Source organism: Sphingomonas koreensis (assembly GCF_002797435.1).
Classification (GTDB): Bacteria; Pseudomonadota; Alphaproteobacteria; order Sphingomonadales; family Sphingomonadaceae; genus Sphingomonas; species Sphingomonas koreensis.
This window is the reverse complement of the sequence record NZ_PGEN01000001.1, coordinates 1,730,172-1,787,842: the sequence shown is the minus strand read 5'-3', so window position 1 is coordinate 1,787,842 and position 57,671 is coordinate 1,730,172. Positions and strand designations below refer to the sequence as shown.

Genomic DNA, 57,671 nt, shown 5'->3' with positions numbered 1-57,671 from the left:
CCGCATCGCAGCGCGCGCGGGCAGGCACTGGACGACCACCGCGTCGGCACCGGCCACCGCGCAGAGCAGCACGGTGCAGCCGCTTTCCTCGTTGAGCCGGTCGAGCGGGCCGCGCAGCAATTCGGGCATCTGCATCCGCCCCGCCGCGATCTGCCCCCAGCGGCCGATCCGCCAGCCGAGCTGGAACCCGCGCCGCCCGCCGCCGCGGCTGACCAACCCGAGCATCTCGAGATTGGCAAGATGCCGCGACGCGCGCGACTTGGTCATGCCCAGCGTCTGCGCCATTTCCTGCACGCCCACCGGCCGCTCGCTTTCGGCCAGCAGGTCGAGAATGCGAGTCGCCATCGCCACCGTGGCGATCGACGCAGGCGCATCCGGTGCGCGCCGTCTTAGGTCCCTGTCCATTACCCAAATCATAGCATTTGTTGCGATATGCGCAACTATTTGCCGATGTTGTTGCGCATAGCGTTCCAGCGTCGCAGTTTTGTCGCGAAGGTTAGACAGAGAGGCTGAAGTGGGCCCGGATCAGAATCGCCGTTTCACACAGGTTGGGCCAGGCACGCCGATGGGCGAGCTGCTGCGCCGTTACTGGCATCCGTTTGCTGCGGTCGCCGAGGTCGACGAGCTGGGGATCAAGCCGGTCCGGCTGCTCGGCGAGAACCTGGTCGCATTCAAATCGAAGAATGGCAGCTACGGTCTGATCGACCGGCAATGCCCGCATCGCCGCGCCGACATGCTCAACGGCATCATCGAGGATGACGGCCTGCGCTGCAGCTATCATGGCTGGTGCTTCGCGAGCTCGGGCCAGTGCCTCGAGCAGCCGTTCGAGGACATCGCCAACCCCAAGGCGCGCTTCAAGGACAAGATCCGCACCAAGGCCTATCCGGTCGAGGCGAAGGCCGGAATGCTCTGGGCCTATATGGGGCCGCAGCCGGCGCCCTTGGTACCCAATTGGGAGCCGTTCACCTGGACCAACGGGTTCCAGCAGATCGTCTTCGCCGACGTCCCCTGCAACTGGTTCCAGTGCCAGGAGAATAGCTGCGACCCGGTCCATTTCGAGTGGATGCACCGCAACTGGACCTCGGTGCTCAAGGGCGACGGCAGCTACGGCCCGACGCACCTCGAGCTGGCGTTCGAGGAGTTCGAGTTCGGCCATATCTACAAGCGCGTGCGCGAGGATACCGACAAGGACAATCCGCACTGGACGGTCGGTGCGACGGCCTTGTGGCCCAACGCCTTCTTCCTGGGCGACCATATCGAATGGCGCGTGCCGGTCGATGACGAGAACACGCTGTCGGTGACCTGGATGTTCCACCGCGTGCCCGCCGACCGCGAGCCGTTCGTGCAGGAGCGTATCCCGTACTGGACCGGCCCGGTGAAGGACGAGAAGGGCGAGTGGATCACCAGCCATGTGATGAACCAGGACATCGTCGCCTGGGTCGGGCAGGGCACGATCGCCGACCGCACGCAGGAGCATCTGGGCAAGAGCGACTGGGGCATCGTGATGATGCGCCGCAGCTTCGAGGCGAACATGAAGCTGGTCGAGGCGGGCGAGGGCGATCCCAAGGCCGTGATCCGCGATGCCGAGTTCAACAAGTGCGTCGAGCTGCCGATCAAGCACAAGGAGCTCTTCACCGCGTCGATGACGCTCGAGGAGAGCCGGCGGCTGGGCGACACGCTGCAATACCGGATCAACCGGCCCGACTATCAGCACCAGGTCGGCCAGCCCGAGGCGGTGAAGCGCGAATATCAGATCGCGATGGGGATGATCCCCGAGGACGCGACCGAAACCATCTGAACAATCGATAAGATCTAGGGAGTCGACGGCATGAAACTGGGTACGATCCGAATTGATGGCAAGCCGACGGTGATCGCCCGCGTTGCCGACGACAAGGCCGTGGCGCTGGACGCCTATCGCTGGATGGAAGACCTGATCGAGGCGGGCAATGCCGGTCTCGACACTGCCAACGAGGCGATCCAGGCCGCGCTTGCGGGCAAGCTGCCGGTGATCGACCTGTCGGCGAGCACCGACTGGATGGCGCCGAACCCGCGCCCTTCGAAGATCCTGGGCTGCGCGGTCAACAACAACAATTTGAACAGCAAGGCGATGAAGCCGATGACGGCGCCGATGTTCTTCATCAAGGGGCGCTCGGCACTCACCGGCCACAACAAGACGATCGACATCCTCAAGGACCATGGCCCGTCGATCCCCGAGCCCGAGCCCGTCGTGGTGTTCGGCAAGACCGCCAAGAACGTGCCGCCCGAAAAGGCGCTCGACTATGTCTTCGGCTACACGCTGACCAACGACGTGACCGCCAGCGGGGTCAAGTTCGGCGAGGATTCGATCGCGCTCAAGCAGACCGCCGATATCGTCAAGCCGCACCACACCGCCTGGCGCCCGAATTTCGAAGGCGACAACAACTGGCTGCTGTTCATCTACCACTCCAAGTCCAAGGCGGCGGACACGTTCGCGGCGATGGGCCCGTGGCTGACCACCAAGGACGAGGTGCCGGACCCCAACAAGCTGCTGGTGCGCGGCTATATCGACGGCGAATGCTTCACCGACGATTCGACCGCCAACTACTTCTTCCCGGTCGAGCAGGTGATCTCGACCGCGTCGAAATGGTTCACGATGGAGCCGGGCGACTGCATCCACACCGGCACCGCGTCGAAGGGCACCGAGAAGCATCCGCGCGGAAATATCGGCACCTATCTGTCGGGCTACGACGGCAAGCTGTGCGACGTCGAGATCGACGGGCTCGGCCGCCTTTCCAACCGCATCAACCTGGAGAAGTGAGCATGTCGTCGGTGCCGGTGATCGACGTCCACACGCACATGCTGAGCGAGGCATGGCTGAACGACATCCGCGCGCATGGCGCCCCCAAATACGGGGTGAAGCCGACCGCGGCGGGACAGGACAGCGTGTGGATGAGCGGCGCGCCGTTCGTCACGCTGTTCCCCGAGATGTTCGACTATGACCTGCGCGTCGCGAACATGGACAAGGCCGGCGTCGATATCGCCATCGTCTCGCTGACCTGCCCCAGCGCCTATTGGGGCGGGGAGGCGGTGAGCACCCGCGTGTCGCGCGAGATGAACGCGCACATGGCCTATCAGCAGGGGCGTTTCCCGGACCGCATCCGCTTCTTCGCGACCTTGCCCTGGCAGTATCCGGAGCGCGCGGTCGAGGTGCTTGCGGAGGCGGTCGTACAGGGTGCGGTCGGCGTGTTCGTCAGCGCCAATATCGACGGCAAGAGCCTGACGGCGCCGCAGTTCGCGCCGATCTGGCAGGCGATCGACGATCTCGCGCTGCCCGTGCTGGTCCATCCGACCGCGCCGCAGGGCTCGGCCGAGATGGAATTGCACGAATACGGCCTGGTGCCGCCGATCGGCTTCATGTTCGATACCACGCTGGCCGTGTCGCGGATGATCCTCGACGGGTTCATCGACCGCTACCCGAACCTCGCGATCATCGCCGGGCATGGCGGCGCGACGCTGCCCTATCTGGCCGGGCGGCTCGACCGCTGCCACGAGATGATCCCGGCCTGCTCGGAGAAGATCAAGGACAAGCCGTCGAGCTATCTTCGCCGCATCTATTATGACAGCGTGGTCTATGAGAAGAACGCGCTCGACCTGTGTATCGAGGTCGCGGGCGGACCGGAGCGAGTGATGTACGGATCGGACTATCCCCACAATATCGGGGACATGGCGGGGTGCCTCGCCCGCGTGAACGCGCTCGATCCCGCTGCCGCGAAGCTGGTCAAGAGCGGCACCGCGCAAAAGCTGTTCAAGCTGTGACCGGGGTCCGCCTGATCGTCGATGGGAAACCGCTGGCGATGGCGGAAACCTTCCCGGTGATCGATCCCGCCACGGGGCGTCCGTTCGCCGATGCGCCGCTGGCGAGCACGGCCGATCTCGACGCCGCCGTCGCCGCGGCGCGGCGCGCCTTTCCCGGCTGGGCGGCGACCCCGATCGAGGATCGCGCCGCCGCGATCCTCGCGATCGCCGATTCGATCGAGGCGGCCAAGGACGAGCTGGCACGGCTGCTTTCGGCCGAGCAGGGCAAGCCCGTCCCCAATGCGGTGGGCGAGATCATGGGCGCGCTCGCCTGGGCGCGCGCGACCGCGGGGCTGCGTCCCGCGGTCGACGTCCTCAAGGACGACGACAGCGTCCGGGTCGAGGTGCACCGCAAGCCGCTGGGCGTGGTCGCGTCGATCAGCCCGTGGAACTTCCCGGTGATGATCGCGATCTGGCACATCATCCCCGGCCTGGTCGCGGGCAATACGGTGGTGATGAAGCCGTCGTCCTTCACCCCGCTCGCGGCGCTGCGCATGGTCGAGATCGCCAATGCGCACCTTCCGCCAGGCGTGCTCAATTCGGTGACGGGCGAGGTCGAGATCGGCCGCGCGATCGCATCGCATCCGGGGATCGACAAGATCGTCTTCACCGGATCGACCCCCACCGGCCGGTCGATCATGGCGGACGGTGCCGCCAACCTCAAACGGCTGACGCTCGAACTTGGCGGCAACGACGCCGCGATCGTGCTGCCCGATGCCGATGTCGACAAGGTCGCGGCCAAGATCTTCGCCAAGGCCTTCGGCAACAGCGGCCAGATCTGTGCCGCGGTGAAGCGCGTCTATGTCCATGAGAGCATCCATGACGCGCTGGCGGAAAAGCTCGCCGAGATGGCCCGCACGGCCGTGGTCGGACCGGGCAGTGATGCGGCGAGCCAGTTCGGCCCGGTGCAGAATCGCAAGCAGTTCGATCTGGTGCGCGCGCTCGCCGACGATGCGCGCGCGCACGGCGGGCGCTTCCTTGCGGGGGGCGAGGCACGCGAAGGCGACGGCTATTTCTTCCCGCTCTCGGTCGTGGTCGATGTGACCGACGGGATGCGAATCGTCGACGAGGAGCAGTTCGGCCCGATCCTGCCGGTGATCCGCTACAGCGATCCCGAGGACGCGCTCGCGCGCGCCAACGCCAACGAGAACGGGCTGGGCGGGTCGGTATGGTCGGCAGATCCCGCCGCAGCGCTTGCCTTTGCCCAGCGGCTTGAGGCCGGAACGGTCTGGGTCAACGATCACGCCAGCATCTCGCCCGATGTGCCCTTCGGCGGCGCCAAGCAATCGGGTGTCGGCACCGAATTCGGCCTCTATGGGCTCGAAGAATATATGCAGCTTCAGACCGTCAGGGTGGCGAAGAACTGAGGCGCACAGGGAGAGTACCGGGATGTTCCAGTTCGACCAGGCATTCCGCGATGAGTTCAGCGCCAACTGGCGCGTGCTGGCGATCGCGATCACCGCATTGTTCTTCGGATTCTCGGCGCCGGCCTATGCCCTGCCGTTCATCTATCCCGAGGTGATCAAGGAATTCGGCTGGACCCGCGAGCAGGCGACGCTGCTGGCGACCGCCAAATATCTGACCGGCGTGATTTCGTGCCTGGTGTTCGGACGGTTTCTCGACATTGCCGGGGCGTGGCGTGCGCTGATGGTGTCGATCGTCTTCGGCGGCATCGCGCTGTTCGGCTTCGCCTTTGTCGGCGGACTCGCCAGCTATTATGCGGTCGGCGTGCTGCTCGGCATCGCCGGGCCGGGGGCGATGGTGTCGTGCTTCGTACTGGTCGGGCGCACCTTCCGCGCCTCGCAGGGGACGGCTACGGGCATGGTGCTGCTCGGCACGGCGATCGGCGGCGTGGTCATGCCGGTCGTCACCGTCGATCTCATTCAGGCATTCGGGTGGCGTACGGGCATGGCCGCGCTGTCCGCCGGCATCTGGCTCGTCGCGGTCCCGGCGCTGATCTATGGCATGCTGCGCGTGCCGATCACCGAGCAGGCCGCGAGCGCGAGCGACGCCAGCGAGAGCGTCGGCGTGCGCGAATATTTCGGCAAGATGATGCGCGGATCGAGCTTTTGGCTGATGTCGATCGCCTTCTTCCTGGTCACCATCGTCGATCAGGCGCTGACCCAGCATCAGGTGCTGATGCTGCTCGATGCCGGCCTCAGCAAGGACGATGGGGCGTGGGCGGTAAGCGCAATCGGCGTCGTCGCGATCTTTGGCCGCGTGCTCGCGGGCAATATCCTCGACCGCAGCTCCAACCGCGGGCTGGCGGGGCTCTACTTCCTGCTCACCACCTGCGCGATCCTGTCGTTCGCGCTGGGCAACCCGATCGTGCTGATCGCCTATATCGTGGTGCGCGCGATGGGCCATTCGAGCGTGATGGTCGACGGCCCGGTGATCTCGCGCCACACCTATGGCACCCAGCATCTCGGGCTGCTGACGGGGCTGCTCACGGCGATGGCCAATCTCGGCTCGGCGACCGGCCCCTGGGTGATGGGCCGGATGTACGATGCGGGACAATCCTATCAGTCGGCGCTGATCCTGTTCATGATCCTGCCGGCAGTGTCGGCCGCATGCATCTGGTTCGTGAACCCCCGCGCCTGGAAGGCGCAGCGCGCCGACGCGCAGCGGCGTCCGGACCAGCCGGTCGAAGGCAGCCCGGCGGTCGGCCTGGCACCATAACGAAACGGCGCCGTTCCTTTCTGACCGGCGGGCAGGGCGCCGGGCTCAGCTCCGCCGTTCACCGATGCGGTTGCGCAGCACGCCGATCCCCTCGACCTCGAGCTCGATGACGTCGCCGGGCTCGAGATAGCGGCCGGTCTCGAACCCGCAGCCATTGCCCGCAGTGCCCGATCCGAACACGTCGCCGGGGTAGAGCGTCTCGTCGCGCGAGACGAAGGCGATGCACTGGGCGAAGCTGAACTGCATGCCCGAAGAATTGCTGCGCCCCTGGACCTCGCCGTTGATCCGCGACGTCATCGCCAGGTTCGACACGTCGGGCAGTTCGTCGCGGGTGACGATCCACGGCCCCATCGCATTGCCGGTGTCGAAATCCTTGCCCTTGGACGGGCCCATGCGGAACTGCTGGTCGCGCACCTGTTCGTCGCGGGCGGAGAAGTCGTTGTAGATCATATAGCCGAAGATGTGGGCGTCTGCGTCCGCCTCGGCGATGTCTGCGCCGCGCGTGCCGATCACCGCAGCGAACTCCAGCTCATAGTCCATCGTGCCGGAGAAGCGCGGCCACTGGATCACCGAGTCATGGCCGGAGCAGGTCATGCGGTTGCCCTTGAAGTAATAGGGCCGCTGGTACCAGCTTGCGGGCAGGTCATAGGCGCCGCTTGCCTTGAACCCGGCATAGGCGGCCTCGGGATCGGGCTGGCTCGCCGCGCGCATCCGCATGCTCGCCTCGAGCGCCTGCAGACAGTGCAGTTCGAAATTGGCGAAGTCGCGGATCGAGTTGGGTACTGGCAGCGGCGGCAGGTAGCGGACATAGGCCGGGTCGTAGCCATGGTCGCCGCGGCTGCGCGCGACGATCTCCCGCGCCGCATCGAGCGCCGGCTCGCCGCCTTCGATCAGCGCCAGCATCGTCGAGAGCATGCCGCGCTCCGCCTCAGGCGCCGCGGCGGCGAGGTCGACGATCGAACCGTCGCCGATGATTGCTCCGGTGCGGGGCCCCTCTCCGGCGTCGAACGTGACCAGCTTCATCGCATCCCTCCACTTTTATATCGCATTACGCTACAAAGTAACGCATAGCGCAACAGAGTCCCGCGTCAATCGGTTGGAGGAAGCATGGCGAAGATCGTTCTGGGCATTGGCTGCGCGCATACGCCGCAACTCCACACGCTCGCGCACGATTGGGATATCCGCGCCGAGCGCGACCGGCAGGACGGCATCCCGCTCTGGTTCAAGGGACGCAAGCTGCGCTACGCGGAGCTGGAGGCGGAGCGTGCCGGCGAGAATATCGGCGCGCTGCTCGACCTGCCCACCCGGCAGGCGGCGCTCGACAAGAGCTTCGCGGCGATGGACCGGCTGCACGAAGCCTATGTCGCCGCGAACCCGGACGTGGTGGTGATCATCGGCAACGACCAGCACGAGATTTTTTCGGAGATCGTGCCGACCTTCGCCGTGATCGCGGCAGACGAGATCGCCAATGTCCCGCGCACCGAGGTGCAGAAGACGCGCCTGCCGGTCGGGATCGAGATTTCGGATCACGGGCATCTCCCCGATGCGCCGACCGTCTATCCGGGGGATCGCGCCTTTGGGACGCACCTCGCCCGTCATCTGGTTCGCGAGAGCAATTTCGACGTGACGCTGTGTCACGAGAAACCGACGGTCAGCAACGACAAGTCGCTGCTCTTCGGCATGCCCCATGCCTATGGGTTCCTCTACAAGAACATCATGCGCGATCATGTCCGCCCGCATGTGCCGGTGGACGTCAATTGCTGGTATTATGACAACAGCCCGAGTGCGGCGCGCTGCCATGACTTCGGCGCCGCGGTGACGCGCGCGATCGAGGCATGGGACAGCGATGCGCGGGTTGCGGTGCTGACCACCGGCGGGCTCACCCATTTCGTCGTCGATCCCGAATGGGACGCGCGCTTCATCGAGGCGATGCGCACGCGCGATCACGACTGGCTCCGCGCGATCCCGCAGAATGAACTGATGGCCGGCACGTCGGAGTGCAAGAGCTGGATTGCGACCTCCGCGGCGATGGACGCGGCGGGGCTGGCGATGGAGCTGATCGACTATCAGAAGCTCTACCGCACCGAAGGCGGAACGGGATCCTCGTGCGGTTTCACGCTATGGCGCTGATAACAAGGGCGTCTCGCCAACCGTGACGGCCGATGTTAGGGGATGCGAATGATCGATCAGAACGAAATCCCCGAGGACGACGCCGGCTCGGCCCGGGTGAAGAGCGTCGAAGTGACCGTCCAGATCCTGGAGGTGCTCACCGAGGCCTCCGATCCGGTCCGCGTCACCGACATGGCGCGGCAGCTCGACATGACCAAGGCACGCGTGTCGCGGCATCTGCAGACGCTGACCCGGCTCGGCCTGGTCGATCGCGCGCGCGAGGGCGAGGGCTATGTCTTCGGACGCAAGCTGCTCAAGTTCGGGCGTGCCGCGGTCTATCGCAGCAACCTCGTCCAGCTGGCGCGGCCCTTCCTGCAGGATCTGTTCAACGCCACCGGCCACACCGCGCTGCTCGCGACGCCGACGCGCGGCGGGGCGATGGTGGTGCATTCGGTGCAGAACCAGTTCGAACCCGGGATCATGATCCATCCGGGCACGCTGCTCACCCTGCCCAATTCGCCGGCAGCGCGACTGATCTATTATTTCGAGAACCAGAAGCCGACCCCGCCGCGCGTCATCGCCAATCTGCGCGACTATGGCGTCGATTTCGAAGCCAATCCGCGCGGCACCGGCCTGGGCGGCATCGCCGCGGCGATCTTCGAGCCTGACGGGCTGATCGCGGGTACGGTCGGCGTGATCCTCTCCTCCTCGCTGCTGATGCCCGAGCCGGACGCCGACCTGCTTGAGCAGGTCCGCTATACTGCCGCACGGCTGCAGAACGAATATGCCGAGGGCGCGGTGTCGCCGCTGATGCCGGAGCGCGGCGAGCCCGCCTAGGCGGGCTCGAACGGGGTCTGTGCAAGCCGGTCGAGGAAATCCTCGCACCGGGCGAGCTGATCGAGCGCCACGAACTCGTCGGGTTTGTGAGCCTGTTCGATCGAGCCGGGCCCGCACAGGATCGTCGGCACGCCCCGCGCCTGGAACAGCCCTGCTTCCGATCCGAACGCGACGAAGCCCGGTTCGGCGTTCGATCCCGCGAGCCGCTGGACATGGCGGGTGAGCGGCGCGTCGGCGTCGATCGCGAAGCCGGGAACCCGCCCGTTCATCGTGATCTCGATTCGTGCGCCGGCATGGACCGCCCGCATCTCGGGCAACAGCTCGTGGTCGATATAGGTTTGGAGCTCGGCGATGATCGCGTCCGGATCGGTCCAAGGCAGGGTGCGGATGTCGAAGCGGAAGCGGCACAAGGCCGGCACGATGTTGCTGGCCTGGCCGCCCTCGATCACGCCTGCGGAGAGCGTCGAAAAGGGGACCGAATAGCCGGGGTGGCGCCGTTCCTCGGCACGCAGGCGGGCGGCGATCGCCTCGATCCGCGCAATCAGCCGCGCGGCGTAGAAGATCGCGTTGACCCCGTAAGGGGCGAGCGAGCTGTGTGCTTCGAGCCCGTGCACCGCGCAGCCATAGGCGCTGCCGGTCTTGTGCCCGATTACCGGCTCCATCGAGGTCGGTTCGCCGACGACGCAGCCGCGCGGGCGCAGGCCGCGCGCGACCAGCTCCTCGATCATGTGGCCGGCGCCCTTGCAGCCGATCTCCTCGTCAAACGAGATGGCGAGGTGCACCGGTTCGTTGAGGTTCGCGGACGCGAGCATCGGCACCTTGGCGAGGCAGGCGGCGATGAAGCCCTTCATGTCGCAGGTGCCGCGGCCGAAAAGCAGCCCGTCGCGCTCCTCGAGCACGAACGGGTTGCTGTGCCAGTCCTGCCCGTCGACCGGGACGACGTCGCTATGCCCCGACAGGACGATCCCGCCCTCGCCCGATCCGATCGTGGCGAAGAGGTTGGCCTTGCCCGGATCCTTGCCGCTGGTGAGCACCGAGGCGACGCCATGGCTCGCCAGATAGTCGCGGACCCAATGGATCAGGTCGAGATTGGAATCCCGGCTGACCGTCGGGAAACCAACCAGCGTGCGCAGGATCTCGACCGTCGCCGCCGAGGGGCGACGATCAGCGGACCTTGCGGCCATGGACATGCTTCCAGGGCGACGGCGTCGCTTCGAGGTTCATCGGCACCTCGATCAGCACCGGCCCTTCCAGCCCGCGCGCAGTTTCCAGCGCGGTGGCGAGGCCTTCGGGACCCTCCGCCTTCAGACCCGCGACGCCGAAGCTGTGCGCGAGCGCGACGAAATCGGGATTGTGCAGGTTCGATGCGATCAGGCGGCCGCCATATTTGTTGGCCTGGATGCGGCGGACATTTCCGAAATTGCCGTCGTTGAACACGATCGCGATCAGCGGGATGCGATGCAGCACCGCGGTCGCCAGCTCGGGCATGGTGTACATGAAGCCGCCATCGCCGTTGACCGAGATCACGCGCCGCTTGCCCGCGCCGACCTGCGCGCCGAGCGCGGTGGCGAAGCCATAGCCCAGCGTGCCCTGATAGCTCGAATTGACATAGGTTCGCGGCGTGTAGACCGGCAGCGCGTAGCGCGAGGCATAGCCGACCTGGGTCATCTCATCGACGAAGACATCGTCCTCGGCCATCGCCGCGCGGATGACGTCGAGATAGCCGACCTGCGGCTGGATTTCGGTAGCGACCTCTTCGCGGAACGCCGCGCGGATCGCGGCGAATTCGGCAGTACGCGGTGCGGGCGAGAGGTTCTTTTCCGCGAGCGCGTCGACGAGCTTCGCGGTCGCTTCGGCCGCATCGGCGACGATGCCGACGGCGGGCGGGGCGATGCGGTTGATCTCCGATTGGTCGAGATCGATATGGACGACCTTGAGGCCGCCACCCATGCCCCATTCACGCAGCTGGGTCAGACGCGATCCGATGCCGATGACGACATCGACATCGGGCCAGTGCGGGAGTGCCGCGGCGGCGGGGAGCGCGTAGTCGTCGTCCGAACGCACCACGCCGCGGCCCATATGGCGGCTGACGATCGGCGCCTGGATAAGCTCGGCGAGCGCACGGACTTCACGGCCCGCTTCCTGCGCGCCGCTGCCGACGACGATCATCGGATTGCGGGCGCCGGCGATGAGCGTCGCGGCCTGTTCGATCGCCGCGGGATCGGCGAGCGGATTGGCGAGCGAGGGCAGGGCGTCGGGATAGGTGAAGAAGCCGGTCTGGGCGAGGATGTCGGGCGGAATCTCGAGCGCCACCGGGCGCGGACGCCCGGTCAGCAACTGGCGGAACGCCTCGTCGAGCAGGCCGGGAATCTCGCTCGCATGAGTCGCGCGCGCGCTCCACTTGGTCAGGCTGCGCAGCAGGCCGTCCTGATCGTTGATCTCGTGCAGCGCGCCATAGCGGCGGTCGATCAGCGCGCTGTTGACCGTGCTGGTGAGGCACAGGACGCGGGCGTTGCAGGCATAGGCGGTGGAGAGCGCCGCACCTGCATTGAGCAAGCCGGGGCCGGGGACAACGGCGCAGACGCCGGGCTTGCCGGTCACCATCGCATAGCCGAGCGCCATATAGGCTGCGCCCTGTTCGTGGCGGCTATGGACGACGCGGATATCGCCGCCGCCGCGCTGAAGCCCGTCGAACAGCTCGTCGAGCTGGACGCCGGGAACGCCGAAGAACGTGTCCACGCCCCAGCGATGCAGGCCAGCCACCAGCGCATCGCCACCGGTTCCGCGCGTCGCGCTCACATTTTCTGCCTTCGTCCGCTGGTCCAGACTCACCGTTCAAACCCCTGTTTGTTTCACAATACGAGACTATGTTGCGTATATCGTGATCAATTGCAATGGCGTTTCTCTCGTGAGGCGGCTATCCTGTCCCATGAAGCGTGACGCCCTGTCCATCGGTGATCGCGTCCATCTCAGGAGCCGCAATGCGCCCGATCCGCACGCTTGTCCTCGCCTTTGACGGGATCAACCTGCTGGACATCAGCGGCCCGCTGCAGGCGCTCGAGGCCAGCGAGCCGCATCGAGGCGCGCCCGAACGGTATGAGACGATCGTCGCATCGGCGAAGGGCGGCGAAATCCAGACCACGGCGCGGATGCCGATCGTCACCCGGGTGTTGGCAGACATCGATCCGTGCGGGATCGACACGGTGATCGTCGGCGGAGGCAGCGCCGGGGGCAGCCCGATCGTACCGGACGCGCTGGTCGAATGGATCGCTGCCCATGCCCCGGACCTGCGCCGCATCTGTTCGATCTGCGCCGGCGCATTCGTGCTCGCCGCAACCGGGCTGCTCGACGGGCGGCGCGCAACCACACATTGGCATTGGGCATCGCGGCTGGCGCACGATCATCCGCAGATCGCGGTCGAACCCGATTCGATCTTCGTCAACGACGGCAAGCTCTGGACCTCGGCCGGGGTCACGGCGGGGATCGACCTGACGCTGGCGCTGATCGAGCAGGACTATGGTCATCGCGCCGCGATCGAGGCGGCGCGGCGGCTGGTGGTGTTCATGAAGCGGCCGGGCGGGCAGGCGCAATTCTCCGTCCCCCTGCTGCTCCAGAGCGGTTCCGGCGACGGCTTTGCCGAACTCCATGGCTGGATGCGCGAGAATCTGGGAGGAGACCTGCGTGTCGAACGGCTGGCGGCGCGCGCCGGCATGGCCGAACGTTCGTTCGCGCGCGCCTATGCGGCAGCGACCGGCATGACCCCCGCGCGTGCGGTCGAGGCGATGCGGGTCGAGGCCGCGACCGGACTGCTCGAGGCGAGCGGACTGTCGCTCAAGCAGGTCGCAGCCGCGGCGGGCTTTGGCGACGAGCAGAATCTGCGTCGCGTCTTCCTGCGCCGGTTCGGGGTCAACCCGCTCGACTATCGTCAGCGCTTCGCGGCGCGCGCCACGGGAGCCGCTGGCAGGATTTGACGGCTGGTTGTCCTTTCGGCCGGATTGGGGCGGACCTATCCGGACCGACGAGCGCGAAGGGCGCGAACGGATCGGGAGACTTGCCGTGGAGATCGAGAATATCTGCCAGTCGAATGCGGACCGCCGCCGGTTCCTGCAGACGCTGGGCGCCGCAGGGCTGTCGGGCGCCGCGATGACGCTGGGCAGCAGCGCGGCGGTGGCGCAGTCGGGCGGGCATGCGCAGCCGTTGCACGGGATGCTGGGCGCCAAGGGCGCGGGGCCCGGCCGTCCGAAGATCGCGATGCTCGTCCACCCCAAGATGGTGCTTCAGGACCTGGTCGGGCCGCTGACCGTGTTCAATATCATGCACAGCGAAATCCACCTCGTCTGGAAGACGCTCGATCCGGTGATGAGCGAGGTTGGGATCGCGGTGACGCCGAGCACGACGTTGCGCGACTGTCCGGAGAAGCTGGATGTGCTGTTCGCGCCGGGCGGGCTCGGCGGGACGCTGGACATGATGGACGACCCCGAGGTCGTCGAATTCTTCGCGCATCATGGCAAGTCCGCGCGCTACGTCACCAGCGACTGCACCGGATCGCTGTTGCTGGGCGCTGCCGGCCTGCTGCGCGGCTATCGCGCGGCGAGCCACTGGACGGTGCGCGAGCTGGTGGCGCTGATGGGCGGGATTCCGTCGAGCGAGCGCGTTTGCATCGACCGTAATCGCATCACTGGCGGGGGGGTGACGGCGGGAATCGACTTCGCCTTGACCCTGGCTTCGTTGCTGCGCAGTCCGGAGGAGGCGCAGGCGTATCAGCTGACGATCGAATATGCGCCCGAGCCGCCGTTCAACGCCGGCAGGCCCGACACCGCGCCGGCGGCGATCACCGAGCGGATCACGGCCAGCCGTGCGGCCATCGTCGCCCGCGCCCGCGAGAAATCGCGGATCGCGGGCGAGAAACTGCGCGGCTAAATGCCCCGGATATCGCGCAGCATCGAGACCGCGGCGCGGGTCACGGCGTCCGAGATCGCCTGACCCTTGCCCGGCGATGCCTTGGACGGGCAGCCCGACACGCCGGTGCCGTTGCTCAACTGGTGCATGTTGCGGTGATGTGCCGCACGCCCCGCGTTGAGCAGGTCGGCCGCGGCCCAGTGGAAGTCGTGGACGGGCAGCTGATCGACCGCGACGTCGATCTCGACCAGCTCCGGTGCGATCATCTGGACCAGCGAGGTCTCGAACTCGCAGGCATGACCCACGCCGCCGAATTCGGTTTCCTGGATCTTCGCCAGTTCCTCGGCGGCGATCTTCCACCAGGTGAGCATGAACAGCTCGACCTCGGGGTGATCGTTGCCGAAGGATTCGAGCACGACCTGACCGATGGCGAGATTGCCGCCATGGCTGTTGAAGATCACGATGTTGCGGAAGCCGTGCGCTGCCACCGAGCCGAGCAGGTCGGTGATATAGGCGAGGAACGTCTCGTGCCGCACGGTCAGCGTGCCCGCAAACGCCATGTGGTGGCGCGAGCAGCACACCGGGAGTTGCGGCAGGATGAGCACCTGATCGCCGAGTTCTGCATCGATCCTGTCGGTGAAATGCCGGCCGATCAGCGCGTCGGTGTCGAGCGGAAGATGCGGGCCGTGCTGCTCGATCGCAGCGATGTTGAAGATCACCGGCGTGTTGCGGTCGACCGCGTCGAGCCGCGGGCTGCTGAGTTCCTGCCACTTCATGGAACCGCTGCCCACATCTCGATCTCGACCTGGAATGCGTCGAGCAGCGCGCAGCCGATCGCGGTCCGCGCCGGAAAGGGCTGGGGCATGATTTCGCGATACACCACGTTGAAGCGCGGCCAGTCGGCCAGGTCGGTCAGATAGACATTGACCTTGAACACGTTCGAGAAGTCAGCGCCCGCGGCGGCAAGCTGTTTGCGGCAATTCTCCAGCGTGACGCGCGCCTGTTCCTCGATCGTGTCGCCGATCACCTCGCCCGCGAGGTTCAGCGGCGCCTGGCCGGAGATCAGGACGAGATCGGCGTCGCGGCTGATCTTGAGCACGGGCGTATAGGGGCCGGCGGTGACATGTTGTTCCGACGGAACCGGGATGATGCTGCTCATGCGAAAACCTCGTGACGGACGCCGTAGCGTTCCAATGCTGCCGGATCGAGCGAGACGCCGAGGCCGGGGCCTTCGGGCACGAAGGCGTAAGGCGGCTCGAAGCGGAGGGGCGTTTCGAGCAGGTCATGCTCGCGGATCAACCGTCCGAAGATGTCGCTCGACCAGACGCAGCTCTTCGCGGCGATCGACTGGTGAAGGTACATCGCCTCGAGGATGCCGAGATCGACCTCCGATCCGTGGAAGCACCAGAGGTTGGCAGCTTCCGCGATGGCGTTGAGCTGCGCGAATTTGGCGAGGCCGGCGTTGAAGTTGAACCCGTCGGCTGCGCGCTGCTGGATCAGCGCGATGATGTCGTGAACGCGCTGGCCCTGATAGATATAGGGGAGGGCGATGTGCTGCGTGATCGGGATCGACGAGAAGCGGCACAGATCGGCATAGTCGGGGATCATCCATTTCGGGATCGGATCCTCGAGCAGCTGGACATTGCCGACCTGCTCCAGCCCGCGGATGCGCAGCTTGGCCGAAGCCATATTCTCCCAGCGCTGGTTGGGGTCGAACACCACCTTCATGCCGTGCGCATGCACCGCGATCTGCTCGCACAGGCCGACGACATCGTCTTCCAGATCAGCCTTGAGCTTGATGCTGTGATAGCCCTGATCCTGATAGGCGCGGACCCAGGGCCCGATCTCGTCGAGCGTGCGGTGGCTCGACCAGGCATGACACAGCACCTTCTCGCGTACCGGGCCGCCGAGCAGGCGGTGGAGGGGCAGGCCGAGGGTCTTGGCCCAGCCGTCCCAGATCGCCAGCTCGAACCCGTCGAACTCGCGCACCAGCGGCAGCGGCAGTTCCTGCAGGGTCAGGTCGGCGATGTTGACGCCGAGCAGGCCGTCGGCGATCGCCTCGATCCGCGACCATTCGTGGTCGCGATAGAATTCGCCGAGTGCGACGACGCCATTGGCCAGCGTCATGCGTACGACCAGCTTGGGCAGCGCGTCGAACTGGACGCTCCATGCTGCCTTGCCGCCCACGGGGAGCATATGCAGCGGCTTGGCCAGCGTTTCGGAACTGATCATCCCGGGCTTGGCGGGAACGACCACTTCGTTGAACTCGAACTTGACGATGACCGGATCGTCGCCGGTGCCTGCACGCATGCCTTCACATCTCCCGAATTGCCGCGTCCGCTGGCTGGCGCGGGGTCTTTGGTTACGCAAACAGCATAACCAATTTATACCAAACCGCTAGCAAAATGCGGATCGCCAGCTTAGAAAGCTGCGCAGAATGCCCGGTCGGCTACGCTTTCATGCTGCGCGCCTCGATGTGCACACATGAAAGGTATTAGATTGGATATGTAAAAGGGAGAGTGAGGCATGGCGGCACCGGTTGGCGCACGGAGTTTTCTTGCAGGGGCCGTCGCGGCCATTGCCCTGATCGCGCCGGCTCAGGCGCAGCATGCGTTGCCGCTGCTTCCCCAGCCGCTTGAGGCGTCGTCAGCAGGCAAAGGGTTCCGTCTTGCCGACGGGCTGGCGATCCAGACGCCTTCGGGCGATGCCGGGGCGGAGAAGGCGGCGGTGTGGTTGCGCAACGGGCTAGGGCTTCCGGCCAGGGCGAAGGCGGGCGCGCCGACAGTCTTGTTCGAGCGTGTCGCAGGACTGCCGAGCGAGGGCTATCGCCTGACCACTTCAGCGACTGGCGCGCTCATTCGCGCCAGCGATGATGCCGGTTTCTTCCACGGTGCCGTCACGCTGTGGCAGCTGGCGACAGCGCCCGGCGGTGAGGTGCCCGCGGTCACCGTCTCGGATGCGCCGCGTTTCAAGTGGCGCGGCTTCATGCTCGACAGCGCGCGGCACTTCCAGTCGCCCGAGTTCGTCAAGAAGCTGATCGACGCAATGGCTGCGCACAAGCTCAACACGCTGCACTGGCATCTGGTCGACGATCAGGGATGGCGGATCGAGATCGACAAATATCCCAAGCTGACCGAGATCGGCGCCTGGCGCATCCCCGCAACCGCACCCGGCGCGCCGCCGCTCCCGCGCACCGGCGGCTTCTATACCAAGGCGCAGATCCGCGAGATCGTCGCCTATGCCGCGGCGCGCAACATCACGGTAGTGCCCGAGATCGAGATGCCGGGCCATGTGCTGTCGGTGATCCGCGCCTATCCGGAGCTGGGCAATAGCGGGCCGGTGCCCGACGGCATCCATTCGGATTGGGGCGTCTACACCTGGCTGTTCAACATCGAGGAGCCGACTTTCACCTTCCTCGACGACATCTTCGCCGAGGTGACCGAGCTGTTCCCGTCCGCCTATATCCATGTCGGCGGGGACGAGGTGGTCGCGACCGAGTGGGAGCGGTCGCCCGCGGTTCAGAAGCGGATGCGCGAGCTGGGGCTGGCGGACGCGCATGCGGTGCAATCCTGGTTCATGAAGCGGGTCGAGAAGCTGCTCACCGCGCGCGGCCGCAAGCTGATCGGCTGGGACGAGATCATCGACGGCGGGCTTGCACCCAATGCGACGGTGATGTCGTGGCGCGGGATCAAGGGTGCCGTGCTTGCCGCGCAGGCCGGGCACGACACGGTCCTTGCGCCGTCGCCCGACCTCTATTTCGATCATGTCCAGGGCAGCACCGCAGCGGAAGGGCCGGGGCGCGGCAAGCCCAACACGCTGGAGGACATCTACAAGTTCGACCCGCTGCCCCCCTCGCTCACCGCCGAGCAGCAGCGGCACATCCTTGGCATCCAATCGACGATGTTCAGCGAGCATATCCGCGGCGACGATCGCGCGGCGTACATGATCTTCCCGCGGCTCTCGGCGCTCGCCGAGGTCGCCTGGCTGGGCAAGGGGCGCGATTTCGACGGCTTCGTCGATCGGCTGATCCCGCAGATCGATCGCGTGAAGGCGATGGGGCTGAAACCGGCCGAAAGCGCGTTCATTCCCTCTGCACGCGTTCGCGCGGTCGCCGCGAAGAGTGCGACGGTCGAACTGGCGACGCAGGTCAAGTCGGAGATCCGCTACACCACCGACGGCAGTGCGCCCGGCGCGACATCGCGCCTCTATGCCGGGCCGCTCGAAGTGGCGTTCCCCACCCGCTTGCGGGCGGTGGCGTTCCGCGGCGGCAAGCGGTTGCCCGGGGCGGTCGACAAACGCTACGACCGTGCCGCCGCGCTGCGCCGCGACGACCGCGAGCTTAGAGCATGCAGCGCCTCGCACTCGCTCGCGCTGATCGACGATGCGCCGGCGGAAGGGCCGCGCGCCGACTTCCTCGTCAATATCCTCGAACCGTGCTGGATCTATGAAGCAGCGCCGATGGATGCGGTTACCGCGGTCGAGGTCGAAGTCGGGCAGGTGCCGTACAATTTCCAGCTCAATAATGGCCGTCCCATCTCGCCGCGCGCCAAGCCGGCGACGCCCGCGGGCGAGCTCGAGGTCCGCGCGGGGTGCAAGGGCGAACGGATCGGCTGGGTCTCGCTCGCCCAGGCAACGAGCCCGGCGCTCACCCGCCTGACGGTGCCGGTGACACCGCAAACGGGCGCGCAGGACCTGTGCATGACCTTCACCGGCAACGGCAACAACCCGCTCTGGACGATCAAGTCGGTCCAGCTGCGTGAGAAGGCCGCACGATGAGCCGGGAGGTCTTCCTTGTCCTGCTCGGCCTCGCCTCGGTCGGCGGGCTGATCTTCCTGATCGCCCGGCTGAAGCTCAACCCGTTCATCGCGCTGCTCGTCACCTCGCTGGCGCTGGGCGCGTCGGCGGGGCTGCCGCTCGACAAGCTGCTGGTGATCTACGAAGCGGGCGTCGGCAACGCGCTCGGACATATCGCGCTGGTCGTTGGGCTCGGCACGATGATGGGCAAGCTGATGGCCGAATCGGGCGGGGCCGAGCGCATCGCCCAGACGATGATCGGTTGGTTCGGACCTGCCCGGGTGCACTGGGCGATGATGGCCGCGGCGTTCCTTGTCGGCCTGCCGGTGTTCTTCGAGGTCGGCTTCGTGCTGCTGATGCCGATCGTGTTCACGGTAGCGATGCGGACGGGGACGTCGATCCTGAAGGTCGGCCTGCCGATGGTCGCCGGGCTTTCGGTGGTCCACGGCCTGATCCCGCCGCACCCCGCGGCACTGCTCGCGGTGGGCGCGTACAAGGCGGATATCGGCCTCACCGTCCTGTATGCCCTGATCGTCGGCATCCCGACCGCGGCGCTTGCCGGACCGATCTTCGCCACGCTGATCGACCGCCATGTCACCGTCGACGGCGTCAACCCGATGGCCGAGGCGCTGACCGAGCGGAAGGTCGACAGCCGCGAACTGCCCGGGTTCGGGATCACCGTCGCGACGATCCTGCTGCCGGTGGCGCTGATGCTGATCGGCAGCTGGGCCGATCTGTTCGCAGCCAGGGGAAGCTTGGTGAACGATGCGATCCGCTTCTCCGGGCATCCGGTCACGGCACTGCTGGCGGGCCTGTTGCTGAGTTTCGTTACCTTCGGCAGCGCGCGGGGGTTCGATCGCGAATCGATCGGGCGGTTCCTCGAGGATTGTCTGGCGCCGACCGCGCTGATCACGCTGATCGTCGGTGCCGGCGCGGGCTTCGGCAAGATTCTGATGGAGGCGGGCATCTCCACATCGGTGGTCGGGATGGCGCAATCGGTGGAGGTGCCGCTGCTGGTCCTCGCCTGGCTGGTCGCGGCGATGATGCGGATCGCGACCGGTTCTGCGACGGTGGCGATGGCAACAGCAGCGGGGATCGTGGCGCCGGTCGCGGCCGGGAGCGGGGTCTCGCCCGAACTGCTCGTACTTGCGACAGGGGCGGGGTCGCTGATCCTGTCGCACGTCAACGACGGCGGCTTCTGGTTGGTGAAGACCTATTTCGGGCTCACCCTGTCGCAGACCTTCAAGACCTGGACGGTTTGCGAGACGCTGATCTCGATCGTCGCGCTCCTCCTCACGCTCGCACTGAGTGCGGTGCTGTGAAGCGCGCCGGTCTTGTGCTCGCGGGCGCGGCGCTGCTGGGCGGCTGCGCCGCGACGCAGCACGCCGGCGGGGGCGACTATATCGTTCGCGACCATGTCGGCGACGGCGTGTTCACTTCCGGCATCGAGGGCCCGGCGACCGGCCCCGACGGCGCGCTCTACGTCGTCAACTTTGCGCGCGAGGGAACGATCGGGCGTGTTACCGAGGCGGGTAAGGCCGAGCTGTTCGTGGCCTTGCCTGCAGGCAGCATCGGCAACGGCATCCGTTTCGCAGCCGACGGCCGGATGCTGATCGCGGATTACAAGGGGCACCGCATCCTTGCCGCGGATAGGATGGGCCGGCTCTCGACCTATGCCGAGCTGCCGGGCGCGCACCAGCCCAACGATATCGCCATCGCACCCGACGGCACGCTCTATGCGAGCGACCCCGACTGGAAGAACGGGAGCGGACGGATCTGGCGAATCGGCCGCGACGGTCAGGCGCAGATCCTGGAAGACGGGATGGGCACGACCAACGGGATCGAGGTGAGCCCGGACGGCCGGAGCCTCTATGTCGGCGAGAGCGTCCAGCGCCGCATCTGGGTCTATGATCTCGACGCGCAGGGCGGGATATCGGGCAAACGGATCTTCGCCACATTTGCGGATCACGGGCTCGATGGTATGCGCTGCGACCGCGACGGCAATCTCTATGTCACACGGCACGGCGGCGGGACGGTTGCCATCCTAGATCCCGACGGCACGGTCACGCGCGAGGTGCGCCTGAAAGGGCGGCTGCCGAGCAACATCGCGTTCGGCGGCCGGGACGGGCGGACCGCCTATGTGACGGTGCAGGACCGCGGCGCGATCGAGACCTTTCGCAGCGCCCGGCCGGGCCGCGAATATCGCGGAACGCTCCATCGTCGCACCGCGCGCTGAGGCGGCTAGGTAGCTGATTCGGTAGGATGTAATACCTCTACTGAACTGGTCTCATACATATTGACTATTGGTCTCATAAATGTATTGCATACTCGCCTGATCCCGTGGGAAGCAGCGGGGCAGGGGTGGCGGCGCTTGTCTGCCGGGACACAGGGAGAAGGATATGTCGATTCGGAAGGTTGATGCGCGGACGGTGTTGCTCGCGGCGGTGTCTGCCGCAGCGCTTAGCATCCCGGGCATCGCGCAGGCGCAGGACGCTGCCGCGGCTGCAGATGCCACGGTCGGTCAGGAGGACGAAATTCTCGTCACCGGCATCCGTGCGTCGCAGGCGCGTGCGATCGATGTGAAGCGGGAAGCGGACAGCGTCGTCGATGCGATCAGTGCGGAGGATATCGGCAAGCTGCCCGATCGCACTATCTCCGATTCGCTTCAGCGAATTCCCGGCATCCAGATTCGCCGCGACGCGGGCGAGGGCGGCCAGATCAACATCCGCGGCCTTCCGCAGGTCACCACCCTTCTCAACGGTGAAGAGTTTCTCGGAGCCAACTCTGTCACGACCGTCCAGCCGAACTTCACCGACATCCCTTCGCAGCTGTTCGCCGGCGCTACCGTCTTCAAATCGCCGACTGCCTCGCTGCAGCAGGGCGGCCTTTCCGGCACCGTCGATCTGCTCACGCGCCGTCCGTTCAGCCTGCCCAACGGCCTGACCGTCGCGGCTGCGGCCGAAGCGCAATATGGCGACAAGACCAAGAAATGGAATCCGTCGTTCAACGGTCTGGTCGCCTATAACTCCGGCCGCTTCGGCATCCTCGTCTCGGCCGCGTACAGCAAGGTCGATCTGTCCAACAGCTATAACGGCATCCAGAGCTACGGTGTCGGCCTCAGCGAAGAGGGCCTTGACCTGGAGCAGCAGGCACTGGGGTCGCAGGGTGACTTCGCGGTCGGCAACAATGGCGTGAGCCGGGGTACGCCGGTGCGCAATGCTGCGGGGACCATCACCGGCTTTGACATGAACGGTGATGGGGACGCCGATGACGCGTTCATCACGGCACAGTCGCACACAGTATGGAACCGCATCACCTCACGTGAGCGCTTCGGTGGCAACATCTCGCTGCAGTTCGAACTCAGTGATACGCTGAAGCTGACCGCGGACGCTTTCTACACCAAGCAGACGCAGTATGACCGGACCGCCGGTTTCCAGTTCCAGAATGTCGACTGGATGTCGTCGCCTTACCGCCCTACCAAATCCCGCAACACCGGCGCACTCAGCGCGCCGATTGGCAAGAAGGACTTTGGTCCGCGTCGGTACAATATTCACACGGTCCAGACCTATGAATATGACATGCCGAATTTCGACAGCTATTCGGAAACCTTCCGGATCAAGTCGGAGTCGCAGAACTACAATCTCCAGCTCGATTTCGACAATGGCGAAGGGCTGAAGGCATCGCTGCGCGGCATCTATGGCAAGGCCGAGCGTGAGCTCGACCAGAGCTATCTGCAGTTCAACCTGACCGACGGTGTCCAGTGGGCCTATTCGGGCGTCGGCAACTATCCGGCGAGCCTGGGTGGCGACCGCGCGTTCAACCCGGGCGGCTACCGCGTCTACAGCCAGAAGGCGACGCTCGACTATTCGAGCGGGGCGCTGGCCTTCACCTTCCCGACCAACTTCCTGAACCAGGCGAAGAATCTGAGCCACTATGCGCTCAAGACGATCTCGTCCGAGGGCAATGACAGCCGCAAGGGCGACATCTGGACGATCCGCGGCGACGTCGAGTGGAAGTCGGACAGCGGCATCGGCATCAGCGCCGGTGCGCGGTACAGCGAGCGGTCGGCCGAGCAGTTCGTGTTCGAGCGCGTGTCGCCCTATTATGTCGGCAACACCGATCATCCGGGCAATCCGGCGGCCGGCTGCTTCGTCAAGTGGAAGGCGTTCGACGTCAATCTGGGCAATTCGAGCTGCGCCGTCCGCGACGCGGCGGGCAATGCCTATACCGCCGGCTTCGTCCGTCCCGGCACGGATCCGATCTTCGGCGGCCTGGTGAAGCAGTATGCGATGCCGGCGGCTGGCGCGCCCAACATCTGGGTGCTCGATCCGCGCGCGATGGACGATGCCGAGGCTTTCCAGAACAAGTTCTATCCGGGCAACAAGAACAACGTGAACCCGGCGGACTCGTTCGACATGAACCTGCGCCAGATCGCCGGTTACGTGCAGGTGAATGGCGAGGGCGAAGTCTTCGGCCTGCCGTTCCGTGCCAATGGCGGCGTCCGCGTCGTCAACACCAAGTTCCGCGTGCGTCAGAACATCGTCGGCGTGCCGCAGGCCTATGGCGTGTCGGGCGTCGATGCCGGTGACCTCTATACCAACCGCGAGTTCACCGACTTCCTGCCGGCGTTCAACGCGTCGTTCGACCTGAGCGACAAGCTGAAGTTCCGCGTCTCCTATGCCAAGACGATGACGCTGCTCGACTTCCTCCAATGGGGTGGCGGCCTCAACGTCGGCTATGCGATCGATACCACGGTCAACCCGCCGATCTTCCGTGCCCAGTCGGCACAGCAGCGCGGCAACCCGAACCTGGATCCGTGGCGGTCGAGCAACGTCGAAGCGAGCCTCGAGCTCTATACCGGCCAGTCGAGCATGCTGGCGGCGGGCGCGTTCTACCTCAGCGTCGACAGCTTCATCGTCAACACGACCATCCTGCGTAACGACATCCCCGACAATGACGGCGTCGTGCGCAACACCGCGCTGCCGGTGAGCACGATCACCCAGGGTGCGGGCGGCACGCTGAAGGGCCTCGAATTCTCGGCACGCCAGGCGTTGACGGACTATGGGGTAGATGGCTTCTTCGGCGGCTTCGGTATCGATGCCAACTACACCTTGTCGCTCGGCGATGCGGGCGGTGTCGATCTGGCTGGCAACAAGCAGCCCTTCCAGGACAATTCTAAGCATCAGGTCAACGCCGCACTCTGGTACGAATCCGGGCCGTTCTCGGCGCGTATCGCCTACAACTACCGCTCGAAGCGTCTGCAGACCCAGAACTGGAGCGGTATCGCCGGCCTGTCGGTCTATCAGCGCCCGACCAACTATTTCGATGCGTCGATCTCGTTCGACGTGACGGATAACTTCACCATCTATGGCCAGGCCTCGAACCTGACCGGCGAGCATGAGCGCTACTACCTGACCTGGGAAGACCAGGTTGGCTGGGATCAGATCTACGAGCGGCGCTTCGTCGCGGGCGTCCGCGCCAAGTTCTGATCCTCTTGAAAGGACTCCTCACTGCCCGCCGGTCGCAATGCGCCGGCGGGCATTTTTTATTGGCACGATGGGCCGTTGCCGCGGATGAATGACGCTATGACAGAAGAACATGGAGAGGATGCGATCCGCACGATCGCGATCGTCGGCGGCGGAACCGCCGGATGGATGGCGGCGAGCTATCTGGCCCGCACCCTCGCGCATACGAACATCGCCATCACGCTGATCGACAGTTCGGAGATCGGGACGGTCGGTGTCGGCGAGGCGACGGTGCCCGCGATCCGCGACTTCCTTGCCGTGGTCGGGCTTGCCGATGCGGACGTGCTCGCGGCGACCGAAGGGACGATCAAATACGGCATCCATTTCGCCGACTGGGCCGAGCCGGGGCATCGCTTCTATCACCCCTTCGGCCTTTACGGCGTCTCTGCGCGCGGCGTGCCCTTCCACCAATATTGGCTGAAGCTGCGCGCTGCGGGACACGACCTGTCGCTGGAGGATTATTGCCTCTGTACCCAGCTGGCCGAACAGGGGCGGTTCCTGCCCCCGCCCGAGCAGCCGGGCAGCGAGCTTGGCGTGTTCGATTTCGCGCTGCATTTCGATGCGTCGATGTTCGCCACGCTGCTGCGCGATCTTTCACTGTCGCTGGGCGTCACGCACATCGATGCTCGGATCGACGGTGTCGAGCAGGCGCCGGAGGACGGGCAGGTGCGCGCGGTGCGGCTCGCAGACGGGCGCAGCGTGGCGGCGGATCTGTGGATCGATTGTTCGGGCTTTCGCGGTCTGCTGATCGGCGAGGCGATGGGGGTGCCGTTCGTCGACTGGCGGAACTGGTTGCCTTGCGATCGCGCGATCGCGCTCGGCTGCGAGCCGTCCGGAGCCTATCGCCCGGTGACCACATCGACCGCACGCGCTGCGGGCTGGCAATGGCATATCCCGCTGCGGCACCGGATCGGCAACGGCTATGTCTATTGTTCCGACTATATCAGCGACGATGAGGCCGAGGCGGTGCTGCGCGCCAATATCGAGGGCCCGGCGCTGGGCGAGGCGCGGCGTATCCGCTTCACCCCGGGACATCGCGCCAGCTTCTGGAAAGGCAATGTCGTCGCGATCGGGCTGGCGGGCGGATTCCTCGAACCGCTCGAATCGACCAGCATCACGCTGATCCAGTCGGGGCTCGAACGGCTGGTGCGGCTGTTCCCCGATCGCAGGTTCGACCCGGCGCTGGCAGCATTGTTCGACCGCCAGTCGCAGCTCGAGTTCGAGCGGATCCGCGATTTCCTGCTGGTCCACTATTGCCTCAATCGCCGCGAGGGGGAACCGCTGTGGGACCGGATGCGGACGATGGAACTGCCCGGGCATCTGCAGGGCAAGATCGATGCCTGGCGGGCGCAGGGCGAGCTGGTGCGTTACGAGTGGGAGACGTTCCAGGACCCGAGCTGGCTCAGCATGTATGCGGGGTTCGGGATCGAGCCGCGCCGCTACAATGTCCGTGCGGACCAGTTCGACGGCGCCGAACTGCTCGCGACCTTCGGGCGGATGCGCACGGCGATCGACGACACGGTGAAGCTCGGCGTCCCGGCGGCGCAGTTTGCGGCGGCGTTGCGGCGCTAGGGCCGAAGCGCCGACGCCCTAGTTGCCGGGCTTGCACGCCCCGCCGCCGGGCCAGCCGGTCCAGCCGGGGCCGCGGACGACCTGACCCGGCCGCGCCTTGGTCGCCTCGCCCCCGCGCAGTGCGGCGGTGCCGTTGACGAAGACGTCGCGCATCCCGGTGGCGAGCGCCCAGGGGTTCTCGACCGTCGCGCGATCGGCGATCGTCCTGGGATCGAACACGACCACATCAGCATAGTAGCCGGGCTTGAGCGAGCCGCGTTCGCGCAGCGCGAGGTTGGCGGCGGGCAGCGCGCTCATCCGGCGAACGGCCTCGGCCAGTGACAGCCGCTTCTCGTCGCGGCTGTACTTGCCGAGCACGCGGGCGAAGCTGCCATAGGCGCGCGGATGCGGCCGCGACTTGAGGAACGCACCCTCGGGTGCCTGCGCCCCGGCGTCCGACCCGAAGCTCATCCACGGCAGGGAGGTCGCACGCGCGACATTGTTCTCGTTCATCAAGCGATAGAGCGTGCCGACGCGGCTGCCGTCCTCGATCACCAGGTCGATGATCGTATCCTCAGGGCTGGTGCCGCGCATTGCCGCGATCTCGGCGATGGTCTTGCCTGAGAGCGGCTTCAGTTTCTCGTTCTTGAAGCCGACCGCGATCATCCCGCTGGCGCCGCCCGCGGCGCGGTACATATTCTCCCAGCCGACGCCCGGCGCCTTCATCTCGGCGATCACGCGCGCGCGGACCTCCGGCTTGCGCAGTTGTTCGATCCAGGCCTCCAACCCGCCCGACTGGACCCAGGTCGGCATCGCCGCATCCAGTCCCGTGCCGGCAATGTCATAGGGGTACATGTCGGCGGTTATCCTCAATCCCGCGCGCCGCGCCGCCTCGACCCGTGCGATTGCTGCATCGATCTTGTGCCAGTTGTCGCGGCCCGCCTGCTTGAAGTGATAGATTTCCGCGCGCGCGCCGGTCGCGCGGGCGATTCCGATCAGCTCGTCGATCGCCTCCAGCAGCCGGTCGCCCTCGGAGCGCATATGGCTGATATAGCCGCCGTCGCAGCGCGCGGCCTCGTCGACCAGCGCGATCAGCTCGGGCGTCTCGGCATAGCTCGCCGGGGCGTAGATCAGCGAGGAGCCGACGCCGAGCGCGCCTTGCCGCATCTCGGCCGCGACCAGCGCGCGCATGCGTGCAAGCTGCGTCGCATCGGGATCGACATCGCCCTCGCCGAGCACATGGATGCGCACCGTGGCGGCGCCCACATAGGAGGCGACGTTCTGCGACACGCCACGCTTCGCCAGCCAGTCGAGATACTCGCCAAGGCTGGTCCATTCGACATTGTAGCGCAGGTCGCTCTGGCGGCGGACCATGTCCGCCTTCATCGCCGGGTTGAGCGGACCCATGCTCTCGCCCTCGCCGAACACCTGAAGCGTCACGCCCTGCTTGAGTTCGCTGAGGCCGCGGCCGTCGGCGATCAGCGATTCGATGCCCCAGCTCAGCATGTTGATGAAGCCCGGCGCGACTGCCATGCCGGTGGCGTCGATCACCGTCTTCGCCTTGCCCGGTGCCCTGGGGCCGACATAGACGATCCGCTCGCCGCGGATCGCGACATCGCCCTTCACCCCCGGCTTGCCGCTGCCGTCATAGATGGTGCCGCCGCGCAGCACGATATCATAAGCCGGCGCCGACTGGCGGGGTGCATTTGCCGCCGGCGCCGGCACGGGAGTGGCGGTGACCGGAATGCCGGCCAGCACGGCCAGTGCGATACATGCCAGTCCGAACGCTTTCCGCATCACCATCACTCCCTGTTCCGTCAGTGTGTCCCGTCAGCGCAGGCATGCCTCCGCCAAAGTGTCGAATGCAGCCCCGCCCCGGATCGGATCGGCGGCGGGCAGGCCGTAGCGATCCGCCACGCGCGCAATCTCGTCGGCTGCTGCCCGATCGTCCAGCGCCGCCGTATTGAGGCTGATCCCGGCGCAGCGCACCGCCGGATTGGTCAGCCGCGCCGCGCCGAGATAGGCGTCGATCGCCACGTCGAGCGCGGGAAGCGGGTAGCCCGGCCGCCCCAGGATCGTCGTACGCCCCGGCATATGGCACAGCACGATCACATCGGGCTGGCTGCCGTGGATGAGGCCCAGCGTCACCGCGGCATAGCTGGGGTGGAAGAGCGAACCCTGACCCTCGATGACATCCCAGTGATCCGCCGAAGCCGCGGGGCTGAGCAGTTCGGCCGCGCCCGAGACGAAGTCGGAGACGACCGCGTCGATCGGGATGCCGCCGCCCGCGATCAGAATGCCGGTCTGGCCGGTTGCGCGGAAATCGCTCGGCACCCCGCGCGCGGCGAAGGCGCGGGCAAGGGCGAGGGCCGTGTACTTCTTGCCAAGCGCGCAATCGGTGCCGACCGTGAGCAGCCGCCTGCCGCTGCGCTTGTCGCCGGTGCCGACGGGAATCCCCGCGGGTGGCACGCGGACGTCATGCAGTTTCACGCCATGTTGCGCTGCCGCCGCCGCGATCGCGGGATGATCGGCGAGGCGGCCGTGCATGCCGCTCACCAGATCGAGTCCCGCGGCCATCGCCTCGACCAGCGGCGCGACCCAGCTGTCGGCGATCACACCGCCGGGATTGGCGACCCCGATCACCACTGATCGCGCGCCCGCGGCCACGGCCTCCGGCGCGCTCATCCGCGGCAGCCCGGTGGTCACGACGGTACCGGCGAAATCCAGCTCGCCGACGCAGCGGTCGCTTGCCCATTCGGCAAGGCCGAGCCCGGTCTTTGCGTAGCCCGGCTCGGCCAGGTCGCCGAGGAACAGCAGATAGGGGGCAGGCAGTTCAAGCGAAGGCAGCGGCATCAGTGCCTCCCCAGACGAGGGGTGAAATCTCGATACGGCCATCGCGATAGGTCGCGGCGACGTCGCGGTCGCGGCCGAGCAGCAGCGGGCCGTCAAGATCGACGACGTCGCAATGCTGGCCGACGACATAGGCCGGGGCCATCGACCAGGAGGTGCCGAGCATGTTGCCGACCATCACCTTTAGGCCGAGCACCGACGCCTGCCGGGCGATCTCCAGCGCCTCGGTCAGTCCGCCGCATTTGTCGAGCTTGATATTCACCACCTGATAGCGCCCGATCAGTGACGGCAGGTCGGCAAGGCTCTGCGCGCTTTCGTCCGCAGCGAGCGGGATGCGCGACTTGAGGCCGTCGAGCGAGGCGTCCTGCCCCGCCACCACTGGCTGTTCGAGCAAGGCCACGTTCGCCTCGAGCAGCACCGGCAGCAGCTTTTCGGTGGTCGCGCGGTTTAGCCCCTGATTGGCGTCCACGCCGATCCACGCCTTGGGGCAGGCCGCGCGCACGGCGCGCACCCGGTCGGCGTTGGACGGATCTTCGGTCAGCTTGAGCTTCAGCGCTGGCACCCCGCCATAGGCCAGCGCCTGTTGCGCCATTGCCTCGGGCGTGTCGGCACCGACGGTGCACACGGTCACCAGCGGGCGCGGATCGGCGATCCCCGCCAGCGCCATCACCGTCGTTTCCTTCTGCCGGGCCTCGAGCTCCCACAGGGCGCAATCGACCGCATTGCGTGCGCCGCCGGGCGGGAGCAACTGCTGGAGCTCGGCGCGGGTGATCCCAGCCTCGATCGCCTCGCGCACGGTCTCGACCGTGCGGATCATCTTCGCCGGGGTATCGTCGCGATAATAGACGCCGGCACCCTCACCGCGCCCGGTGTGCTCGCCGTCGGACACTTCGACGATCAGCAGTGGCACACTCGTCCACACCTTGCCGGTGATGCGGAACGGGCTGTGCGTCGGCCATTCTTCCAGCCTCGTCGTCAGTTTCAATCTGGTCACTTGAGTTGTGCTCCCGGCGCCGCGCAAGCGCCCTTCAGAACGGAACCCGGTCGGGCGCCGGTTACCTTGCCACCGGCCAGCACGAGCTGGCCGTTGACGATCACATCGTCGATCCCGACTGGCGAGACGGTGGGCTGGTTGAACGCCGCACGGTCATCCAGCTTGTCATAGTCGAAGATCGTCACGTCGGCCCGCAGCCCCTCGCGCAGCACGCCGCGATCGGTCAGGCCCATGCGATGCGCGGGCCATGACGTCATCTTGCGCACCGCATCCTCGAGCGTCAGCACCGGGCGGCGCTTGACATATTCGGCGATGGTGCGCGCGGCGTTGCCATAAGCGCGCGGATGGGGAAGGCCGAGCCCGTCGATCTGGCCGAACACCTCCGCCGCGCCGGCATCGCTGCCGATCGAGACCCAGGGCTGCTTGAGCGCGGTCTCGATGTCGCGTTCGTCCATCATGAAGTAGAGCGCGACCGCGCGCTTGGGGAGCGCGGCGAGCATGATGTCCCAGGCGATGTCGGCGGGGTCGGCTTTCTCGGCCCTGGCGATCGCGGCGAGCGACTGGAACCGGTATTTGTCCCAGCGCGGATTGTGCGCATTGCCGAGCACGATCTTGTCCCAGCCCCCGGCGGAGACGACCATGTTGGTCCAGCCCGGCTGCGGCCCTGCGGCGATGTCGCGCTTCATCTTCGCGCGCTGCGCCGGATCGTTGAGCAGCTTCACCGCCTCGGCAAAGCCCTTCTCGTACACCCAGTTGGGCGCGATGATCTCAAGCCCCGTGCCCGCAAACGGATAGAGATACATGTCCGCCGCAACATCGACGCCGCGGGCGCGCGCATCGGCGATCAGCTTCACCGCCTGCGGCATCAGCTGGCCGAATTTGGGCGCCCAGGCGGCCTTGAGGTGAAAGATCTCGACCTTTACCCCGGCGCGCTCGCCGATCGCGATCGCTTCCTTGACGCCGTCGAGCAGCCCTTCGCTCTCGTCGCGCATATGCGTCGCGTAGATCGCGTTGCACGGCGCCGCGGTCCTGACGATCTCGACCAGTTCGTCGGTGCTCTGGAAGCTGCCCGGGGGGTAGATGAGCGCGGTAGCGAGGCCGAGCGTGCCCGCATTCATCGCGGTGCGCACCCTGGCCTTGATCTGAAGCATCTGCTCGGGCGTTGGCGCGCCTGCAGCATCGCCCATCACCTCGCGCCGAGCCTGGGTCGGCGAATAATAGGTGCCGAAATTGACCGCGATCCCCTTGGTCTCAAGCTCCTTGAAATAGGCAGCGACCTGATCGGCGGGGACGGGGGTGCCGCCTTCGCCCGCTATCAGCGTAGTGACGCCGGTGCGCAGCTTGTTCTCGGCGATGCCGTTGGTGCGCAGGACGCGGCCCGACTGGTCCATCATGTCGATCCAGCCGGGCGAGACGTAGCGGCCGCGCGCGTCGACCTCCTGCCTGCCCTTGCCGGAGACCTTGCCGATCCTGGCGATGCGCCCGTCCTTGATCGCGACGTCAGCGGAGACCCAGGGATTGCCCGCGCCGTCGAGCACGCGGCCGCCGCGAATGACGATGTCGTATTCGGGGGCCGGTTCCTGCCCCTGTACCGGTGCAACCGCGATGGCGGCTGCGGCGGCTGCGGCGAAAATGTGCAGCTTCATGCGCCACTCCCCTGTTCACGATTCACACCACGGCGAATCGCTCCAGGAGAATTCCTAGCGGGTGATTTTCATTATGGAAAGTATTCTACTCTGCGAAAACTGCTCGGGCTATCCCGGCCGCGACCAGCGCGGTGCGCCGGTGTCCGCGCCATCCTCGCCCTGCCGCGCTTCGGCTTCGGCGATCAACTCGTCCTGCAGATGCTCGTCGCCCGATGCGCACACCACCAGCATTGCCGCTTCTTCGTATCCGGGCGCGACCAGATAGGCGTGGCCCATGGTGCTGTCGATATAGACGCCCTCGCCCTCGTGCAGCGTCACCGGCTCGTAAAACTCGGTATGGAGAATGGCTGCGCCCTCGGTCACATAAGCGAATTCCTCGCCGCTGTGCCGCACCAGCTCGCCGAACTCTTCCAGCGTCTTGGACGTTACACGCGCATGGATCGGGATCATCCGGCGGTTACGCAGCTCGCTGGAGAAATAGCTGTATTCGTAGTTGTTGGTGGTGATGTGGATCGCGCGGTCGAGCGTCGCGATGCTTCGCCGGCCGGTGACGACGGGCGCGCCTTTCTTGGGCGCCGGTTCGGCGAACAACGCGGTCAGCGGGATGTTGAGCGAGCGCGCGAACTGCTGGAGCTTGTCGTAGCTCAGCGTCAGCTTGTCGTTCTCGATCTTCGACAAGGTCGAGAGCGGAATGCCGACGGCGCGGCTCATATCCGACAATTTCCATCCGCGCTCTTGGCGCAGACGTTTCACGATTGTTCCAAGGCTCGGCGTCATTTGTCTGCCATCTAGCATAGATTTGCGGATTTGAAATCGGTTCTGGTGACCGGGGTGCATCGGGAACGGAAGTTTCGCGAGGCGGTCATCGGTATGTCATTTTCTGTCTTGACGACATTCTCCAATAAGAGAACAAATGCCGTCAGAGAAATTCGAGAGTCGCCGGGAAGAGCGGCTCCGTTGCCGCACAGGGGGCACGGTTTTCACGAATCGAAATAGGGGACACGCGATGGCCGTTTCGGAATTGATGGGCGTGCGGCGCAACTGGAAGCGCCGGATTCTGGCGGGTGCGGCCTTGGGGTTGCCGATGGTTCTGCCAAGCTTCGCCTGGGCGCAGGATGCCGCCGAAGAACCCGAAGAGGTCATCGTCACCGGATCGCAGATCGCGCGCAGCGGCTTCGACACGCCCACCCCGGTCACGGTCGTCGGCACCGAGGATTTCGAGCGCGTCGCCGCGCCCAACGTTGCCGACGCGCTCAACCAGTATCCCGCGCTGAAGCCCAGCGTCACGCCCGAGGCTTCGACCAACCTTTCCAAGCTGTCGTCGGGCAATTATCTCGACCTGCGCGGCCTGACCTATCTGCGAACGCTCACCCTGGTCGACGGCAAGCGGCCGACGCCGTCGTCGCCCGAGGGCGTAGTCAACGTCAACAACATCCCGCAGGCGGTGATTTCGGGCGCCGAAGTCGTCACCGGCGGCGCCTCAGCCGCTTATGGTTCGGACGCCGTCGCGGGCGTGGTCAATTTCAAGATCGACCACAAGCTCGAGGGCGTGCGCGGCAACGCGCAGTACGGCATCAGCAACTATGGTGACAACAAGAGCTACCTCGCCTCGGCAGCGGCTGGCACGAAGTTCGCTGGCGGGCGCGGCCACATCATCGTCGGCGCCGAAATGGCGCAGAGCAAGGGCATCCTCGATTATGGCGAGCGCGAATGGGGCGACTACGCCACCATCGCCAATCCCGCCAGCACGCCGACCAATACCGCACCGACCTTCATCCTGGTCAATCAGCCGCGCACGTCGAACGCCTCCTATGGCGGCCTGATCAACAGCGCGACCGGCGCCAACGGCACGACCTTGCTCCGTGGCATCCAGTTCCTCGGCAATGGCCAGACCGGTCCGTTCAACTACGGCACCAACCAGACCGCCAACGCGCATCAGGGCGGCGACGGCGTCTGCGGCATCTGCGACGCGGTGCTCAAACAGCCCTACAAGCGCTGGGCCGCCTATGGCGCGAGCGAGTTCGAATTCGATACCGCCGCGACCTTCTATGCGAGCTTCGGCTATGCGCGTTCGGACATCGAGAACGCGCCGTCGATCACCGCCAACGACCAGATCACGATCCAGCGCGACAACGTCTTCCTGCCCGCCTCGATCCGCACGATCCTGAATGCCAATCCGGACATCACCAGCTTCGTGATGGGTCGCGCGATCAACGATTATGCGCGCGGCTATATCAACAAGGTGACGTGGAACTGGCAGGCGGTTGCGGGGTTGCGCGGCAAGCTCGGCGGATCGTGGAGCTACGACGTCTCCTACACCTACGGGAAGGCGCGCGACTATACCAATTTCGCCGGGGCGCGGCACACCGCCAACTGGCGCAACGCGCTCGATGCGGTCGACAACCCCGCGACGCCGGGCGTGGTGGATCCGATCTGCCGCTCGACGATCACCAATCCCGGCAATGGCTGCGTGCCGCTCAACCTGTTCGGCGTGGTTGCGCCGGGAACGCAGCAGGCCGCGCTCGACTATATCACCGGGGATTCGATCCGCGACTGGCAGATGAAGCAGCAGGCCGCGGACCTCGTCGTGCGCGGCAGCCTGTTCTCGCTGCCCGCCGGCACGGTGAGCTTCGCGGGCGGCGTCCACTGGCGCAAGTTCGAGGTCGACGTCCTGTCCGATCCGATCTCGGCGAGCCGCCCGGGCGGGGCGACCGTCTATCGCGTCGGCAACACCTTGCCCTTCTCGGGGACCGAAGAGGTCAAGGAAGCGTTCGGCGAGCTGCTGATCCCGATCCTGGCCGACCAGGACTATGCCAAGAATCTCGACCTCAATGTCGCCGGGCGGATCACCGACTACAAGACGTCGGGCCAGGTGGAGACGTGGAAAATCGGCATCAACTATGCGATGACCGATTTCCTGCGCTTCCGCGGCACCCGTTCGCGCGACATCCGCGCGCCCAACATCCAGGAACTGTTCGCTGCGGGACAGACGCTGATCTTCAACATCAATGACAGCGCGCGCGCGAACGAGGTCTATTCGGTCTCGACCACCCAGGGCGGCAACCCGTTCCTGAAGCCCGAAAAGGCGGACACGCTGACGCTGGGCATGGTCGTGTCGCCGACGCGCGACCTTCGCTTCTCGCTCGACTATTACGACATCAAGATCGAAGGCGCGATCGCGGCGCTGACCGCCCAGCAGATCGTCAATCGCTGCAACAATGGCGACGCCGGATCGTGCGCGCTGGTCACCCGCGGCCCTGCGAGCGGCAGCACGCCGGGCCAGATCAGCGGCATCCTGCTCGCGCCGGCTAATTTCCAGTCGATCATGACCGCGGGCATCGATTTCGAGGCGTCGTATCGCACCGATTTCTGGAAGGGCAGCCTCGACCTGCGCGTGCTCGCCAACTACGTCAACAAGCTCGAGCTGGTCGGCGACGGTGGCGCGCGGACGATCCTCGCGGGCACGCTGTCTCAGACCTTCGTCGACGGCGTGAACGGGTCACCCAATCTGCGCGTGACCAGCTCGGCGAGCTACAGCACCGACGGCTGGCGTGCGAACCTGACCGGGCGCTGGATCGGCGGGGGGCTCATCACCCGCGACACGACGGTGACCAAGCCGTTCGGCACGCCGATCAGCGACAAGATGCACGGCAAGGGCCGCTTCTATCTCGACCTGTCGGGCGAGGTGACGCTGTTCCGTCCGACCGGCGGCAAGAGCAAGGTCGCGGCCTATGGCTCGATCCTCAACCTGCTCAACACCGATCCGCCGATTCTGGGCTATGACTGGGCGACAGCGCGTCATCTCTACGACGTGATCGGGCGGCAATTCACGGCGGGTATCCGGTTCAGCTTCTGATCCGGACATCAGCGAACAAGACCAAAGAACAACATCGAACGGGGAGACCGGGTGTGCGTATGAGTTTGCTGAGAGGCTGTTTCCTAATCCCCCTTTCGGCACTGTGCCTCGCCGCACCGCCTTTGATCCCCGCCGCCGGCGCCCAAGCCTCACCGGCGCCGGCGGCACCCGCGAAGCTCGAATCCGCCTTTGCCCTGCTCGCCAGACAGACCGACGGCACCGTCGGGGTGGCGGTACAGCGGATCGGCGGCGGACCGGTCTACACGCTCAACGCCGGCCAGACCTTCCCGATGGCCAGCACCTTCAAGATCGCGGTCGCGGGCGCCGTTCTCGCGCGGATCGACAAGGGAGATTTCAAGCTCGACACGATGGTCACCGTCGATCCGGCGGTGTGGGTCCAGTCGGCCGGGATCGCCGAGCAGATGAAGCATCCCGGCGTTGCGCTCTCGGTGCACAATCTGCTCGAGCTGATGCTGACGCGCAGCGACAATACCGCAACCGATGTGATGGTCACTCAGGCGGGCGGGCCGGCCGCGGTCACCGCCTGGCTGCGCAAGGTCGGCGTCACCAGCGGTCAGCGCATCGATGCCGATACCGCGCGGCTGATCTACCGCGCACTCGGCATCACCCCCGGGCCGGGGACGTTCCGCGAGAATATCGACCGCGCCTTCGCAGCCGATCCGTCGAAGCGCGACATGGATCAGAAGCGTCTTCCCAATATCCCCTTCAACAACGATCCGCGCGACGCCTCCACGCCCGAGGCGATGGTTCAGCTGCTCGCCGTCATCCAGTCGGGCAAGGCGCTGAGCGCGTCGAGCACCAAGGTGCTGATCGATATCATGGAACGCTGCATCACGGGCGAGAAGCGTTTGAAGGGCCTGCTGCCCCAAAATACGGTGGTCGCGCACAAGACCGGCACGCTGATGAGCATCGCCAACGATGTCGGCATCGTCACGATGCCCGACGGCAGCAAGTTCGCCATCGCAGTGTTCGTGAAGAGCGACACCAAAGGCGTGGATACGCAGGAGCGGGTGATCGCCGAAATCGCGCGAACCGCCTACGACCATTATCTGCTGGGCGGGCAATAATGCGCGCCTTGTTGGTTGCGGCGGTGGTTTGCGCCGCGCCCGCCGCCGCTCAGCCTGCCGAGCTGGCGGCGGTTACGCGTTCGGTCGAGGCGGCGGCACAGGCCGAGCTGGCGGACAAGGAAATCCCGTCGATCGCGGTCGCGCTGGTCGACCGCAGCGGTGTCGTCTGGTCGCGCGCCTGGGGCCATGCCGATGCCGATGGCAAGGTGCCCGCCACCCCTGCGACGCTCTACCGCGCCGGATCGGTCAGCAAGCTGTTCACCGACATTGCGGTGATGCGGCTGGTCGAGCAGGGCAAGCTCGATCTCGACGCGCCGGTGACACGCTACCTTCCCGACTTCCGTCCGCAAAACCCGTTCGGTGGCGCGATTACGCTACGCCAGCTGATGACGCACCGATCAGGACTGGTCCGCGAAGCGCCGCGCGGTCACTATTTCGATAGCGATGCCAAGGGGCAGGCCGACGCCGTCGCCAGCCTCAATGCGACCCGGCTGGTCGCCGCACCCGGCGCGATCACCAAATATTCCAACGCCGGCATCGCCGTGGTGGGCGAAGTCGTCGCCCGCGTCTCGGGCAAGCCCTATGCGCAAGCGGTGGCCGATCTGGTGCTGCGCCCGCTGGGCATGGGTGCGAGCGCGTTCGAGCGCGGTGCGCTCAAGGGACCGGTCGCATATTCCCAGATGAACAGCTTCGACGGTGGACGCTGGCCGGCGCCGCCGCTCGAACTCGGCACGCCCGCCGCGGGCAGCCTCTACACCGACACCGCCGATCTCGGCGCCTTCGCCCGTGCGATGCTCAATGGCGGTGGCGCGGTGCTCAAGCCCGCGACGCTCGCCGAGATGTGGCGCGAGCAGTACGGCAAGACCGGCACGCGCAGCTTCGGGCTCGGCTTTGGGCTGGGCACGCTCGATGGCCAGCGCACCGTCGGCCATGGCGGTGCGGTCTATGGCCATGTCGCCAGCCTGCAGTTGATGCCCGATGCGGGGATTGGCGTTGTCGTCTTCGCGACGGTCGATGCCGGCAATGCCGCGCAGCGGATCGGCGCGCACGCGCTGCGCAACTGGCTCGCCGCGCGCGAGGGCAGGGCGCTGCCCGGCTGGCAGCGCAGCAATGCGATCAGCGGGGATGAAGCGATCCGCCTCAGCGGCCGCTTCGAGAATGGCGGCGACAGCGTCAATCTGCGCGTGTTCGACGGGCGGCTGGTGCTCGATGCGCCCGAGCTGGCGGGCGAACTGCGCCGCATTGGCGACCGCTACGTGCTCGACGATGCGCAGCTGTGGCGCGACGGCGTCGCGGTCGCACCCGACGCGAGCTGGGTCGAGCTCGACGGGCGCCGCTTCACCCGCGCGCAGTGGCGCCGCCCGCCGCCGCCCAATGCCGAGCTTGCGGCGCTGATAGGCGAATATGGCTGGGACTATAACGTGCTGCGCATCTATGAGCGCGACGGCAAACCCTATGTCCGCGTCGAATGGGTCGACTGGCTCCCGCTCACGCGCATTGCCGCCGATCACTATGCCTTCCCCAAGGATCACGGTCTCTACCCGCTCGAGGCGCTGACCTTCGAGCGCGATGCCGCGGGCAAGGTCACCGCCGCCAAGCTCGGCGCGATCCGTTTTCCCCGCAGGGACTTCGGCGCGGAGGGTGAAGCGGCGATCCGCAAGGTCATGGCGACCGGAGGGATCGACACGGTGCGCGAGGGCGCGCGCCGCGCGACCCCGCCGGTCGAGGCCGAGCCGAAGGTGAAGTCCGATCTGGTCGCGGTGCAGTCGCTCGATCCGGCGATCCGGCTCGACATCCGTTATGCCGGGACCAACAACTTTCTCGGCCAGCAGATCTACGAGCGGCCGGGTGCGTTTCTTCAACGTCCGGCGGCGGAGGCGATGGCGCGGATCAACCGGAGCCTTGCGCCGCAGGGCTTCGGCCTGCTGGTCCATGACGCCTATCGCCCCTGGTACGTCACCAAGATGTTCTGGGACGCGACCCCGCCGGCCAGCCGCATCTTCGTCGCCGATCCCAGCAAGGGTTCGCGCCACAATCGCGGTGCGGCGGTCGACCTCACCATGGTCGACCTTGCGACGGGCAAGCCGATGATCACCACCGGCCGCTACGACGAAATGTCGAGCCGGTCCTATACCAACTATGTCGGCGGCAGCGACGAGCAGCGGTGGCTGCGGGAAGTGCTGCGCCGGGCGATGGAAGCCGACGGCTTCACCGTATACCCGCAGGAATGGTGGCATTTCGACCGGGACGGGTGGCAGCAATACCCGATCGGCAATCGCAGTTTCGAGGAGCTTGAGAAGTGAGTGCCGTATCGACGATCAACCGTTACCTGCTCCCCGGATTCGCGTTCAAGGCGGTCGTGATCGGGGGCGGTTACGCCACCGGGCGCGAGCTGGTCGAATTCTTCATGCCTACGGGTCCGGTCGGCGGGCTGTGGGGGATGCTGCTGGCGATGGTGATGTGGAGCGTGATCTGCGCGATCACCTTCCGCTTCGCCTATGCGGTCGGGGCGACGGACTATCAGAGCTTCTTCCGTCCCTTGCTCGGCCGTTTCGATATCGCGTTCGAGATCATCTATTTCGGCTTCCTGATCCTGGTCCTGTCGGTGTTCGGATCGGCGGCGGGGGCGATCGGCGCGGCGATGTTCGGATTGCCGCACATCGTCGGAACGCTTGCGCTGGTCGGTGCGGTGCTGGTGGTGTGCGCGGCGGGGCAGGGCGCGGCGGAGGCGGTGTTCAAATATGTCTCGATCCTGCTCTATGGCGTCTATGCGATCTTCCTGGTGATGGTGCTGTGGCAGTTCACGCCGCAGATCCGCGCGGGCTTTGCGATGCCGGTGCCGACGACGGGCTGGTTCATGGGCGGGGTCACCTATGCCTCGTACAACGTCATCGGCGCGGTGCTGATCCTGCCCGTGCTGCGGCATCTGCGCAGCGGGCGCGACGCGGTCGTCTCCGGCCTGCTCGCGGGGCCGCTGGCCATGGCCCCGGCGATCGCCTTCTTCGTCTGCCTTGTCGGCTTCTATCCGGGCATCGTGAACGAGGAGCTGCCGTCCAACTATGTTCTCGACGCGCTGGGCAGCCCGCTGTTCCACCTCGCCTTCCAGATCATGGTGTTCTTCGCGCTGCTCGAATGCAGCGTCGGCTTCGTCCAGGCATTCAATGCGCGGATCGATGCTGCCTATCAGCGTCGCGGCAAGGCGATGCCGCAATCAGTGCGCATCGCCGTTCCCGCGGCGGTGACGATCGGATCGGTGTTCATCGCGAGCGCCATCGGCCTCGTCGCGCTGATCGCCAACGGCTATCGCGCGATGGCGATCGCGACGCTGATCGTGTTCGTGCTCCCGCTGCTGACGATCGGCGTCGCGCGGCTGTTGCGGGGGCGGGGCGAGCCGGTCCCGGCCTGAGGTTTCGGCACCGCCGCCATCAGGCGGCGGTGCTCTCCACTTCGGCGTGCGGCTCGTTCCCGATCGCCCCCTCGGTCCGCGCGACGATCGTGCAGACGGTCAGGTTGGCGCAGGCGCTGGGGACGGTGCGGGTCATGTCGAGCAGCCGGTCGAACGGCAGGATGAAGCCGACCAGCAAGGCGGTCTGCTCGGGCGTCACGCCGACGGTGGGCAGCACCGCGGTCAGCATGAACAAGGATGCCGAGGGGATCGGCGCAGTACCGAACGCGGTGAGCGCGCCGACGAACAACAGGGTCAGGAACACCCCCGCGTCGATCTGCACGCCGAACGCCTGAAGCGCGAAGACGCTGAGCAGCCCGACATACATCGCCGTCCCGTCCTTGCCGATGCTCGCGCCGAGCGGCAGCGTGGTGGAGGCGATCGCGCGGTCGATCTTCAGCCGGTCGCAGGCGACGCGCAGCGCAACGGGCAGGGTTGCCGAGGAGGAGGCGGTCGAGAAGGCGACCGCAAGCGCGTCGGCAATGCTGCGGAAGAAACGCGGCACCGGCATGCCAGCGCCCCAGCGTATCAGCGGCGAATGGACGATCAGGATCTGGAGCAGCGAGGCGATCGCCACCGCTGCGGCGAGCAGCCCGATATGCGTGAACACCGTCAGGCCATTGGCCGCGACGGCGCCCGCGATCAGCGCGAACACGCCGAACGGGGTCACCTCCATCACGATGCGGATGACCTGGAACAGCACCGCCGACAGCGACTGGAGGAAGCCTGCGACCGGCCTGCCCGCATCGCCCGCGGCGATGACCCCGGCGCCCAGCAGGGTGGCGGCGAACAGGATCGCGAGCATGTCGCCCTCGACCATCGCCTGAAGGATGTTGAGCGGGATGATGCCGACCAGCTGCTCATAGACGGTCTTGGCCGCGCCGAGTTCGCGCGGGGCGCCGCCGCCGACATTGGCACCGACGCCCGGCTCGAGCAGCATGCCTACCGTCATGCCGATCGCGACCGCCGTCAGCGTCGTCAGCGCGAACAGCCCGACGGTGCGCAGCCCCACCGATCCCAGCTTTCTTGTATCGCCCAGCGCGGTGATGCCCGACGCGATGCTGATGAAGACGATCGGCACGACCAGCATCCGGATCAGCCGGACGAACAGCTCGCCAAGGATCGCGACCTTGGGCGCGGCGGCAGGCCAGACCAGCGCGAGCAGCAGGCCAAGGACCATACCGGCAACCACGCGCTTCCACAGCGCGGTCGCGAACCATGCGTTCACCAGCTTCATGCGCGGCACATCGCTTGGGTCGACTGAATCTTCATGCTGTGGGGCCCCTCTGTCTGGTTCGTCGTTGACGTTCGCTGGCGGGTGCCGCGTCCTCATGCGGCGCGACCGGAACGTTGCTTCAGTAGAACGAAGTGACCGGCACGAGGCAAGGGTCGCCCGTTGCGAAGCGTGCACATATTTGGCTGGCTGGCATAGCCCGGGGCTATGGCCCGGCCCGCTATTTTCTATTGGCGAAACCGGCGCTTTCCCGTTCAACCCGATCATCTTTCGGGGAATCCAATCACCTATGAGCAAGCCGCCCTATCTGCTGTACATCGCCCAGGCGACCGATCCGATTTCCGCCAAGACGGCGCGCGGTATCGCGGTGTGGCGGCCCGAATGGGCGGTCGGCCAGGTCCGTTCTCCCGGTTCGCCGATCGACCTTGGCGTGCCGGACATGGACTTTGCGCAAGCCGTCGCGGCGGGCGCGCGCACGATGGTGATCGGCGTCGCCAATGCAGGCGGCGTGATGGCGCCGGCGACCGTGGCGGACGTGATCGCTGCGATGGAGGCAGGACTCGATATCGCCAGCGGGTTGCACGAACGCCTGTCGGATCAGCCGCAGATCGCCGCGCGCGCCGCCGAACTCGGCCGGACGCTCTGGGACGTGCGCGAGCCGCCCAAGGAGCTGAAGGTCGGCAATGGCGCGCCCCGCGCGGGCAAGCGACTGCTCACCGTCGGCACCGATTGCTCGGTCGGCAAGATGTACACGACGCTGGCGCTGGAGCGCGAGATGCGCGCGCGCGGCATCGCGGCGGATTTCCGCGGCACCGGCCAGACCGGCATCCTGATCGCGGGATCGGGCATGCCCGTCGATGCCGTCGTCGCGGACTTCATCTCGGGATCGGTCGAGCAGCTTTCGCCCGCGCGCGAGGATGGTGGCTGGGATGTGATCGAGGGACAGGGGTCGCTGTTCCATCCTTCCTATGCGGGCGTGTCGCTCGGCCTGCTGCACGGCGCGCAAGCGGATGCGCTGGTGCTCTGCCATGAGGCCGGGCGCGAGATCATCCGCCATATGAAGACGCACCGCGTGCCCGATCTGCGCACCTGCCTCGACCGCAATCTTGAAGCGGCGCGGCTGACCAATCCCGATGTCATCGCAGTGGGCATCGCGCTCAACACGCAGGGGCTCGACGATGCGGAGGCGATCACCGCGTGCCGCGCGGCCGAGGATGCGCTGGGGCTGCCCTGCGCCGATCCCGTGCGGCACGGCGTCGGACGGATCATCGACCGGCTCGGCCAATGCTTCGAACTGTAACCGCGGGGATCGAGCAGCGCGCGCTGCACACGCCGTTCCGCATCTCGCGCGGGGCACGGACGGCCATCGACCTTGCGGTTGTGTCGATCGTGCAGGACGGGGTGACCGGACGCGGCGAGGGCTCCGTCACCGCGCGGTACGGCGAGAGCGTCGAGAGCGTGACCGAACAGCTGCGCGCGGCCGAGGCTGCGATTGCGGAGGGCGCCGGGCGTGAGGATCTGCGGTCGCTGATGGCGCCCGGATCGGCCCGCAATGCGGTCGACAGCGCGCTGTGGGATCTCGAGATGAAGCTGGGCAGTGTGCCGCCGCCGATCGCGGTCGTGCCGGTTCACACCGCGCTGACGCTGGGCATCGACACGCCCGAGGCGATGGCGGCGGCAGCGCGGAAGATCCGCGGCGCGGCGATCGTCAAGGTCAAGGTCGACGGCAACGAGCCCGAGGCGTGCCTGCGTGCGATCCGTCCCGAAGTGCCCGGGTCGCGGCTGGTGGTCGATGCCAACGAGGCATGGACGATGGCGCAGGTCGAAGCGCTTCAGCCGATGCTTGCCGAGCTGGAGGTGGAATTTCTCGAGCAGCCCTTACCCGCCGCAGAAGATGCCGCGCTTGAAGGGTTCCGCGGGCTGGTGCCGACCTGCGCCGACGAATCCTGCCATGTCACCGCCGATCTCGACCGGCTCGCGTCGCGCTACCAGATGGTCAACATCAAGCTCGACAAGACCGGCGGGCTGACCGAGGCGCTCGACCTTCTGGCCGGCGCGCGCGCGCGCGGGCTCGGCGTGATGGTCGGATGCATGATCTCGACGTCGCTCGCGATCGCCGCGGCGTTCCGCGTCGCAGTTCAGGCCGATTGCGCCGACCTCGACGGGCCGCTCTGGCTCGCAGAGGACCGGCCGGGCGGCATCCGGATGGGTGAGCAAGGGCTGATGTACCCGCCGGAAGCGGGGTTCTGGGGCCGGTAAGGCCACGCGATTGCTGGTCTTTTTGTTGCGCCGCGACACAGGTCGCGTGCGCCTGTCTGTGCTTGGGCGAAGCCCGATAACCCCGCAGAAATCCGCCATAACCTGGGGCTATAGCGGCGCGAAAGATTTGTTCTAGATTTGTGACACATATCACAGGGATGTTGCGTCGCGACATAATCGGGGGACAGAAGATGACGCTTGCCACGCACCATATCCGGAGGAGCGTCGCGCGGCGCGCACGCCTTCTGCTCCTTGCCAGCGTCTTCACGGCTGCCGCTTCGCCGGCCCTTGCGCAGGCCGATCCTGTCGAGCCGGCAGACGAGCCGCAGGACATCGTCATCACCGGTTCGCTGGTCGAGCGCAGCGGTTTCGACACGCCGACGCCCGTCACGGTGATCGGCATGGACGCGATCGAGCGCGTCGCGGCACCCAGCATTGCCGACGTCATCAACCAGATGCCGGCCGTCCGCCCCTCGCTCACCCCGACCAGCGCGGTCAACGCGGGCGGCAACACCCAGACCGGCGGCAACTTCCTGGACCTGCGCGGCCTTGGCTATGCCCGCACGATGGTGCTGCTCGACGGGCGCCGCTACGTGCCGACCAACCCGACCGGCGCGGTCAGCATCAACAACATCCCTCAGGCGCTGATCGACCGCGTCGATATCGTCACCGGCGGCGCATCGGCCGCCTATGGCGCGGACGCGGTGGCGGGTGTCGTCAACCTGCGCATCAATTCGAAGATGCAGGGCGTACGCGCGACGCTTCAGGGCGGCATGGCGGAGGAGGGTGATTATCGCCAGATCCTCGCCTCGGTCGCGGCCGGGACCAAGGTCACCGATCGGCTCCACCTCGTCGTCGGCGGCGAGTTCTCGGACAATAACGGCATCAACCGTCTGTTCGACCGCGACTGGAGCGCGTGCGGTCCGGGTCTGCTCACCAATCCGAATGCGGGCAATGGCGGTCTCGGTACGCCGGAGCAGCCGCGCTTCTTCGTCACCGAATGCGGCGTTCGCAGCAGCAACGTGACCTATGCCGGCGTGATCTCCGGCGCGACCTTCACGCCGGGCAATGGTGCGGCGATCACCAACATCGTCAACCTGCCGAGCTATCTGAAGGGCATCCAGTTCTCCAACAGCGGACAGGCGATCCCCTATAATTTCGGCACGCAGGTCAGCTCGGGATCGATGCTCGGCGGCGACGGCCTCAACGGTGTAGCCGAGCAGGTCGGTGCGACCCCGATCACCCGCTACAGCGGCTTCGGGCGGCTGACCTGGGAAGTGGGCAGCGGCTTCGAACTGTTTGCCGAGCTTTCCTATCACAAGTTCAATTCGGAGCAGGACAATATCCCGTCCAGCTTCCAGTACACGCTGCGTTCGGACAATGTGTTCCTGCCCGCCGCGCTGCGTCAGACGATGATCGACAACAGCGTCGCATCGATCGTGGTGGGGAAGAACAACCGCGATCATGGACGTGTCCGGACGCGGTTCGATACCGACACGCTTCAGACCGCCATCGGCCTCAGCGGCGAGTTCGCGCCGGGCTGGAAGGTCGATGCCTATTACGCCTATGGCCGCAACTACACCCAGAATGACGGTCGCAACGTCCGTGTCACGGGCAACTACACGCTCGCCCTCGACTCGATCGACGATCCGCGGACGCCGGGGATCGTCGATCCGATCTGTCGATCGACCATTGCCAATCCGAGCAATGGCTGCGTCCCGCTCAACATTCTTGGCATCGTCAATCCGAACGATCCCGCGCTGCTCTATGTGAACGGGTTCAGCAGGTTCATCAGCGACATTCGTCAGAACACGATCGCTGCGACCGTGCGCGGCAAGCCCTTCTCGACCTGGGCCGGGCCGGTGGCGTTCGCCATCGGCGCCGAGTATCGCGACCAGGATCTGGCGGTCGATTATGATGTCCGTTCGCAGGCCGGTGCATTCGGCGCGCCCAGCCTGCCCTATTCCGGGCAGGTGCATGTCAAGGAGTTGTTCGGCGAACTGATGGTCCCGCTGCTCAAGGATTCATCGCTCGGCAAGCGGCTGAGCCTCGATCTTGCGGGCCGTATCACCGACTACAGCACTTCTGGCACGGTCGAGACCTGGAAGGCCGGACTCGATTATTCGCTCAGCGATTCAATCCGCTTCCGCGCCACACGGTCGCGCGACATCCGCGCGCCCTCGCTCGCCGAACTGTTCCAGCGTAGCGGCAGCTCCAACCTCAACGTCACCGATTTCGATCCGCGTTTCCTGGGGCAGAGCTATCTCATCACCGCGCTGACGGCGGGCAATCCGAACCTGAAGCCCGAAATTGCCGATACCTTCACCGGCGGCATGGTGCTGACGCCAACGGCGATTCCCGGGCTGCGCCTGTCGGTCGATTACTATGACATCCAGATCAAGGACGCGATCATCCAGATCACGCCGGCGGCGACGGTGCAGCAGTGTTTCACGGTCAACCCTGCGGCCTGCGCGTTCATCACGCGCGGCAGTGACGGACGCATCGCAAGCGTGTTCAGCGGGCCCGTGAACCTCGCCAGCGCGATGACTCGCGGCGTGGACGTCGAGCTCCAATATTCGTTGCCCGTGGGCGCGGACCGCATCACCGTCCAGACCCTGGTCAACTATCTGATCAAGACCGAACTGGACGACGGCATCGCCAAGGTGCGGCTCGACAACAGCATGGCGCAATCGACCGTCGCGGCGCTGGGCGGCAACCCGCGCTGGAAGGCGAACTTCAACGCCAGCTACATTGCCGACGATTTCCGGTTCAGCGGCACCGCGCGCTATGTGGGGGGCGGCTATATCGACCGCACGCTGACTGCGAAGGATCTCGACAAGCTGACGGTGAAGGGCCGGGTCTATTTCGATATCTCGGGCGAGTTGACGCTGTTCAAGCCCAAGGGCGAGGGGAGCAAGGTGGCTCTGTTCGCGGCGGTGCAGAACCTGCTCGACACCGATCCGCCGATCACCGGCGCGGGCGGCTATGGCACCACGCGCGGCCTGTTCGACACGATCGGCCGCCAGTTCATCGGCGGCGTTCGGCTGAACTTCTGAGCGGCACGAAATTGGGGAGAGCGACAATGAAGTTCGGAGTGATGATGCTTCCTCTGGCGGCGATGGCGGCATGGCCGGCAAGCGCCGCCGACCCGGCTGCGCCCGCCCGCATCCGTGCTGCGCTTGGGGTGCCGGACGGGGCGCAGCCGGGGTGTGCGGTCGGCATCTTCCGCGCCGGCAAGCCCGCCGAACTGGTCAATGCCGGGCTCGCCGATGTCGCTACCGGTCGCGCGATCGGGAGCGACACGCAATTCTACGCGGCGTCGGTCTCGAAGCAGTTCACCGCCGTCGCGGTGCTCCAGCAGGTCGCGGCGGGCAAGGTGAAGCTCACCGACAGCGTCCGCAAATACATTCCCGAGCTTGCGCCCTATGCCGACAAGGTGACGGTGCAGATGCTGCTCAACATGACCGGCGGCGTGAGGGACTCGCTCTCGCTGCTCGCGCTTGAGGGCTATGACCGCATCTCCGCGCCGACACGCAAGCAGGCGCTGGAGGCGGTGTACCGGCAACAGGACGCCAAGTTCGAGCCCGGCACGCAGTATGACTATACCAATGGCGGCTATCTGCTGCTGTCGGAGATCGTCGAACGCGCCGCGGGTCAGCCCTTCGAGACCTATGTCAACGCGAAGGTGCTGAAGCCGCTCGGCATGACCCGCAGCTTCATGCTGCTGGGCAGCCGCGCCACCGACCCCGATGTCGCGAAGGGCTATGTCGCCAAGGACGGCAAGGTCACCGACGCCGACGAATATCCGCTGTTCGGCGGATCGGGCGGGCTGATCACCACGGTGAACGACCTCGCCAAATGGGATGCGGACATCGACAACGGGCACAAGGTGTGGACCGCGCAGATCAGCAAGTGGATGGCCGAGCCCGGCAAATTCCTGAACGGCGCGCCCGCGATGCGCACCGGGCGCGGCATCGCTTATGGCAACGCGCTGCTGATCGGCAATCGCTGGTTCCACCACACCGGCGGCGCAGTGGGCTTCAAGACGCTCTACGGCCATCTGCGCGAGAAGCGCATGGGCGTCGCCCTGCTCTGCAACAATGGCGCGGTCGATCCCGTGCCGCAGGCGGACAAGGTCGTCGCCGCGCTCAATGAAGGTCTGCCCGCGATCGGCGAGCCGAGCGCGGACGGCAGCGCGATCAACGGTTCCTATCGCAACGTCAATCTCGCCGGCACCTATTGGCTGGCGATGAAGGGCGACGCGCTCGAGGTCGTCGTTGCACAAGCCGACGGCAGCCGCGCGCCGGCGAAGCTGCTCAAGCGTGCGCCGGACGGCAGCTTCAAGAACGAGATGCTGAGCCTCACCCCCGATGACGATGCGCGCGGCTTCACCCTCGAAATCCCGCGCGTCACGCTTCACTTCAGCCGGACGACCTGATCATGCGCAAAGCCCTTCTCCTCTCCGCCATGGCCGTGCTTCCCGGTGCCATGGCGGCCCCCGCGCCCGTCCCTGAACCAACGGGACCCCAGGCCACCGTGATCGCCGGCGGCACTCTCTATGACGGCAGCTCCGCCAGGCCCGTCTTGGGGGACGTCGTCGTGATCGGCGATGCGATCGTCGCGGTGGGGCCGGGCGCGGGGAAGCGCTATCCCGGCGCGAAGGTGATCGATGCCAAGGGGATGGTGGTCGCGCCGGGCTTCATCGATCCGCATACCCATGCGGACGCGTTCATCTGGGGCAAGACGCCGCAGGAACGGCTGGTCGAGCCCTGGCTGATGCAGGGGGTGACGACGATCTTCTCGGGCGTCGATGGCTATGGCCAGGGCCCGGGGACGGCGAAGGCGCTGCTCGATCACGTCGATGGCAGCGGGGTCGGTCTCAACGTCGCGACATTCGTCGGTTTCGGCGCGGTGCGGGTGAAGGTGCTCAAGAACGACGATCGCGAGCCGACGGCTGCCGAACTCGACGAGATGAAGGCGTTGACCGCGCAGGGGATGTGCGAGGGCGCGTTCGGCCTTTCCTCGGGCCTGTTCTATGCGCCGCAGAGCTTCTCGAAGACGCCCGAGGTGATCGCACTGGCGCGTGAAGCGGCAACGCGCGGCGGTATCTACGACACCCACCAGCGCGACGAATCCTCCTATTCGATCGGGCTCATGAACTCGGTCGCCGAGGCGATCGAGATCGGCCGTGCGGCGGGCCTGCCGGTCCATTTCGCGCACATCAAGGCGCTGGGCGCTGACGTCCATGGCAAGGCGGGCGAGATCGTCGCGGCGGTCGAGGCGGCACGCGCGAAGGGTCAGAACGTCACCGCCGATCAATATCCCTACGAGGCGTCGGGCTCGAGCCTGGTCGCCTCGCTGGTTCCGCGCTGGGCGCAGGATGGTGGGGCGACGGCACTGGTCAGGCGATTGGAGACCCCCGCCGAGCGTGCGCGGATCGTTGCGGAGATGGCTCCCAACCTCGTTCGCCGTGGCGGGCCCAACGCCGTATTGCTGCGTGGTGAGGGCCAGCCCTGGGCCGGCAAGCGGCTCGATACCGTTGCGGCCGACTGGAAGGTCGATCCGATCGAGGCGGCGGTCCGCATCATCCTCGCCGATCAGGGCCGCGGATCGCCGATCGTGTCGTTCAACATGGTCGAGTCCGACATCAAGCTGCTGATGCAGCAGCCCTGGGTGATGACCGGATCGGACGGATCGTCCGGCCATCCGCGCATGTACGGTACTTTCCCGACGAAGTACGCCAAGTATGTGATCGCGGAGAAGACGATCGATCTGGCGACCTTCATCAATTCGAGCACCGGCCGCGCCGCGGACTTCTACAAGCTCGACCGGCGCGGGTATCTCAAGAAAGGCTATTTCGCCGATATCGTCGTGTTCGATCCGAAGACCTACCGCCCGCGCGCGACCTATCTCGAACCCGCGCTGACCGCCGAAGGCGTGCGCACGCTGATCGTCAACGGCACCGCGGTGGTGGAAGGCGGCAAGCTCACCGGCAAGGCCGGGGGCAAGGCGATCCGCCATCGCGCGATCCCCGGGACTTGCCCCCGCTGAGCCGCCTCAGTCGGTCGCCAGCGCCTCGCCGATCAGCTTCGCTGCCAGCCGGTGATCGGCGAGCGAGGGGTGCCACTGGCAGCCGGTGAGCTCGAATCCGGTGATGCGCAGGGTCCGCACGCGGGCGCGCAGGCCCGGGTCGAGCCGCGCGACGACCGCGGTGACCTCGGCATGGAACAGGTCCGACGTCAGCAGCAGGAAGCGAGCTTGCGGCTGGCGTGCCGCCAACTCGGTGACGAACGCCACATAGCGGTCGCGATAGGCGGTTCGCAGCGCATCTGCATCGCTCCACGGTTCGCCCGGTTTGACCGGCGTCGAGAAGTCATTGCCGCCCAGGCCGATGGCGATCACCCCCGGCTTCCACGCCGGGTCTGCTGCTGCGAGCGGCGTCGCATCGCCGGGAACGGCGCGAGGATAGAGCATGGGCAGGCTCTGGCCCTGCACATTGCCGTCGTAATTGCGGACCATGCCGTAGCCCGAGTAGGCGTGAATCCGGTAATCCGCGCCGACGGCCGATGCGACCAGCGGCCCGAATGCCTGGCTGGTATCGGTCAGCGCATGCACCTGTTGCGGGGTGCAGGTGGTGCCGGGAGAGGTGTTGCCGTAGCCGACGGTGAAGCTGTCGCCGATGAACTCGATCTGGCGCGCGCGCGGTTGCGGTGGAAGCGCGGTGCCGCCCGGTGCCTCGAATGCGATGAAGCGGCTCGATCCCGCCTGGCTTTCGGTGAGCTTGTCGAGGCGGACGACATGCTCGCCCGGTGCGAGGCCGTCGATCGTGACGTCGACGGCGCCCGGCGCGCGGAATATGCGATGCTCCTTGCCGTCGATTGACAGGCGCAGATGATCGGCGGGCGCGTCGAACCGGACGCGCACCGCGGTCCCGCGAAAGCGGGCCTCGAAATAGACGCCGGGCCAGCCGAAGCTGCGGCTCCCGTCCGGCGCGGTCGCGGTGCGGCCGCCGGTATGGACCGGAAGCGGCGTCGAGGGTTCGGTTGCGCCGATCAGCAGGCCGGCGGCGAGGATCGCGAGGATCTTAGTCATGCAGGATGTGGTAGACGCCCGGTTGCGGCGAAACCGCACCGTTCGCGGCGGCGAGGAGGCTGGCTTCGTCGGTGCGGGCAGCATCGACCACCTCGACGCGGAACCGGCCATGGAGCGCCTGCAGCGCGCGGATATTGGCCTCTCCACCCAGCGCCGCCAGGATCGCCGCCGGAAGCGTCACCGCCTCGTCCGCCAAGGCTTGCGCGGGGGCGGCGGAGACCGCCGCTGCACCACCACCGATCGCCCCGCGGATCTCTTCGGCGACGAGATCGGCGATCGGGCCGAGCACGACCTGGGTTGCATTGGCGGACGGGCGGATGATCCCGCGCGCGCCGAGCGCGTTGAGCGCCGCATCGTCGACTGCGCTCTGGTCTGCGACGATCAGCCGCAGCCGCGTGGTGCACGCATCGACGCTGGTGAGGTTCGCCGCGCCGCCCAGCGCCTTGACGAACGCCGCGCCGCGTTCGTTGCCGGCGGCCGTCTCGCCCGCCGCCGCGACCGCCTCACCCTTCTCGCGCCCGGGCGTCGCCAGGTCGAGCTTGCGGATGAAGAAGCGGAACAGCGTGTAGTAGATCACCGCATAGGCGGCGCCCACCGGCAGCAGCATCCAGGGGCGGGTCGAGAGCTTGAAGTTCAGCACATAGTCGAACAGTCCTGCCGAGAAGCCGAAGCCGAGCTTGATCCCCAGCATGTCCATCAGCGTCATCGCGACGCCGGTCAGCACCGCATGGATCGCGTAGAGCACGGGCGCGAGGAACATGAAGGTGAATTCGATCGGTTCGGTCACGCCGGTCAGGAAGCTGGTGAAGGCAAGGCTGAAGAGCATGCCGCCCACTGCCTTGCGGCGTTCCGGCCGCGCCTCGTGGTACATTGCGAGGCAGGCGGCGGGCAGGCCGAACATCATCACCGGGAAGAAACCCGACATGAACGCGCCCGCATTGGGATCGCCCGCGAAGAAACGGCCAAGGTCGCCGGTCGCTCCGCCGAAATCGCCGACCAGGAACCAGGCGACGTTGTTGAGCAGGTGGTGAAGCCCGGTGACGAGGAGCAGCCGGTTGAGCACGCCATAGACGAACATGCCCGCGCCGCCGGATTCGACCACCGCATGGCTCGCCGCGTCGAGCGCCGAGCTGATATGCGCATAGCCGTAGCCGAGGACGCCGGCGAGCAGCAGTCCGGCGATGCCGGCGGCGATGGGCACGAAGCGGCGGCCGCCGAAAAATGCGAGATACTCCGGGAGCGCGATGGTCGCGAACCGGTTGTAGAATTTGCCGCCGATCAGGCCCGAAATGATGCCGATCGGCACTTCGAGGCGGTCGATCTGCCCCGTCGCCCATGCCTGCGCTACAACCTTGGCAGCGGCGTCGGGCAGGCCGGCAACGACTTCCGGCGGGGCGATCAGGAACGTCTGCGCGCCGGTGGTCGAGACGAGATAGCAGGTAACACCCGCCAGTGCGGCGGCGCCGTTGCCGTCGCGCGCAAAGCCCACCGCCACGCCGATCGCGAACAGGATGCCCAGATTGCCGAAGATCGCCGTACCCGCGGCGGACACGAAGGCGATGTCGAGCAGGTCGGGCTGACCGATGCGCAGCAACAGGCCCGCGACGGGCAGCACCGCGATCGGCAGCATCAGCGCGCGGCCGAGCGGCTGGAGCGTTTCGAGGATCTTCCTCATGCGTTCTTCTCCTCGAACGCGCGGGCCAGCGCGCGGACTTCGGCGGCGGAGCTGCAGTGCAACGCGCGCTCGGCATGATCGCGGGCATCGGCCAGCGTCACGCTGCGCACGATTGCCTTGGCCTCGGGCACGAAGCCGGGAACGGTCGAGAGTTCGGTCGCGCCGAGGCCGATCAGGATCGGCACGGCGGCGGGATCGGAGGCGAGGCCGCCGCACACGCCGACCCAGCGGCCCTTGGCGGTAGCGCGGCGGCAGGTTTCGGCGATCATCCGCAGGACGGCCGGGTGCATCGCATCGACGCCTGAAGCGACCGCCGGATTGCCGCGGTCCATCGCCAGCACATATTGGGTAAGATCGTTGGTGCCGATCGACAGGAAGTCGGCCTCGGCGGCGAGCAGATCGGCGGTGATTGCGGCGGCCGGGGTCTCGACCATCACGCCCACTTCGATCGGCGTCTCGATACCCATCTCGCCGCGCAGTCGCTCGACCACCTCGCGCACCGCGCGGATCTCGCTCACGCTCGCCACCATCGGCAGCATGATGCGGCACTGGCCGACGGGCTGGACGCGCAGGATGGCGCGGATCTGCGTCTCGAGCAGGTCGCGATGCGCCAGCCCGACGCGGATACCGCGCAGGCCGAGCGCCGGGTTCTCCTCGGCGTCGAACGGGATGTACGCCGCGGGCTTGTCGCCGCCCACGTCGAGCAGGCGAACGATGACCGGTTTGCCCGGAAGGGCATCGGCGATGCCCTGATAGGCGGCGTGCTGCTCGTCTTCGGACGGCGCGTCCTCACGGTCCAGGAACAGGAATTCGCTGCGGACCAGCCCCGATCCTTCGGCGCCCTGCGCGGCCGCGGCCTTCGCGTCCTCGACGGTGCCGAGGTTGGCGAAGAGCTCGATCCGCACGCCGTCTGCGGTCTGGCAGGCGTTGCCCGCAGCGGCCCGCGCGGCATCGCGCCGCGCCTCGCGCTTGGCGAGGCGGGCCGCGAATGCATCGGCATCGGCCTGCGACGGATCGGGGGTGACATGGCCCGCTTCGGCATCGAGCAGCAGCGCGGTGCCGTCCTCGATCGCTTCGATCGCGTCGCCCATCGCCACCAGCGCGGGCAGTCCCATGCCGGCGCACAGGATCGCGACATGCGATGTCGGGCCGCCACGCACCAGGCAGATGCCCGCCGGCTTGCTCGCCGCAATGCTGACGAGTTGCGAGGGGAGAAGGTCGTCGGCGACGAGGATCGCGCCTGCCGCAATCGCATCGGCTTCGGCCGGAATGCCGGTCAGCACGCCGAGCACTTGCCGCTCGATATCGACGAGATCGTCGGTTCGCTCGATCAGATGGGCATTGCCGGTCGCCTTGAGCGCCGCGATCTGGTCGTGGACCGCGCCGCGCCAGGCATAGCCTGCGCTGTTGCCCGCGGCGATGCGCGTCTCGGCGCCTGCTGCCAGTTCGGGATCGTCAAGCAGCGCAAGATGTGCGCGCATCACCGCGGCGACACTGCCGCCCGCGGCATCGGCGCGTGCGCCGATCCGTACGCGAACCTCGGTCCGCGCCGCGTCGAGCGCGGTGCGCTCTGCATCGACGCCCTTGCCCTCCCGCTCGACCGCGATCGCGGTCTGGCGCAGTCGCGCTGCCGGCCCCATGGCGAGGCCGGGCGAGGCGATCACGCCGCCGATCTGACCGGGTTGCAATACGGGTGCTGCGGGAACGGCGATCGCCGGCGCATGCGCCGGCGCGCCTTCGCCCATGTCCGATCCCAGCAGGGCGACGATCGCGGCCAGCGCGGCTTCGGCGTCGCTGCCGCGTGCCTGCACCACCAGTTCGTCGCCCAGTCTCGTGCCGAGCGCGAGCAGCCCGACGGTGCTGCGCGCATCGCCGCGCTTGTCGCCGTGGAGCAGGTGGATTTCCGCCTCGAACTGGCGCGCGCATTCGCCCAGCCGCGCGGCGGGGCGGGCGTGGATGCCATGGGGCAGGATCAGCGTGACCCGCTCCTCGATCACCGTGCCGTCATCGGACCAGCGCCGCGGCTGTGTGCGTGCCGGCGCGAGCGCCATCAGTTCCTCATGCGCTCCGATCGCGCGGCCCATGGTGCGGCGGGTGATCGTGAAGGCTTCGGCGTTGGTGACGATCACCGGAGTGATCAGGCTGGTGGCGCCGAGCGCGACGGCGTCCATGTCGAACCGGATCAGCGGATCGCCGCGCGCGACCGTGGCACCGGGGGCGACCAGCGGCGTGAAGCCGCGGCCCTTCAACCCGACGGTGTCGAGGCCGATATGGATCAGCACCTCGGCGCCCTCGTCGCTGCGCAGCGAAACGGCATGCCCCGCTTCGTGCAGCGTCACCACCTCGCCGTCGAACGGCGCGCAGACCGTGTCGGCCAGCGGCTGAATCGCGACGCCGTCGCCCATCATCCGCTGCGCGAAGACCGGATCCGGAACGCTGTCGAGCGGCGCAGCCCAGCCTCGCAGCGGCGACGTGATAATCAATGCCATCCTATCCCCGGCTCTGTTCTATTGTTCTATTGCGCCGCGCGGGCGAATTCTTCTGCGTCAGCCACTGGTTCCCCGCCGATCCAGGTTCCGCGCGGCTGGAGATCCTTGTCCAGCCACACCCAGTCGGCGCGCTTGCCCGGCGCCAGCGCGCCATACCGGTCGAGCGACAGGAAATGCGCGGGCGTCGTACTCGCCATCACCGCCACGTCCGGCACGCTCAGCCCGGTCACCTCGACGGTGTTGCGCAGCGCGGAGGCCATGTCGAGATGCGTGCCGGCCAGCGTGCCGTCCTCGAACAGGCAGACGCCGTTGCGCACCATGATCCGCTTGCCCTGCAGCATGAACTCGGTGTCGCCGGTGCCGACGCTGGGCATCGCATCGGTGACGAGCATCAGCCGCTCGATCCCCTTGGCACGCACCGCCAGGCGAACCACCGCCGGATGCAGATGCGCGTCATCGACGATCATCCCGCACCAGCTCTCGGAATCGAACGCCGCGCCGACGGCGCCGGGGTTGCGATGGTGCAGCGGGGACATGGCGTTGAACAGGTGGGTGAAGCCGGTGAGCCCCGCGCCGATCGCCGCCATCATCTCGTCATAGGTCGCGTTGGTGTGGCCGGCGCTGACGATCACGCCATGCTTCACCAGGGTGCGGACATCGTCGGTGTCGCACAGTTCGGGCGCGAGCGTCAGCATCACCCGGCCGCGGCGCGGCGCGGTAAACAGCGCCAGCGTATCCGCATCGAGCCGGCGGATGCGCCGCGCCTCGTGAATGCCGCGCTTCACCTCGTTGATGAAGGGTCCTTCGACATGGATGCCAACCACGCCCGGAACGCCTTGTTCGATCGCTGCGTCGACCGCGTCGAGCGCCGCCGCGATCTGGTCGGGCGTGTCGCTGATCAGCGTCGGCAGGAAGGCGGTGGTGCCGAAGCGCGCATGCGCAGCGCCGATCGCCGCGATTGCATCGACATCGGCCTGGTCGTTGAACAGCACACCGCCGCCGCCATTCACCTGCGTATCGATGAAGCCGGGCAGCAGCCAGCCGCCGCCCAGATCGATCTTACGCTCGACGCCGCTGCCGCTCGCCGGCGTGAGCGCAATGATCGTCCCGTCGGCAACGGTCACGTCCGTACCGTCGAGCACCCCCTGCGGGGTGACGATCCGGCCGTTCTCCAGTCGAATCCTCATAGCGTTTCGGTGACCTTGTTGAGATGGGGCGGCGAATCGGGGTCGCAGCCGCGGGCCAGCGCCAGCGCATTGGCCATTTTGTAGAAGCTCTGGACGATCAGGATCGGCTCGATCGCCGGATGCGCCGCGATCGCCGGAAGGCCGGCCTGGCGTGCCGCGGGATCGGCAAGCAGCACCTCGGCGCCGCGGCTGCGGAATTCGGCGACGGTTTCGCGCACGCTCTCGCCCGCGCGGTCGCTGCTGGCGAAGGCTAGGACATGAAATGCTTCGCCGACGATCGCCATCGGCCCGTGACGCACTTCGGCGGCGCTGAAACTCTCGGCGTGGAGCGCGCAGGTCTCCTTGAACTTGAGCGCCGCTTCCTGCGCGATGCCATAGCCATAGCCGCGACCCAGCACGAACAGGCCCGACGCGCCGGTAAGCGCTGTCACCGCCGCGGACCAGTCGAGCGCGAATGCGCGCTCGAGCTGTGCAGGCAGATCGGCGACCGCCGTCTCAAGCGCTTCGTCCTGCGCCCATGCGGCGACAAGCGCGGCGATCGCCGCGAGCGAGCAGATATAGGATTTGGTCGCAGCGACCGACCGCTCGGGGCCGGCCTTGAGCGGGATGACGATGTCGGCGAGCGCGGCGAGCGGCGAATCCTCGGCGTTGACCATCGCCACGACGAAGGCGCCTGCCTTGCGTTGATGCTCCACCGTCGCGAGCAGGTCCGGACTCTTTCCCGACTGCGAGATGGCAAGACACAGTCCGTTCCCGGGCGCCACCGGCGCGTCGTAGAGCGACGCGACCGACAGCGCCGCCGACGCGGTCGGCACGCCGGTCAGCGTCTCGATGAGATATTTGGCATAGGTCGCCGCATGGTCAGAGGAACCGCGCGCACAGGTCACGACCACCGCCGGAGGCGACGCGCGCAGCCTTGCCGCAACCCGTTCTATGGCGTCGCGGTTCGCCGCCAGCATCCGCGAAACCGCGGCGCCGGCTTCGGCCGCCTCACGCTCCATCAGCGTTCCCAAACTCGCTCCGGCCGCGTTCGGCACCATTCCAGCATCTCTCCACAATTCCCCGGCCGGTCGGGCCGGTGTTCAAGTTGGTACTATATAGGTTATATTGGTCTCATCAAGATGTATGTTCGAGCCGATCAGATTTTGATGATCCAGCCCTTGCGCCGCAGCCACTCCATCGCGGCCCAGATCAGCACGATGTAGATCAGGACCGGGAATAGCGAGGCGATGGGGTCGCCGATCGCCGCGCGTGTGGCGTGGAAGGGGAGCAGAAGCAGGTCCCAGGTGACGACGCCCGAGGTGACCTGGTGCAGTGTGTAGGCGGCGATGGCATTGGCGCCGAAGGCCAGCATCGCGGTCGCGGCGATGCCGGGTGCGCGCCCTTCGCGGTCGAGGACGTGGTGCAGCACCGCGAGCGTGAGCACCGTGATGCCGGCCGTCACCAGCACGAAGGAGCTGGACCAGATGTCCTTGACGATCGGGAAGGCGAAGCTCCAGGCGATACCCGCCGCGAGCATGGCGGCGCCGGCCGCGAGGAGCAGGCGGGTACGCTGGCCCTCGCGCTTGAGCAGCAGCTCGCCGATCGCAATGCCGATCAGCCCCTGTGCGATTGCGGGCAGGGTGCCG

At 66.7% G+C, this 57,671-nt stretch carries 42 protein-coding genes (2 of these 42 cut by a window edge); 23 read left to right on the top strand and 19 right to left on the bottom strand.

The features are described from left to right. On the bottom strand, positions 1-405 hold the 5' portion of the coding sequence (locus tag BDW16_RS08310) for an IclR family transcriptional regulator (RefSeq protein WP_164513692.1). Its footprint begins 399 nt before the window's first position; only the first 405 of its 804 coding nucleotides appear in the window; its start codon is at positions 403-405; the stop codon falls past the left edge of the window. 160 nt (positions 406-565) lie between these two features. Between BDW16_RS08310 and BDW16_RS08305 the strand changes: the two genes are divergently transcribed. The 5 genes from BDW16_RS08305 to BDW16_RS08285 are packed head-to-tail and all read left to right on the top strand — an operon-like array spanning position 566 to position 6,513. Continuing rightward, positions 566-1,798, top strand: coding sequence for an aromatic ring-hydroxylating oxygenase subunit alpha (locus BDW16_RS08305; RefSeq protein WP_066579783.1), 1,233 nt, complete (start codon positions 566-568; stop codon positions 1,796-1,798). 30 nt (positions 1,799-1,828) lie between these two features. Next, a complete protein-coding gene (locus BDW16_RS08300) occupies positions 1,829-2,797 on the top strand; it encodes a fumarylacetoacetate hydrolase family protein (RefSeq protein WP_066579781.1) in 969 nt (322 codons plus the stop codon). A gap of 2 nt (positions 2,798-2,799) precedes the next feature. Continuing rightward, the gene (locus tag BDW16_RS08295; RefSeq protein WP_066579779.1) at positions 2,800-3,795 is read left to right on the top strand and encodes an amidohydrolase family protein; all 996 of its coding nucleotides are present in this window, start codon (positions 2,800-2,802) and stop codon (positions 3,793-3,795) included. Next, positions 3,792-5,201: an aldehyde dehydrogenase family protein gene (locus tag BDW16_RS08290; protein WP_307695433.1), complete on the top strand. Its 1,410-nt coding sequence runs from the start codon at positions 3,792-3,794 to the stop codon at positions 5,199-5,201. The genes BDW16_RS08295 and BDW16_RS08290 overlap by 4 nt, the downstream gene beginning before the upstream one ends. Before the next feature lie 22 nt (positions 5,202-5,223). After that, entirely contained in the window at positions 5,224-6,513 is a 1,290-nt protein-coding gene (locus tag BDW16_RS08285; RefSeq protein ID WP_066579778.1) for an MFS transporter, read from the top strand. Positions 6,514-6,558: 45 nt separating this feature from the next. Here the strand turns inward: BDW16_RS08285 and BDW16_RS08280 are convergent, their stop codons facing one another. Beyond that, complete coding sequence (locus tag BDW16_RS08280; protein ID WP_066579777.1) at positions 6,559-7,536, bottom strand: fumarylacetoacetate hydrolase family protein; 978 nt, start codon at positions 7,534-7,536, stop codon at positions 6,559-6,561. Positions 7,537-7,620: 84 nt separating this feature from the next. Between BDW16_RS08280 and BDW16_RS08275 the strand changes: the two genes are divergently transcribed. Further along, the gene (locus BDW16_RS08275) at positions 7,621-8,643 is read left to right on the top strand and encodes a DODA-type extradiol aromatic ring-opening family dioxygenase (RefSeq protein WP_066579776.1); all 1,023 of its coding nucleotides are present in this window, start codon (positions 7,621-7,623) and stop codon (positions 8,641-8,643) included. Between the two features lie 48 nt (positions 8,644-8,691). Beyond that, positions 8,692-9,459, top strand: coding sequence for an IclR family transcriptional regulator (locus BDW16_RS08270; RefSeq protein ID WP_066579775.1), 768 nt, complete (start codon positions 8,692-8,694; stop codon positions 9,457-9,459). Here BDW16_RS08270 and argE read toward each other — a convergent pair. Together argE and BDW16_RS08260 are read right to left on the bottom strand one after the other, a co-directional pair. Then, positions 9,456-10,643 carry an acetylornithine deacetylase gene (gene argE, locus BDW16_RS08265; RefSeq protein WP_198585782.1) on the bottom strand — a complete coding sequence of 396 codons (1,188 nt, stop codon included), beginning with the start codon at positions 10,641-10,643 and terminating at the stop codon, positions 9,456-9,458. The two genes, BDW16_RS08270 and argE, sit on opposite strands and share 4 nt — an antisense overlap. Continuing rightward, a complete protein-coding gene (locus tag BDW16_RS08260; RefSeq protein WP_083954357.1) occupies positions 10,624-12,258 on the bottom strand; it encodes a thiamine pyrophosphate-dependent enzyme in 1,635 nt (544 codons plus the stop codon). Before BDW16_RS08260 ends, argE begins: the two co-directional genes overlap by 20 nt. Before the next feature lie 182 nt (positions 12,259-12,440). Between BDW16_RS08260 and BDW16_RS08255 the strand changes: the two genes are divergently transcribed. Both BDW16_RS08255 and BDW16_RS08250 read left to right on the top strand, forming a co-directional pair. After that, the gene (locus BDW16_RS08255) at positions 12,441-13,430 is read left to right on the top strand and encodes a GlxA family transcriptional regulator (RefSeq protein WP_066579769.1); all 990 of its coding nucleotides are present in this window, start codon (positions 12,441-12,443) and stop codon (positions 13,428-13,430) included. An 85-nt stretch (positions 13,431-13,515) separates the two neighbouring features. Next, entirely contained in the window at positions 13,516-14,379 is an 864-nt protein-coding gene (locus BDW16_RS08250) for a DJ-1/PfpI family protein (protein WP_198585781.1), read from the top strand. On the opposite strand, the gene BDW16_RS08245 is transcribed toward BDW16_RS08250, so the two are convergent. From BDW16_RS08245 to BDW16_RS08235, 3 genes are read right to left on the bottom strand one after another with little or no spacing between them, the layout of a single operon-like run. Continuing rightward, positions 14,376-15,134, bottom strand: a complete 759-nt coding sequence (locus tag BDW16_RS08245) for a creatininase family protein (RefSeq protein ID WP_066579768.1) — start codon at positions 15,132-15,134, stop codon at positions 14,376-14,378. The two genes, BDW16_RS08250 and BDW16_RS08245, sit on opposite strands and share 4 nt — an antisense overlap. Then, on the bottom strand, positions 15,131-15,517 hold the full coding sequence (locus tag BDW16_RS08240) for a RidA family protein (protein WP_066579767.1): 387 nt from the start codon (positions 15,515-15,517) through the stop codon (positions 15,131-15,133). Before BDW16_RS08240 ends, BDW16_RS08245 begins: the two co-directional genes overlap by 4 nt. Continuing rightward, positions 15,514-16,668, bottom strand: a complete 1,155-nt coding sequence (locus BDW16_RS08235; protein ID WP_066579766.1) for a mandelate racemase/muconate lactonizing enzyme family protein — start codon at positions 16,666-16,668, stop codon at positions 15,514-15,516. Before BDW16_RS08235 ends, BDW16_RS08240 begins: the two co-directional genes overlap by 4 nt. 216 nt (positions 16,669-16,884) lie before the next feature. Between BDW16_RS08235 and BDW16_RS08230 the strand changes: the two genes are divergently transcribed. The 5 genes from BDW16_RS08230 to BDW16_RS08210 all read left to right on the top strand — a co-directional run bounded on the left by BDW16_RS08230 (position 16,885) and on the right by BDW16_RS08210 (position 26,249). Continuing rightward, on the top strand, positions 16,885-19,134 hold the full coding sequence (locus tag BDW16_RS08230) for a family 20 glycosylhydrolase (RefSeq protein ID WP_066579765.1): 2,250 nt from the start codon (positions 16,885-16,887) through the stop codon (positions 19,132-19,134). Beyond that, the gene (locus BDW16_RS08225) at positions 19,131-20,474 is read left to right on the top strand and encodes a GntT/GntP/DsdX family permease (RefSeq protein ID WP_066579764.1); all 1,344 of its coding nucleotides are present in this window, start codon (positions 19,131-19,133) and stop codon (positions 20,472-20,474) included. The genes BDW16_RS08230 and BDW16_RS08225 overlap by 4 nt, the downstream gene beginning before the upstream one ends. Next, complete coding sequence (locus tag BDW16_RS08220) at positions 20,471-21,388, top strand: SMP-30/gluconolactonase/LRE family protein (protein ID WP_198585780.1); 918 nt, start codon at positions 20,471-20,473, stop codon at positions 21,386-21,388. Before BDW16_RS08225 ends, BDW16_RS08220 begins: the two co-directional genes overlap by 4 nt. Positions 21,389-21,551: 163 nt before the next feature. Continuing rightward, positions 21,552-24,641 (top strand): TonB-dependent receptor, encoded by a 3,090-nt coding sequence (locus tag BDW16_RS08215; protein WP_066579761.1) that lies wholly within the window; start codon positions 21,552-21,554, stop codon positions 24,639-24,641. Positions 24,642-24,737: 96 nt separating this feature from the next. Beyond that, on the top strand, positions 24,738-26,249 hold the full coding sequence (locus BDW16_RS08210) for a tryptophan halogenase family protein (protein ID WP_066579844.1): 1,512 nt from the start codon (positions 24,738-24,740) through the stop codon (positions 26,247-26,249). Between the two features lie 18 nt (positions 26,250-26,267). On the opposite strand, the gene BDW16_RS08205 is transcribed toward BDW16_RS08210, so the two are convergent. The 5 genes from BDW16_RS08205 to BDW16_RS08185 all read right to left on the bottom strand — a co-directional run bounded on the left by BDW16_RS08205 (position 26,268) and on the right by BDW16_RS08185 (position 32,495). Beyond that, positions 26,268-28,025, bottom strand: a complete 1,758-nt coding sequence (locus tag BDW16_RS08205) for an N-acyl-D-amino-acid deacylase family protein (RefSeq protein ID WP_083954355.1) — start codon at positions 28,023-28,025, stop codon at positions 26,268-26,270. Between the two features lie 33 nt (positions 28,026-28,058). Continuing rightward, the gene (locus tag BDW16_RS08200) at positions 28,059-29,081 is read right to left on the bottom strand and encodes an N-acetyltransferase DgcN family protein (RefSeq protein ID WP_066579760.1); all 1,023 of its coding nucleotides are present in this window, start codon (positions 29,079-29,081) and stop codon (positions 28,059-28,061) included. Then, on the bottom strand, positions 29,062-30,072 hold the full coding sequence (locus BDW16_RS08195; protein ID WP_066579759.1) for a dipeptide epimerase: 1,011 nt from the start codon (positions 30,070-30,072) through the stop codon (positions 29,062-29,064). Before BDW16_RS08195 ends, BDW16_RS08200 begins: the two co-directional genes overlap by 20 nt. Then, a complete protein-coding gene (locus BDW16_RS08190) occupies positions 30,069-31,718 on the bottom strand; it encodes an N-acyl-D-amino-acid deacylase family protein (protein ID WP_066579757.1) in 1,650 nt (549 codons plus the stop codon). Before BDW16_RS08190 ends, BDW16_RS08195 begins: the two co-directional genes overlap by 4 nt. 108 nt (positions 31,719-31,826) lie before the next feature. Then, positions 31,827-32,495, bottom strand: a complete 669-nt coding sequence (locus BDW16_RS08185; protein WP_198585779.1) for a helix-turn-helix domain-containing protein — start codon at positions 32,493-32,495, stop codon at positions 31,827-31,829. Positions 32,496-32,724: 229 nt separating this feature from the next. Here BDW16_RS08185 and BDW16_RS08180 point away from each other — a divergent pair, with 229 nt between their 5' ends. The 4 genes from BDW16_RS08180 to BDW16_RS08160 all read left to right on the top strand — a co-directional run bounded on the left by BDW16_RS08180 (position 32,725) and on the right by BDW16_RS08160 (position 40,068). Next, the gene (locus BDW16_RS08180; RefSeq protein WP_066579754.1) at positions 32,725-35,574 is read left to right on the top strand and encodes a TonB-dependent receptor plug domain-containing protein; all 2,850 of its coding nucleotides are present in this window, start codon (positions 32,725-32,727) and stop codon (positions 35,572-35,574) included. A 122-nt stretch (positions 35,575-35,696) separates the two neighbouring features. Beyond that, the gene (gene bla / locus BDW16_RS08175) at positions 35,697-36,662 is read left to right on the top strand and encodes a class A beta-lactamase (protein WP_066579753.1); all 966 of its coding nucleotides are present in this window, start codon (positions 35,697-35,699) and stop codon (positions 36,660-36,662) included. Then, positions 36,662-38,965, top strand: coding sequence for a serine hydrolase (locus BDW16_RS21465; protein WP_083954348.1), 2,304 nt, complete (start codon positions 36,662-36,664; stop codon positions 38,963-38,965). Before bla ends, BDW16_RS21465 begins: the two co-directional genes overlap by 1 nt. Then, on the top strand, positions 38,962-40,068 hold the full coding sequence (locus BDW16_RS08160) for a YkvI family membrane protein (protein ID WP_066579752.1): 1,107 nt from the start codon (positions 38,962-38,964) through the stop codon (positions 40,066-40,068). Before BDW16_RS21465 ends, BDW16_RS08160 begins: the two co-directional genes overlap by 4 nt. Positions 40,069-40,087: 19 nt before the next feature. On the opposite strand, the gene BDW16_RS08155 is transcribed toward BDW16_RS08160, so the two are convergent. Then, a complete protein-coding gene (locus BDW16_RS08155) occupies positions 40,088-41,344 on the bottom strand; it encodes a dicarboxylate/amino acid:cation symporter (protein ID WP_066579751.1) in 1,257 nt (418 codons plus the stop codon). A gap of 286 nt (positions 41,345-41,630) precedes the next feature. On the opposite strand from BDW16_RS08155, the gene dgcN reads away from it, so the two are divergent. The 5 genes from dgcN to BDW16_RS08130 all read left to right on the top strand — a co-directional run bounded on the left by dgcN (position 41,631) and on the right by BDW16_RS08130 (position 49,651). Continuing rightward, complete coding sequence (dgcN, locus tag BDW16_RS08150; protein ID WP_066579749.1) at positions 41,631-42,641, top strand: N-acetyltransferase DgcN; 1,011 nt, start codon at positions 41,631-41,633, stop codon at positions 42,639-42,641. Next, the gene (locus BDW16_RS08145) at positions 42,626-43,600 is read left to right on the top strand and encodes a dipeptide epimerase (protein ID WP_066579747.1); all 975 of its coding nucleotides are present in this window, start codon (positions 42,626-42,628) and stop codon (positions 43,598-43,600) included. The genes dgcN and BDW16_RS08145 overlap by 16 nt, the downstream gene beginning before the upstream one ends. A gap of 191 nt (positions 43,601-43,791) precedes the next feature. Then, entirely contained in the window at positions 43,792-46,656 is a 2,865-nt protein-coding gene (locus BDW16_RS08140; protein ID WP_066579745.1) for a TonB-dependent receptor plug domain-containing protein, read from the top strand. Between the two features lie 26 nt (positions 46,657-46,682). Continuing rightward, positions 46,683-48,038, top strand: a complete 1,356-nt coding sequence (locus BDW16_RS08135; RefSeq protein WP_066579743.1) for a serine hydrolase domain-containing protein — start codon at positions 46,683-46,685, stop codon at positions 48,036-48,038. Between the two features lie 2 nt (positions 48,039-48,040). Further along, a complete protein-coding gene (locus BDW16_RS08130) occupies positions 48,041-49,651 on the top strand; it encodes an N-acyl-D-amino-acid deacylase family protein (RefSeq protein ID WP_066579742.1) in 1,611 nt (536 codons plus the stop codon). A 6-nt stretch (positions 49,652-49,657) separates the two neighbouring features. Here BDW16_RS08130 and BDW16_RS08125 read toward each other — a convergent pair whose 3' ends face one another. The 6 genes from BDW16_RS08125 to BDW16_RS08100 all read right to left on the bottom strand — a co-directional run. After that, positions 49,658-50,692, bottom strand: a complete 1,035-nt coding sequence (locus BDW16_RS08125; protein ID WP_066579741.1) for an SGNH/GDSL hydrolase family protein — start codon at positions 50,690-50,692, stop codon at positions 49,658-49,660. After that, the gene (gene nagE, locus BDW16_RS08120) at positions 50,685-52,367 is read right to left on the bottom strand and encodes an N-acetylglucosamine-specific PTS transporter subunit IIBC (protein ID WP_066579739.1); all 1,683 of its coding nucleotides are present in this window, start codon (positions 52,365-52,367) and stop codon (positions 50,685-50,687) included. The genes BDW16_RS08125 and nagE overlap by 8 nt, the downstream gene beginning before the upstream one ends. Further along, positions 52,364-54,856, bottom strand: a complete 2,493-nt coding sequence (ptsP, locus tag BDW16_RS08115) for a phosphoenolpyruvate--protein phosphotransferase (RefSeq protein ID WP_066579737.1) — start codon at positions 54,854-54,856, stop codon at positions 52,364-52,366. The genes nagE and ptsP overlap by 4 nt, the downstream gene beginning before the upstream one ends. A gap of 26 nt (positions 54,857-54,882) precedes the next feature. Further along, positions 54,883-56,043, bottom strand: coding sequence for an N-acetylglucosamine-6-phosphate deacetylase (gene nagA, locus BDW16_RS08110; protein WP_066579736.1), 1,161 nt, complete (start codon positions 56,041-56,043; stop codon positions 54,883-54,885). Further along, positions 56,040-57,083 (bottom strand): SIS domain-containing protein, encoded by a 1,044-nt coding sequence (locus BDW16_RS08105; RefSeq protein WP_066579734.1) that lies wholly within the window; start codon positions 57,081-57,083, stop codon positions 56,040-56,042. Before BDW16_RS08105 ends, nagA begins: the two co-directional genes overlap by 4 nt. A gap of 98 nt (positions 57,084-57,181) precedes the next feature. After that, a protein-coding gene (locus tag BDW16_RS08100; protein ID WP_066579732.1) for an acyltransferase family protein crosses the window boundary here: on the bottom strand, positions 57,182-57,671 show its final stretch. Its footprint extends 593 nt past the window's final position; 490 of the gene's 1,083 nt are visible here — the last part of the coding sequence; its start codon lies off the right edge, out of view; its stop codon occupies positions 57,182-57,184.

Bases quoted from the DNA above. Each gene is read 5' to 3' on its own strand.
- BDW16_RS08305 (WP_066579783.1), top strand. From the start codon at position 566: ATGGGCGAGCTGCTGCGCCGTTACTGGCATCCGTTTGCTGCGGTCGCC.
- BDW16_RS08300 (WP_066579781.1), top strand. From the start codon at position 1,829: ATGAAACTGGGTACGATCCGAATTGATGGCAAGCCGACGGTGATCGCC.
- BDW16_RS08295 (WP_066579779.1), top strand. From the start codon at position 2,800: ATGTCGTCGGTGCCGGTGATCGACGTCCACACGCACATGCTGAGCGAG.
- BDW16_RS08285 (WP_066579778.1), top strand. From the start codon at position 5,224: ATGTTCCAGTTCGACCAGGCATTCCGCGATGAGTTCAGCGCCAACTGG.
- BDW16_RS08280 (WP_066579777.1), bottom strand. From the start codon at position 7,536: ATGAAGCTGGTCACGTTCGACGCCGGAGAGGGGCCCCGCACCGGAGCA.
- BDW16_RS08275 (WP_066579776.1), top strand. From the start codon at position 7,621: ATGGCGAAGATCGTTCTGGGCATTGGCTGCGCGCATACGCCGCAACTC.
- BDW16_RS08270 (WP_066579775.1), top strand. From the start codon at position 8,692: ATGATCGATCAGAACGAAATCCCCGAGGACGACGCCGGCTCGGCCCGG.
- argE (WP_198585782.1), bottom strand. From the start codon at position 10,643: ATGGCCGCAAGGTCCGCTGATCGTCGCCCCTCGGCGGCGACGGTCGAG.
- BDW16_RS08255 (WP_066579769.1), top strand. From the start codon at position 12,441: ATGCGCCCGATCCGCACGCTTGTCCTCGCCTTTGACGGGATCAACCTG.
- BDW16_RS08245 (WP_066579768.1), bottom strand. From the start codon at position 15,134: ATGAAGTGGCAGGAACTCAGCAGCCCGCGGCTCGACGCGGTCGACCGC.
- BDW16_RS08240 (WP_066579767.1), bottom strand. From the start codon at position 15,517: ATGAGCAGCATCATCCCGGTTCCGTCGGAACAACATGTCACCGCCGGC.
- BDW16_RS08235 (WP_066579766.1), bottom strand. From the start codon at position 16,668: ATGCGTGCAGGCACCGGCGACGATCCGGTCATCGTCAAGTTCGAGTTC.
- BDW16_RS08230 (WP_066579765.1), top strand. From the start codon at position 16,885: ATGGCGGCACCGGTTGGCGCACGGAGTTTTCTTGCAGGGGCCGTCGCG.
- BDW16_RS08225 (WP_066579764.1), top strand. From the start codon at position 19,131: ATGAGCCGGGAGGTCTTCCTTGTCCTGCTCGGCCTCGCCTCGGTCGGC.
- BDW16_RS08215 (WP_066579761.1), top strand. From the start codon at position 21,552: ATGTCGATTCGGAAGGTTGATGCGCGGACGGTGTTGCTCGCGGCGGTG.
- BDW16_RS08210 (WP_066579844.1), top strand. From the start codon at position 24,738: ATGACAGAAGAACATGGAGAGGATGCGATCCGCACGATCGCGATCGTC.
- BDW16_RS08205 (WP_083954355.1), bottom strand. From the start codon at position 28,025: ATGCGGAAAGCGTTCGGACTGGCATGTATCGCACTGGCCGTGCTGGCC.
- BDW16_RS08200 (WP_066579760.1), bottom strand. From the start codon at position 29,081: ATGCCGCTGCCTTCGCTTGAACTGCCTGCCCCCTATCTGCTGTTCCTC.
- BDW16_RS08190 (WP_066579757.1), bottom strand. From the start codon at position 31,718: ATGAAGCTGCACATTTTCGCCGCAGCCGCCGCAGCCGCCATCGCGGTT.
- BDW16_RS08185 (WP_198585779.1), bottom strand. From the start codon at position 32,495: ATGACGCCGAGCCTTGGAACAATCGTGAAACGTCTGCGCCAAGAGCGC.
- BDW16_RS08180 (WP_066579754.1), top strand. From the start codon at position 32,725: ATGGCCGTTTCGGAATTGATGGGCGTGCGGCGCAACTGGAAGCGCCGG.
- BDW16_RS21465 (WP_083954348.1), top strand. From the start codon at position 36,662: ATGCGCGCCTTGTTGGTTGCGGCGGTGGTTTGCGCCGCGCCCGCCGCC.
- BDW16_RS08155 (WP_066579751.1), bottom strand. From the start codon at position 41,344: ATGAAGCTGGTGAACGCATGGTTCGCGACCGCGCTGTGGAAGCGCGTG.
- dgcN (WP_066579749.1), top strand. From the start codon at position 41,631: ATGAGCAAGCCGCCCTATCTGCTGTACATCGCCCAGGCGACCGATCCG.
- BDW16_RS08145 (WP_066579747.1), top strand. From the start codon at position 42,626: ATGCTTCGAACTGTAACCGCGGGGATCGAGCAGCGCGCGCTGCACACG.
- BDW16_RS08140 (WP_066579745.1), top strand. From the start codon at position 43,792: ATGACGCTTGCCACGCACCATATCCGGAGGAGCGTCGCGCGGCGCGCA.
- BDW16_RS08135 (WP_066579743.1), top strand. From the start codon at position 46,683: ATGAAGTTCGGAGTGATGATGCTTCCTCTGGCGGCGATGGCGGCATGG.
- BDW16_RS08130 (WP_066579742.1), top strand. From the start codon at position 48,041: ATGCGCAAAGCCCTTCTCCTCTCCGCCATGGCCGTGCTTCCCGGTGCC.
- BDW16_RS08125 (WP_066579741.1), bottom strand. From the start codon at position 50,692: ATGACTAAGATCCTCGCGATCCTCGCCGCCGGCCTGCTGATCGGCGCA.
- nagE (WP_066579739.1), bottom strand. From the start codon at position 52,367: ATGAGGAAGATCCTCGAAACGCTCCAGCCGCTCGGCCGCGCGCTGATG.
- ptsP (WP_066579737.1), bottom strand. From the start codon at position 54,856: ATGGCATTGATTATCACGTCGCCGCTGCGAGGCTGGGCTGCGCCGCTC.
- nagA (WP_066579736.1), bottom strand. From the start codon at position 56,043: ATGAGGATTCGACTGGAGAACGGCCGGATCGTCACCCCGCAGGGGGTG.
- BDW16_RS08105 (WP_066579734.1), bottom strand. From the start codon at position 57,083: ATGGTGCCGAACGCGGCCGGAGCGAGTTTGGGAACGCTGATGGAGCGT.